Genomic DNA, 56,186 nt, shown 5'->3' with positions numbered 1-56,186 from the left:
GGGGGCGGAGTGTCCAGGACGGCGAAGATGCGCGCGGCGGAACGGCGGACCCGCTCCAGGTACTGCGCGGCCAGGGGCAGCCCCGCGACGACCTCGAACGCGGCCAGCGGGAGGAGGACGACGACCGCGAGCAGGACGCCGTCGAGCGCCCCCGAGCGGACGGCCGGAACCCCGACGGCGAGGCTGCCCCAGACGGCCAGACCACCGGCGAGGGCGGAGACGGCGGCGCCGAGCCCGGACGTCGCGGCGGAACGGGCCGTGGCGCGCGTGAACTCGCGATCGATCTCCGCGGCCTTGGCGAGCTGGTCGTCGGCGGCGCCGTAGGCGATGAGCTCCGGTGCGCCCTGCAGGGTGTCGACGACGTGCGAGGTGAGCTCGCCGCGCAGGTCGGTCGTGCGGCGCTCGGCGCGGCGGGAGACGGCGGACGACAGCCAGGGGGCGACGACCCCGGCGACCAGCAAGGCCAGGAGCAGGACGACACCCGCCGAGGGGAGCAGGAGCCAGGCGAGGCCGACGGAGGCGCCGCCGACGACCGCCGCGACCGTGCAGGGCAGCAGCACCCGGAGGAAGAGGTCCTGGACGGCGTCGACGTCCGCGACGAGCCGGTTCAGTAGGTCGCCGCCGCGGAAGGCGGGCAGCCCGGCGGGCGCGAGCCTCTCCAGCCGCTCGTAGACCCGCGCCCGCAGGTCGGCCAGGATCCGGAACGTCGCGTCGTGCCCGACGAGGCGCTCGACGTAGCGGAAGACGCCGCGCCCGAGCCCGAACGCGCGGACCGCCACGATCGCGACCATCAGCATGAGCACCGGCGGGTGCTGCGCCGCGCGCGAGATCAGCCAGGCGGACGTCGCCATCAGCCCGACCCCGCTGCCGAGCGCCAGCACCCCCGACAGCACCGCCAGGGCGAGCCGCCCCCGGGCGGGCCGGGCGAACCGGAGAAGCCGGAAGATCATGACCTCACCCCGCCTCGTCCGCGTGGTCGCCGCCGCGTGCCGAGGGCCCTCCGGCGCGCGACCCGCAGGTTTCACGTGAATCATCAGCCCGCCGGCACTGCCGCATCGCCGCACGGGATGTCGGTGTTGCCCGGCCGCCGGCGTTCGGCATGACCGGAAGGTCTGGGGCGGACACCGCTCGGCGGTCCGCCGCCTGGATGAGAAGGGTCATGTCGTCACCAGGGCGGGGGCGAGCGGGACGATGCGGTCGGCCATCGCGGCCAGGGCCGGGCGGTGGGCCACGAGGATCACCGTGCGGGACGCGGCCAGCCGGCGAACGGCGTCGAGGACGGCGGCCTCGCTCTCGGAGTCCAGGTTGGAGGTCGGCTCGTCCAGGAGGAGGAGCGGGGCGTCCCGGAGGAAGGCGCGGGCCAGGGCGATGCGCTGGCGCTGGCCCGCGGACAGGCCCGCGCCGCGGTCGCCCAGGGGCGTCTCGAAGCCCGATGGCAAGGCTTCGACGAACTCGAGGGCGCCCGCGGCCCGGGCGGCTTCGCGGACCTCGGCGTCGGAGGCGTCCGGGCGGCCGAGGCGGATGTTCGCGGCGACGGACCCCGCGAACAGGTGCGGGCGCTGGGGGACCCAGGCGATCCGCTCCCGCCAGGCGTCCGGCGAGAGGTCGGCGAGGTCGTCCCAGTCGACCAGGACGCGGCCCGAGTCGGGCCGGACGAACCCGAGCAGCACGGCGAGCACGGTCGACTTGCCCGCGCCGCTCGGACCGACCAGGGCGACCGTCTCGCCCGGGTGGACGGTCAGCGAGAAGTCGTCGAGGGCGGGGGCGTCGCGACCGGGGTAGGCGACCGTCACCCCGTCCAGGCGGAGCGTCGCGCGGTCCGGGGCGGGGACGTCCCGCCGCGTCCCGGCGGGCGGCAGCGGTGTTTCGAGGACCTCGAAGATCCGTGCGGCGGCGGTGAGGCCCTCGACGCTCGCGTGGTACTGCGCGCCGACCTGGCGGAGGGGGAGGTAGGCCTCCGGTGCCAGGATCAGCACGAGCAGCGCGGTCTCCAGCCCGAGGCCGCCCTCCACCAGCCGGAGCCCGATCGACACGGCGACCAGCGCGACCGACAGGGTGGACAGCAGTTCGAGGACGAGGGCGGACAGGAACGCGATCCGCAGGGTGGACATCGTCGCGCGCCGGTGCCGGCCGGTGATCTCGCGGATCCGGTCCGCCTGCGCGCGGGCCCGGCCGAAGATCTTCAGCGTGGGCAGCCCGGCGACGACGTCCAGGAAGTGGGCGGACAGCAGGGAGAGCGTCCGCCACTGCCGGTCCATCCTGCGCTGGGTGGTGAGCCCGACGAGGATCGCGAAGACGGGGATGAGCGGCAGCGTCGCCGCGATCGTCACGGCGGACAGCCAGTCGCCCAGCAGGATCCGCGCGCCGACCGCCACCGGGACGATCACCGCGAGGACGAGCTGCGGCAGGTAGCGGGAGAAGTAGTCGTCCAGCGCGTCGATCCCGCGGGTGGCGAGGGTGGCGAGCTCGCCGCTGCGCTCGCCGGACAGCCAGCGCGGTCCGAGGGCCACGGCGCGGGCGAGCAACCGGCCGCGCAGCTGCGACTTCACCGCGGCGGACGAGCGGTGCGCGGCGACCTCCTGGAGCCACGCGACGAGCGCCCGTCCGAGGACGACGGCGAGGAGCAGCAGGAGCGGGGTGCGCAGGTCGCCCGGCGAGGCGCCGTCCAGGAAGGCCCGGGTGAGCATGCCGGCGAGGAGCGTCGCCTGCGCGATGATCAGCCCGGCGGTGGCCGTGCCGAGCAGCACGGACGCCGCCAGGAAGGGGCGCGTCGTGCGGGCGTGGCGCAGCAGACGGGGGTCGAGGGGTTTCATGCGACCGGCTTCTTCACGGGGATGTGGGAGGTGCCGATCCGCTTGCGGAAGACCCAGTACGTCCAGCCCTGGTAGATCATCACGATCGGGGTGAACGCCAGCGCCACCCACGTCATGATCTTCAGCGTGTAGCCGGACGACGCGGCGTTCACGGTGGTCAGGCCGCCGGTGCCGAGCGTGGAGGGCAGGACGTCCGGGAACAGCGACAGGAACAGTGTCGCGACGGCGAGCACGATGGCGGTTCCGGTCCCGACGAACGCCCAGCCCTCGCGCCCGCGCCGGTTGGCCGCCGCGGCGGCGAGCAGGCCGGCGGCCGCGCCCGCGGCGGTGAGCCACGTGACGGGCTTGCCGTACTGGAGCTGGGTGATCAGCAGGAACCCGCCGCCGACGACGATGGCGGCGACCACGGCGAACCCCGCGACCCGGCGGGCCCTCGCCCGGACGCCCCCGGACGTCTTGAGCGCGAGGAACACCGCGCCGTGCAGCAGGAACAGGCTCACGGTGGTGAGCCCGCCGAGCAGCGCGTACGGGCTGAGGAGGTCGCCGAGGGAGCCGACGAACTCGTGGTCGGCGTCCAGCGGCACGCCCCGCACCATGTTGGCGAACGCGACGCCCCACACGAACGCGGGCACGAGGCTGCCCCAGAAGATGCACTTGTCCCAGCGGGACCGCCAGCGGGCGTCGTCGCGCTTGCCGCGGTACTCGAACGCCACGCCACGGATGATCAGCGCCAGCAGGATCGCGAGGAGCGGCAGGTAGAAGCCGCTGAACAGAGTGGCGTACCACTCGGGGAAGGCGGCGAAGGTGGCCGCGCCGGCGACGATGAACCACACCTCGTTGCCGTCCCAGACGGGGCCGATGGTGTTGATGACGACGCGGCGCTCGACGTCGTCGCGGCCGAGCACGGGCAGCAGCATCCCGACGCCGAAATCGAACCCCTCCAGGAAGAAGTAGCTCGTCCACAGGAAGGCGATGATGATGAACCAGGCGGTGGTGAGTTCCATGACCGGCCCTCAGTAGGCGAACGCGAGCGAGCGCTCGGAGTCGGAGTCGGATCCGGGTCCGTCGGAGGGCGGCGGCAGCACCTCGTCCTCCGACGGCGGCCCGGCCTTGGCGTACTTGAGCATCAGCCCGGTCTCGATGACCAGGAGGATCCCGTACAGCGCGGTCAGCGACACGACCGAGATGAGCATCGAGGTGGCCGTCACGCCGGGGGAGACGCTGGACGCCGTCTTGAGCACGCCGAACACCGACCAGGGCTGCCGCCCCATCTCGGTGAAGATCCATCCGGCGGAGTTGCCGATGAAGGGCAGGGTCAGCGACAGGACGCCGATCCGGTACACCCAGGGGTTGGAGGGGAGCCTGTCGCGCCGCAGCAGCCACAGCCCGGCCAGCGAGACCAGCGCCATGGCCATACCGGCGCCGACCATGACCCGGAAGTTCCAGTAGATGACCGGGATCATCGGCCGGTAGTCCCCGGCCCCGTAGCGGGCCTCCTCGGCGGCCTGGACGTCGTTGATGCCCTTGACCTCGCCGTCGAGGGTGCCGGTGGCGAGGAACGACAGCACCCTCGGCACCTTGATCCCGAAGACCTCCTCCTCGCCGTTGAGCGTCCCGACGGTGAAGATCGAGAAGGACGCGGGCTGCTCGGTCTCGTAGAGGGCCTCCGCCGCGGCCATCTTCATCGGCTGCTGCTCGGTCATGACCTTGCCCTGGAGGTCGCCGGTGATCGCGACGCCGATGGACGCGATCGCGGTGACCGCGAGGGCGAGCTTCAGCGACGGCCGGAACACCTCGACGTTCCTGCGGCGGGCCAGGTGCCAGGCGCTGACCCCGGCCATGAACATGCCGCCGGTGGCGAAGGCCGCCGTCATCGTGTGCGGGAACGCGACGAGCTGGGTCGAGTTGGTCAGGACGGCCCAGAAGTCGGTGAGGACGGCCCGCCCGGACTCGTGGTCGATGCGGTAGCCGACCGGGTGCTGCATCCAGGAGTTCGCGGCGAGGATGAAGTAGGCCGACAGCAGCGTCCCGACGTGCACGATCCAGATGCAGGCGAGGTGCGCCCGCTTCGGCAGCCGGTCCCAGCCGAAGATCCACAGGCCGAGGAAGGTCGACTCGACGAAGAAGGCGAGCAGGCCCTCGATGGCGAGCGGCGCCCCGAAGATGTCCCCGACGAACCGGGAGTAGTCACTCCAGTTCATGCCGAACTGGAACTCCTGCACGATGCCGGTGACGATGCCCATCGCGAAGTTGATCAGGAAGAGCTTGCCCCAGAACTTGGTGGCGCGCAGGTAGGCCGTCTTCCCCGTCCGCAGCCAGGCCGTCTGGAGGACCGCGACCAGCGCGGACAGCCCGATGGTGAGCGGCACGAAGAGGAAGTGGTAGACGGTGGTGATCCCGAACTGCCACCGGGCTATGTCGACGGTGTCCATGGGCGCAGGGCCTCTCTCCCGCTCAAGTACTACAAGCTGTAGTACTACATCCTGTCAGGAATACTACGAGCTGTAGTACTACGAGCGGTCGTTACTTGGGTCACTCACCGGGCACCGCGCTGGACACCGCGCCGACGCCGCTCCGAGAACGACCGGACGGGGCGGCGCGAGGGGTGCGCCGCCCCGTCCAGGGCGTGGGCGTTCGGTCTGCCGGGCCGCGGTGAACCGCGGCGGCGGGTCAGCTACTGGGGCGCGGGACCGAGCAGCCCGCGCGGTTGAAGTCGATGACGCTGCCGGGGGCGATGCAGGCGGCCAGGGTGTAGGTCTCCTGGGCGTAGCCGATGTGCGGGTGCACCGTGATGTTCCCGGACTGGTCGACCTCGCACGGGTTGTTCAGCGTGCAGCGGCCGCCGTCCTCGTTGATGGTGTTGTTCGCCCCGACTACCTTGCCGGTGGAGGCGTCGACGAGCGGGGAGCCCGACGTGCCCCCGATGACGTTGCACTCGGGGGTGTAGCGGATCGAGTCCTTGAACGTCCACTCCCCTTCCTTGAGGCGGTAGGCGAACCCGTCGATGCTGCAGGAGTAGATCTTCCGCCAGTAGCCGGAGACCACGCGCACGGAGGCGCCCGCGGTGGGGTGGGAGAGCGACAGCTGGAGCGCCGGCGTCCTGTAGGACTGCTGGATGCTGGCGTAGCTCCGGTTGAGCTTGTACAGGGTCACGTCGGTGTCGGTCATGGTGGAGTACAGGACCGTCGTGGCGCGCAGGGTGCCGAGCGTGCCCGACCCGCTGGAGTTGAGCAGGCTGAACGTGCGGCTGGACGACCGGTTCGTGATGACCTGTCCGGCGCTGGGCATGCCGCCCTCGTAGCAGTGGCCGTTGGTGAGCACGAGCGCCGGGTCGCTGTCGGCGGCGGTCGGGGTGCGGACCAGCGAGCCGGAGCAGTTGCTGAGGGCGACGATTCCGGTGAAGTCGACGGCGGCGGTCTTGGCGGGGGCCTGTCGCACGGGAGCGGCGGCGGGGGCGGAGACGGCGGAGACGGCGGCGGAGGCGGTGGAGGCGCCGGCGGTCAGGGCCGCGGCGCCGACGGCGGCCGCGGCGAGCACTCCGAGAATGCGTCTGTGCATGGCGGGGGGTCCTCTCCGGTGAGGGGTGCAGCGTGATGCTAACCACCGCCGCAAGACCCAGGAAGGGCGAAAGTGGACAAAAAGGAGGGTGCCGCCACATCTGGCACGCATCGCAAAGCCGGACCCTCGGCGCTCTCCCCGGGGGATCAGTAGTGGAACGCGGAGGTCACCCTCGCGCCCTTCGTCCCGAGGTTGACGACGGACGCGCCGCCGGACGGGACGGCCCGGCAGAACGCGCCCCCGTAACCGTCCGGGAAGACGAACAGGCCCCACACGGCGAACCAGTCCTCGACCGCGCCCGTCTCCGCGTTGAGCATCGGCTCGCTTGCGGGGACGACGCGGCGCTGGACGATGTAGTCCTCCTTCAGGCAGTCGCCGACGGTCTCGGCCCACTCGCGGTCGGTCTGATCCCAGCCGGCGCGGATGCCCCGTCCCGAGAGGCCCGCGACCGGCTTGAGGATCAGCTCCTCCCGCTCGGCCCTGACCTGGTCGGCGAGGTCTGGGGTGAGGGTCCGGGTCCAGGGCAGGATGCGATCGATCAGGGCGTTCTCGTCCGGCGACAGTTCCGCGCGCATGGCGGGGTCGGAGACGAGCGGCAGGCAGCTCTTGTAGGAGAACATGGACGCCGTCAGGGGAGTCCACAGGACGACCTTGCCCTCCTCGTAGGCGCGCAGGACGGCCTCGACGGGCTTGTCGTTGCGCGGGTCCCGCGCCACCTGGTGGGCGGAGAAGTACCGCAGGACGAGGTCGAGCGGACGGCCGTGCAGGTAAAGCCGTCCGTCCCTCTCCTTCACCTGGTCCACTTCGCCGATGAGCAGCTCGATGCCGTACCGCTTCATCGACTCCTGGAAGGAGCGATGGAGCGACTCGTACGCCGCCATACCGTCGACGGCCTCGAGCGTGGCGACGACGGGCGCCTCCTTCTGCGTGGCCTGGACGAACTGCCGCGCGATGGCCGCCGGGGTGTCGACGGTGGAAAGGCCGTGCTCCTCGGCGAACGCGGCGAACTCCCCGTGGCCGAGCAGGCAGCGGTTGACCTCGCTCATGTCGACGCCGCCCAGCTCGCTGCCGATGTTGAACTCCAGCAGCCGGAACCGCGAGCCGTCGTCGTAGAGGTCGGCCCGTCCCCACAGGACCGGATCCCCGTCGAACCGCGTCATGAGATCGGTGCGACGCGCGTCCGCTCCGACGGCGGCGCAGAACGCGCGGCGGTCGCCGTCGAACAACCGGTCCGGAAGCGACGTCATCAGCCGGAACAGACCGGCGAGGTCGTCCGCCGCCTGGCGCGTCCGCGCCTCGGACGACAGCAGCGGCCGCGTCGCCAGGTACCTGCCCCACGCCTTCCCGAACGCGGGCGGGAACCCGACCTCCGACACGACGTCGCGCAGGGGCCCCTCGGCGGCCGCCGCCATGTACTTCGCGGTGACCATCAGGCGGTCCCCTCCACGTCCACGACCAGGTCCTTCTCGATCTTGCGGATGGCCTCGCGGTCGGCGTAGATCTGCTCGGAGTCCTCGTGGGCGAGGATGATGTAGCCCATCGTCATGCTGGCGAACAGGTCCGTGCTGGCGTCGACGCGATCGCCGGTGCTCACCAGGTGCACCGGCGAGTGGTAGCTGGGCAGGTCGCGCGCCTGGTCGTAGATCTCGGCATTGCGCACGATCCCGGTGGAGTGCGACATGAGGAACACGGCCATGACGTTGCGGCGCAGGGTGTAGCCGGGGGGCATCTGCGGGCCGAGGCCGCGGCACACGTCCACGATCCTCGTGACCTGGCTCTCCCCGGTGGCGATCTCGGTCACCGCGGGGTTGCCCGCTCCGGCCAGCCGTGCGTTGACCTCCAGCAGGCGCGGCCCGTCCGGGGTCATCATGATCTCGGTGTGCGCCGCCCAGTTGCGCAGCCCCACCGCGTCCAGCGCGGCGAGCCCGTAGTCGATCAGCTCGCCGTAGGCGCCGGTGTCGTAGGGGAGCCACTCGACGTAGTCGTACACGGCGATGCCCTCGCCGAACGGCACCCGCCGGTACCGGATGATGTCGGTGATGGAGTGCCGGCCGTCGTGGCTGACGGTGTCGATGGCGTACTCGGTGCCGGTCATCATCTCCTGGACGAGGACCTCCTCGGCCAGCACGTCCAGCTTGTCGCGGGTGCCGAGCATCGCCGTGAACTGCTCGCGCCACCCCTGCCCTCCGGGGGCGCGGCTGACCCCGACGGTGCCGGCGCTCGTCGGCGGCTTGACGACGAGGTCCTTTCCGGCGAGGCCCTCGCGCTCGATCCAGGCGGCGACCTCGTCGGGATCGGCCGTGGAGATCTGCCGGGGGACGGGCAGCCCCGCCTTCGCGAGGGCCTGGTGCATGAGGTACTTGTGCCGCCGGGCGTCGACCAGCTTCGCGACGTTGGAGAACTCCGGGGCGAGGGCGTCCGAGCACTCCTGCGCGAGCCGCAGTGCCGCCTCGACCCCCGGGATGACCGCGATCGGCTTCAGCGCGCCGAGCCGGGCGATCGTCTCCGCCATGTCACCGTGGTGGTTGATGACCGCGTCGTAGTTGCCGGGGTCGTGGGAGGAGTGCAGCGGGGCGAGCGCGGGCCCCGTGTAGTCCATCAAGGCCACCGGGCTGAACCCCGCCTCCCGGAGCGCGGGAGCGACCATCGCCGCCGAGGTGAAGGGCCGCACGATCGCGACGACTGGCTTGTCCATGGTGGTCACCTTCTGTTTCGGTCGTTCGGTTCGTTGTGCGGCGCCCGTCCTCGCGGTGCGGCCGCCGCCGGTGACGTGCGCCTCAATCGCCGGCCTCGGCCGCCCCGGCCGGCTCCAGGGCGGGCTCGGGCTCCTGCGCCGGGCGGCGCCGCGCCAGCCCGGCGCCCGCGGCGACGGCCGCGGCGCCCACCAGCCCGAACGCCCCGGTCAGCACCCAGACGCCCGAGCCCCACGCATGCCAGGCCGCTACCCCGATCATGGGGCCGACGGCGTAGCCGACCTGCTGGGGGATCGTCGCCGCCGCGATGTAGCGGGCGCGCAGCGCGGGCGGTGCCACGAGGCCGGGGTAGGCCATCATTGACGGAGCCGCGATGATCTCCCCGAACGTCCACACGACCGTCGCGAGGAGGAGCAGGGCGACGGGCGTGGGGCCGGTGTAGATCAGGTGGCCGACGCCCAGCATCGCCATGCCGAGCGCCATCGGCACCCCGATGGGCAACCGCTGGAGCCACTTGGACAGCAGCACCTCGAAGGCGATGACGATGCCCCCGTTGACGGTCAGCAGCATCGCGAACATCCGCTCGTCATGGCCCGAGCCCGTCACGAACAGCGGCAGGGCGGCCGACGACTGGATGTAGGTCATGGCGGTGAGGAAGAGGCCGAGCACGACGAGCATGAACCGCCGGTCGGCCAGCACCTGCCCGTAGCCGGCGCGCTCCCCGCCGGAGCCGCCGCCCCCGGTCTCGGGCTCGGCGTCCGACCGCAGCGCCACGTAGGCGATCACGCCGAACGCCAGCGACGTCGCCGCGTCCACGTAGAACAGCGCGTGATAGGACGCGTAGGTCAGCAGCAGCGCGGCGCCCATCGGGCCGACCGTCGAGCCGACGTTGAACGTCAGCCGCAGCACCGAGAAGACCATCACATGCCGGTCCTTCGGCGTCAGCTCCACGACCCACGCCATCGCCGCCGGCCGGTACGCCGTCGCGGTCAGCCCCGCTCCCCCGGCGACGAGAGCGCCGACCCACATGTTCGGCACGTGCACGAGGGCCGCGGTGAGCACCGCCGTGCCCGCCATCGAGCCGACGATGACCCAGCGGTACCCGACACGGTCGGCGGCCGCGCCGCCCACGGCCGACCCGGAGATCCGTCCGATCATGAGCGCGGTCAGCACGACGCCGCTCTCCCACGCGCTGAACCCCTCGCCGGTCAGAAACAGCACGAGGAACGCGTTGAGGAACGCCGCCAGGTTGCTGACCAGGTTCCCGAGGACCAGGATCCGGACCGTCCCGCTCATCTCGCGCAGCGTCGCGAGGATCGTCGGGTGCTCCGCGGACGTCATGGTGCCTGCTCCAGCGGGGTGCCCTCGAAGGTGAAGTACCGCCCGGCGTCCGGGACGGCGGCGCGGGTCCGCTCCAGCGTCTCCCCGACCGCGATCACGTAGCCGCAGCGGGCCAGCCCGTTCGGAGGCAGCCGCACCTGCATGCCCGGCTGCACGGCGAGCTCGACCTCCGCGACCGGCGGGCGCATCAGCTCCCTGTGCGCGGTCGCCGAGGTGATCTCCATGTCGTGCGGCGGATAGCCGAACCGGATGGAGGCCGCCCTGCGCGGCTTCGGGAACGCCACGGCCGGCGCACGGCGCGCCTGCACGTCGGCGGCGGCCAGCGGCCCGTCGACACCGGACGTCAGCAGGCCGAGGTAGGGGATCATCCCCCCGCCGAGCCGGACGTTGATCTCGATGACGTGCTTCGCGCCGTCCGGGGTGAGCTTGAACTCGATGTGCGTGTACCCGTCGGCGAACCCGACCGCCGCGTGGACGCGGGTCAGCATGTCGTGGAAACCGGTGTCGGACAGCAGCGGGTCGTTCGCGTCGACGTCGTGGCCGATCTCCTCGAACGCCAGGGTGCCGCTGCCGCCGAGAACCTTGCGCGCCACGATGAGCGGCGTGCACTCCCCCTCGAACAGGACGCACTCGACGGAGATCTCCGGGCCGTCGAGGAACTCCTCGACGATCACGTAGTCGTCGAACTGGCGGATGCCGCCCATCCGCGTCCGGTCGGTGAGCGCGAACGCGGCGTCCAGGTCCTCGGGCCCCTCCACCTTGCTGAGGCCGAGGCTGCCGCCGAGGTTGCGCGGCTTGACGATGAGCGGGTAGCCGATCTCGCCGGCGAACGCCCGCGCCTCCTCCAGCGACGACACGGCGCGGGACGCGGGCTGCGGGAACCCGGCGTCCCGCAGCGCCTCCCGGGTCGCGGACTTGTCCCGGCACCGCGCGACCGCGCCCGGGTCGAGGACGGCGAACCCGAGCGCCGCGCTGAGGTGCGCGGACGTCTCGATGTAGACCTCGTCGTAGCAGAACACCCCGGCGACCTCGTGGACGCGGGCCACGTCGCGGGCCGCCGCCGTGAGCTTTTCCAGGTCGAGGCAGTCGACGACGGTGTGCCCGGCGATGTAGGGCTCCTCCCAGCTCGCCGGGGACGGGTTGAGCAGCCAGAGCCGGTACCGCTGCGACACCGACTCCAGGATGTACTCGCGGTAGACCCAGTAGCTGCTCGCGACCAGGAGAAGGAGCGGACGCTCGCCGCCCGCGGGCGGGTCATACGACATACGGACCTCGATCGCAGGTAGTCAGGAGAAGTAGTCCTCGGGCCCGCCGCGGCGGCGGACGTCGAGGGTGGCGCAGTGGAAGCCGCCGCCGAAGGTGTTGACCGTGCGGAACGGGACGGGGATGGGGGTGAACCCCTCCTTCTCCAGCACCCGCAGCAGCTCGGTCTCCCGCGCCTCGACGAAGATCCGTTCCTGGTCGAGCATCAGGGTGTTCATGGCGATCCACCGGCTGCAGAAGTACATCGTCTGGTCGGCGGGGATGGCGGGCTCGGGGCAGACCACCGTGTCCCAGCCGGCGAACATCTCCGGGAGTTCGGGCACCCGCTCGGGATTGACCAGCACCCGGCCGGGGCGCAGCGGGACGAACGTGGCGTTCATGTGCATCGGGTGGTCGTCGGCGAACGCGACCTCGTGCACCCGGAACTCGCCGCCGAGCAGCCGCCGCACCCACTCGATGCCGAACCGGTTGGTGACGTGGCTGCGCTGGACGAGGATGTCGCGTCCGAACCGCATGAAGTCGCCCGCGTCCACGATGGGCTCGAACTCGGTGATGACCGATGTGGCGTCCGGGAACGGGTCCTCCAGGGACATGGTCTCCGGCTTGGCCGCGGCGTAGCCGGGGTTGAAGGACTCGTCGGTGAGCTGCGGCTTCGGCGCGGCGACCCAGCGGGCGCCGCGCCGGAAGTAGTCCTTGAAGATCGTCCGGAACGGGTGGGTGGCGAAGTAGTACGACCGCCAGCCCATCGTCGCCTCGACGATCTGGTCGCCGGCGACCAGCGCGATGTCGCGGGGGAAGGTGTGCGACGAGCCGCCGGTGGACGTCCAGCCGGCGGTCCCGAACGGGCGCGACTGGTCGACCGGGTCGGGGCGCCGGACCGTCACGCCCTCGCCCTCGAGGATCGACACGAACCCCTCGAGCTCCTCGCGGGCCGCCTCGACCTGCTCCTGCGGGAAGCCGCCACCGCCGTTGCGCCGGTAGAAGTCCCACGCCTCGGGCGGGACGGTCGCCTCGATCGCCGGATGCCACGGCGGGACGGCGGCGCCGTCGATGACGCCGACGATCACCTCTTCCAGCGGGTCCCACTCGTTGTAGGAGCCGACCGGTGAGGACGGCCCGGCCTGCGGTGCGGTCTCAGTCATCGAGGGGCGTCCTTTCGACGGAACGAACGGTGACCCGGGCCTCGGGCGAGGCGGCCTTCACGCCGTGCAGGCGGCCGCGCGGCACCAGCAGCACGTCGCCCGTGCCGAGCCGGTGCGGGTGGTCGGTCGCCCACGCGTACACGTCCACCTCGCCGCTCGTGACCTCCACGAGCCGGTCGGAGTCGTACACGCCGGTACAGAAAGGGCTGTCCGGACGGAGCATGCTCGTCTCGGCGTCGTCCAGTGCGGAGGACGCCAGTGCGGCGCCCGCCTCGGTGTGCCGGTCGAGGTTGTCGGCCCAGGCGATCTGCGCCCGGAAGTCTGCGTCGCCCAGGCGCAGCAGGAGCTTGGTGTCCTCGATGCCGCGCACCAGTTCGGGGATGACCAACTCACCGTGGGCGCGGGCCAGGCCGAGCAGCAGGTTCTCGTAGGTCATCCGCCCGTGGTGGACGTCGATGTGCGCGTGCTCGTCGCAGTACTTGGCGTCCACGCGGTCGCCGTAGACGGCGCGGAGCATGGCGCCGGTGTCGGCGAACCCCTGCGCGAACAGCCACTCCAGGTACGTCACCGCGGCCATGTAGCGGAACATGCCGCGGTGGTCCTCGGTGAGCCAGTTGAAGTAGTTCACCCCGACCAGGGAGCTGGTCAGGTAGAAGTTCCAGTAGGCGTGCAGGTCGGTGCGCAGCCCGACGCTGGCCAGCATCTCCTTGAAGATCGTGCTGTGCTTGGCGCCGTAGACCCCGTACCCGAACTCGTCGTTGAAGATCTTGAAGAGCTCGGACTGCTCGACGCCGTAGGAGCCGCCGAGGTTGCGCGCCATCGCCGACGCCTCGGTCAGCGCGTCCAGGGCGAGCTGTATGAGGTGCAGCGCCGCGGCCTCCTCCGGCTGCCGGCACTCGGTGATCAGCCGCATGGTGCCGGTCACCTCGGCCGCGGCGTCCACCGCCGGGTTGCTCCCGGTCATGTCGGCGGGCGCGCCTGCCCCGCTGACCTCGGTGAGGAAGTACGCCTGTAGCTCGTCCAGCGTCCGCACCGGCGGGACGGTGACGGCGTCGTCCAGGAAGGAGTAGGCGTACCGCTCCAGGCCCGGACGGACGGCGTCGCGCAGGGCCCGGACCTCGTCGCCGTAGAAGAGGCCGAAGTCGTCCTTCGCGGAGGCCAGCCCGGCGGGTGGCAGCAGGATCATGTCGCTCTCGTAGGCGTTGCACAGCACGCGCCCCGCGATGAGCTGACCGGCGCCGAGGAACTCCGCCTCCGTCGCCGGGACGGAGAAGTCCCGGAGGCCGGCGCCCGGCGGGCCGATCGGCCGCCGGAACGGGTTGCCCTCGATGTAGACCTCGGGACCCGGCCGGAAGATCCGTTGCGAGCAGTAGGCGGCGAGGGCGCTCGCCGCCGCGGGCGTCGGCGCCGTACCCGTCGTCACCATGCGGGTGACCGGGGTGCCCGGCGTCACCGTGCCTGTCGCCTCCGTGGCGGCGGTCACGCGACCACCTCCTCGGGCCCCACCTCGAAGCGGACGCACTCGCCGTCGTGGGCCGCGACCAGCGAGAGCGGCAGGTCCGGCTGGACATGCACCGGAAGCGGCAGGCACTGGATCGCCTGCTTCCAGTGCGAGTCGCCGTCGGGCCCGTTGTCGACCACGATTCCCGGCAGGAGCTCCATCTCGAACCAGAAAGCGACCGCGTGCATCGTGCCCGCCGCCGTGGGCCGGACCGTCAGCGCCGTGCGCTGGGGCCGCGCGTCCGCGGTGTAGAAGTCGAACTCGAACACCGTCGTCGGCTCCGACAGCGTCCGGTGCTCGTGCTTGGCCAGCCGGGAGTCGAAGTACTCCAGCGTGGACAGCCCGTTGAAGGGCGCGAGGTCGAACCCGTACAGCTTGCCGACGTGGTTCTTGCGGTGCAGCGGCTCGCTCTCGATCAGCTGCGCGATGATCCGCCCCCGCGACGGCATGATCGTCGCGTTCGGGGCGAGGAGGTGCTCGCGGGCGTGCGCGATCGTGCCGAGGATGCCCTCGCCGAGCAGCCCGCAGTCGACGATCTCGGTGACCAGCAGGTCGGCGCGCCTCGGCAGGTCGCCGGGCACCGTCATGCGGGTGGACATCTTCGACACGACGCTGACCGCGTCGTCGTACCCGGCCACCCGGACCACCCGCGCGGCCGTCTCGGCGACGGACGGCTGACCCTCGCAGGCCACGACGTCCCGTGCCCCGGCTCGGGCCGCCATCATCGCGAGCAGGCCCGACCCGGCGCCGATGTCGAGGACCATCGCGTCCGGGGCGGCCTCCACCGCCTGCCGGATCGCCCGGTCGTACAGCTCGGCGCGCTCCTCGTCGTGCAGCATCTCCCAGTGCCAGCGGGGCACCGTGCGCCGGACGGCCCGGTTGCGGCCGATCACGGCCTCCTGGTTGCCCGCGTCCATGCCGAGGATGAGCTCGAAGGCCCTGGCGGCGTCCTCGTAGCGGCCCTGGTGGTGCAGTTCGCGCCCCCACTTCAGGAACTCGCCGAGCTCCAGTCCGTCGCGGATCTCGGCGACCGCGCCCTGCGTCTGCGGCTGTGCGCTGTTCATCGGCTCTCGGCCCCTTCGTCGTGGGTCGGGTCGGGCGGCAGGTTGGCGAGGATCTCCTTGTGGATGACCGAGACGGGGGCGTCGTCCTCCGGCAGGACGACCACGGCCTCGTCCCCGCTGCGCACCATCGGCAGGCAGGAGCGCTTCACGGCGGCGACACCGACCTTGGTGCCGTGCCACGGGCAGCTGAGCCTCCGCCCGTCCGGGGTGCGGCGGGCAAGGCTGAGCGGGCCGCCGCGGTGCGGGCAGTGGTCGCGGACGAGCAGCGAACGTTCGCCCTCGTGGAGGACGAAGTAGCGGTCGTGGCCGACCATCACGGTGTTGTGCCGGCGCAGATCCATCACGATGACGCGGGCCATCGGCTCCTCTTGTCTTTCGGGCGCGGCCGGTGACGGGCGGGGACGGCACTTGGGCATGGCGCAGTCAGGCGGGGCGGGAGAGACGGGAGTCTTGGTGGGAGAGCGGAGAGCGGAGAGGCGTCAGGCGGGGGTTGTGGCGGGTGTTGTGGCGGGGGTCACGGTGTGGAGGAGGCAGGCGGTTTCCGGCGTCACCGGCCGGATCCCGTAGAGGCGCCCGGCGGGGATCAGCAGGGCCTCGCCGCGCGCCAGCCGTTCGGGCGGTCCGGTGGGCGTCGTGACGAGGTCCGCCTCGCCGCGTTCCACCTCCAGGACGATGTCGCCGTCGTGGGTGCGCGTCCCGAACGAGCTCTCGGGGGTCAGCACGACGCGCCGCGGCGCTTCGGACCCGGTCCGCGCCGAACCGGCGAGTTCCCGGTGCCGGGGGAGGTCGTCCGACCAGCGGATCTGCGCCGCGGTGTCGTCCTCGAACCAGCCGCCGATCAGCCGCGCCTCCGCGACGCCGCGCAGCAGCTCGGGGACGACCCGCGGGCCGTGCCGCCCGGCGAGGGCCAGCAGCACCTGGTCGCGGGTGATGCGCCCGTGGTGCTCGTCGATGTGCGCGTGCTCGTCGCAGTAATGCAGATCGACGGTGTCGCCGAATATGCCGCGGAAGACCTTGACCATCTCGACGAAGGCGGGCGCGAAAACGGCTTCGGCATAGGTGACGGCGCCCGCGTAGCGGAAGAACTTCGCATGGTCGCGCGACAGGTAGTAATAGTAGTTGTTCGTCGCCAGCGGACCGGCCAGATAGAAGTTCCAGTACGCATGAACATGGGTCGCCATGGCGCGGCTGCGCAGCATTTTGGCGAAGATCGTGGTGTGCTTGGCGTCGTAGACCCCGTAGCCGAATTCATCGATGAAGATCTTGAATAGGGCGGACTGCTCGGGCCCGTAGGCGCCGGCGAGATTGCGCGACATCGCGGAGGCCTCGGTGAGGCCGTCCAGCGCGAGCTGCACCAGGTACAGGTCGGCGGCGGTGCGCCTGTCGCGGGCGCCGGCGATGGCGGTCAGTGCGGGCGACGGCCCGGCGGCGGCCTCGTCCACGACGTGCTGGAAGTAGGCCTCCAGTACCTCGGGCGTGGCGGCGCCGCTGACGTCCACCGCCTCGTCGAGGCAGCCGAACGCGAAACGTTCCAGCGCCGAGGCCGAGGTCTCCCGGAGTTCTTTCAGCTGCGGCCCGTAGAAAAGGTCGAAATCTTCGTACAGCCCGTCGAGCCCCTGTTCGGGGAGGAGCACCGTCTCGGCCTCGTAGTAGGTGCCGAGCAGCCGGTGTGCGGCGAGGGAGCGATGGGCCGACCACTCCCCGGGCCCCGGCGGCCGGTCGAAGTCGGACTCGGCCAGCGAACCGGGCACGAGCATGCGGCGATAGGGGTTGCGTCCGTGGACGACCTGGGCGTCACCACGGAACAGCGGATGACCGGCGAACGCCAGGATCCGCTTTCCGAAGGTGCCGCCGGCGCGGGTGGCGGCAGGGGCCGCCTCTGGTTGAACTGTCATTAACTTGTACCGTTCACCTGACTACTTCGAGGGTCGGGTGTAGCTGGAGGCGTGCGCGGCCGATTGTGTCGGCCAGGGTCACTAAGAACGGCTTCTATTTGTTGGCGGGGTGAACAAACGCTGCGGGGTGGATTTGGCCTCTCACGATCGGTAAGCGGCCGCTTCCTGTTGACGCGGGGCAGATTAACAAAGGCCTGGGCCGCCGATCAATGATCGAGCTGGAACTTTGTGTCAAACGGTCGGCATTCCTGGTTTGCCGCCGAACGTTTCGGTCGCGACCGAAATGATCTTGCGGGCATCGGGGCCGACCGGCGCGGGCGCTCGTCCGCGCGCCCTGGGGGCGTGCTGACCTCGCCGCCCCGCCGGCGGCCCGCCGGCACCCGCCGGCCCTTGCCGGACGCAACACGCCCTTGACATCGATGACCTCGATCGGTCAGAAAACTCCGGGGACACTCCCCGGTTCGGGACTGTAACCGGACGGTAACCTCAGGCCGGGCCCGGAAGCGGGCCGAAGGCCGACCCCGTCCAACCGCGTTCCTGGGCGGGGGGCGCATCCAGACTCCGGGCAGGGAGCACACAGACGCGGCGGGTTCCGCGGCCGGGCCGTCCGCGACGCGTCCGCCGGAGGGCAGGTCCTTCCGGCGGAAGGTCAGGCGCCTGCGGTGGTGCGGAAGGTGCGCCGGTAGGCGGACGGGGAGGTCCGCATCGTCCGGGCGAAGTGGTGCCGGAACGTCGCCGGGCTCTCGAAGCCGACCGCCGCGCCGACCTCCTCGACCGGCGCGCCGCCCTCCTCCAGCAGCGGGAGCGCGGCCAGCACGCGCTGGCCTACCACCCAGCGCAGCGGGCTCGTCCCGGTCCGCAGCTGGAAGCGCCGCAGGAACGTGCGGGGCGCGAGGCACGCCTCCCGCGCCATCCGGCCCACCGTGATCGGCTCGGCGAGATGGTCGAGAGCCCACGCCATGGCCCGCGCGATCGGGTCGTCCTCCCCCGGCGGGACCACCGCCGCCTCCACGAACTGCGCCTGCCCGCCGTCCCGGTGCGGCGGGACGACCAGGCGCCGTGCCACCGCGTTGGCGACCCGGGCGCCGTGGTCCTTGCGGACGAGGTGCAGGCACATGTCGAGCCCCGCCGCGCTGCCCGCCCCGGTGAGCACGTCGTCGCCGTCCACGTAGAGGACGTCGGGCGTCACCCGGACGTCCGGGTAGCGGCGGCGCAGCAGGTCGGCGTACCGCCAGTGCGTGGTGGCCTCCCGCCCGTCCAGGAGCCCGGCGGCGGCCAGGGCGAAGGCGCCGGAGCAGATCGACACCACACGGGCGCCCCGCGCGTGCGCCTCGCGGAGGGCCGCGACGACCTCGGGCGTCGGGTCCCCGTGGACGTCGGGCACGGCGACGACGAGCACCGTGTCCGCCGACGCGAAAGCGTCCAGGCCGTGCTCGGCCGACATCGTGAAACCGCCCACCGCCCGCATCGGGCCGCGCTCCTGCGAGCAGACCCGCAGGTCGTACCAGGGGACCCGCAACTCGGGCCGGGGCAGCCCGAACACCTCGACGACGGTGCCGAGCTCGAACGGCGCCATTCCGTCGAACACCAGCACCGACACCGTGTGCCGGCGGGACGGGGAGACGAGGTCCATGGCGAGATCTTAGCGATAGACGGCATTCGCGCCACTTCCGGACAGTTCACCGGCACCGGAGGATGAGGTGGCCACGAGAGAGTTCTCACGTTCCGAAGGAGCCCGCAGATGAACACGGTCACCGCTCCCGCCGCCACCGCCGAAGAGGCGCTGCGGCACTTCGCCGCCCGCCTGGCCTTCGAGACGGACGTCTCGGACGTAGCCACCCAACTCGCCGAGGGGACGCCCGGTCTCGTGGTCGTCGACACCCGGAGCGCCGAGAGCTGGGCGCAGGGCCATGTCCAGGGCGCCGTCCACCTGCCCACGGCCGAGATCGCCGAGCGCGGCGCCGCGGTCGTCCCCGCGGACGCGACCGTGGTCGTCTACTGCTGGGGGCCCGGCTGCAACGGTGCACAGAAGGCGGCGCTGGAGTTCGCGAAGCTCGGCCGCCCGGTCAAGGAGATGCTCGGCGGGTTCGAGTACTGGGCGCGGGAGGGCTACCCCGTGGAAACCGGTGGCGGCGCCGTCACGCGGCGTTCCCCCGACCCGCTCACCGCCCCCGTCGACGGCGTTTCGTGTGCATGCTGAGCATGGAGTGACGAATGTTCCTTCCGGGACGGGGCATAAGGTCGTCCCCCGACGACGTTAGACTCTAGGTATCAATCTTCGGCGCCGACGCTGGCGCCAGGCTCGTCCTTGCAGGCCACGCCCACAGAGGTGCCTCCCGAGACGTGCCCCCCTCTCGGAAGGTAATGCGTGACCACAGCTGCCGCTGCACAGAACCCGACCATGCCCGCCATCGCGGACGAGGAAAAGGTTCCCACCTTCGCCGAGCTCGGCCTTCCGGCCGTGCTGGTGAGCGCCCTGGTCCGCCAGGGCATCGAAGCCCCGTTCCCGATCCAGGCCGCCGCGATCCCCGACATCATGTCGGGCCGCGACGTCCTCGGGCGCGGTAAGACCGGTTCCGGCAAGACCCTGGCGTTCGGGCTGCCGCTCCTGGCCCGCCTCTCCGGCCGCAAGGCCGCCGCCAAGCGCCCCCTGGCGCTGATCCTCGTCCCGACCCGCGAGCTCGCCCAGCAGGTGCAGACCAACCTGGAGCCGCTCGGCCGCGGGCTCGGCCTGCGCTTCAAGACCGTCATCGGCCAGACCTCGATGTTCAAGCAGATCGACGCGCTGCGCCGCGGCGTCGAGGTGCTCGTGGCGACCCCGGGCCGCCTCAAGGACCTGATGCGGCAGGGCGCCTGCGACCTGTCCGACGTCGAGATCGCCGTCCTCGACGAGGCCGACCACATGGCCGACATGGGCTTCCTGCCCGACGTCACCGACATCCTCGACTCCGCCAAGCCCGGCGGGCAGCGGCTGCTGTTCTCCGCGACCCTCGACAAGGACGTCGACGTCCTGGTCAGGCGGTACCTGAACGAGCCGGTCACGCACGCGATCGGCCCGGTGGACGAGTCCGTCGCCACCATGGACCACCACCTCCTGCTCGTGGCGCCGAAGGAGAAGAGCGCCATCACGGCCGAGATCGCCAACCGCGAGGGCCGGACGATCCTGTTCGCCCGCACCAAGCACGGCGTCGACCGGCTCGCCAAGCAGCTCACCCAGGCGGGCGTCCGCGCCGCGGGCCTGCACGGCGGCAAGAGCCAGGGGCTGCGCACCCGCACCCTCGCCGAGTTCCGCGAGGGCACCATCAGCGTGCTGGTCGCCACCGACGTCGCCGCCCGCGGCATCCACGTCGACGACGTGTCCCTGGTGATGCACGTCGACCCGCCGGCCGACCACAAGGACTACATGCACCGCGCCGGGCGCACCGCCCGGGCCGGGGAGCGCGGCACCGTCGTCACGCTCGTCCTGCCGCACCAGGTGCGCTCCACCTCGGCGATGACGCGCCGCGCCGGCATCAACGCCCCGCGGACCCGGGTCACCACCGGCGACTCCGAGCTGGTCAAGCTGACCGGCGCCCGGCAGCCGTCCGGCATTCCGATCGAAGAGCCGATCATCCCCGAGCGTCCCGCGCGCCGCGAGGGCGGCCGGGGCCGTCCGGGCGGCCGCGGCCGCGGCCGCGGCCCGCGCACCTTCGACCGCGAGGGCGGCAACCGCCGTCAGGGCGGCGAGGGCGGGCGCGGCGAGCACCGGTCCTACTCCTCCGGCGAGCGCCGCGGCGGCGGTCCCCGGACCACCGGCGGCTCGCACGGCAACCGCCGGGGCGCCTCCTACGGGGGCGACCGCCGGACCGCCCGCACCAGCTGACCGACACCGGAAGAGCCCCGCACGCGAGTGCGGGGCTCTTCCGCGTTCTCCGGCCCGGACGGCGAGCCGGTCAGCCGGCTTCCTCGCTCAGGACGTCCCCGTCGCGGGCGGCGGACTCGGCGCGCAGCCTGTCCTGGAGGATCTGGAGGCCCTCCAGGCCGTCCACCGAGAGGGCCGCGAGCTCGTCCAGGGACATGAGGGGGTCGGTGCGCAGGGGCGGCTGCCAGCCGTTCTCCTTGTCGTGGCTGCGCAGGACCTTGGCGGGGACGCCGCCGATGACCGAGTGGTCGGGGAACTCGCCGCGGACCACGGCGCCCCCGGCCACGGCGACGTTGCGGCCGAGGCGGGTGCCGGGCAGGATGATCGCCCCGGTGCCGATCCAGCAGCCGTCCCCGATGACGACCGGGTTGTTCTCCGGCCACTGCCGCCCGATCGGGGTGTGCAGGTCGCCGTAGGTGTGGTTCTGGTCGGTGATGTAGACGTTCGGCCCGGTGAAGACGTCGTCGCCGATGTCGATGGACTGGTGGCCGACGATGTGGGTGCCGCGGCCGAGCGAGCAGCTCGCGCCGATCCGGACGATGACGTCCGGCCCGAGGTCGAGGCCCGGCACGAAACCGGCGGAAATGGTGACGTGCGTGCCGACCAGAGTGTGGTCGCCGATCGAGATCCAGGGCTCGCCGTAGATGGCGCCGGTCGGGAACCCGATGCAGGCGCCCTCGCCCAGATGGGCGAACCGGCGGCGGCCCGGAGTGTGCGGGGTGATCTCACCGTGCCGCTGGATCCACGCCCAGCCGCGGTGCACCGCCGTGTGGACGCCCTGGCGCGCCCGCTGCCTCGCGCGGGCCGCCAGTACCTGCCGGAGGGGGCGTTTCGGCGACATGGCGTTCACCGTACCGGTTGGTAGCCCCCGGTGGCCGCACGGGGACGGGGAAGGGCCCGGCCGTGTGCGGCCGGGCCCTTCCCTTCCCCTGTGCGCTCAGTGCGGCGAATGCACCTGGCCGTCGACGTCGGCACCGCTGACCGTCATGGAGTCGGCCGAGGTGGCGTTGTGCGCCTGCTCACCCGATCCCTTGGCCATGTCGCGGATCGTGCCGCGCCGCGTCGCCACGGCGCCGGCCACTCCGACGGCGGCGACCACCCCCATCATCGCCATGAGGGCGCCGCGCCCGGGCTTGGCGGACCGCTTCGGCGGCTCCACCCGTCCGGCGACGTCGCTCAGGAACGTGCTCACCCGCGGGGCGAGCCCGGTCTCCACATACCGGGCCGCCTGCCGGAGCCTCGGTGCGCTCCATCCGCGGACGACCAGCACACGTTCGTTCGCGATGGGGCCGATCCGCTCGGCCGCGACGGCGGCGTTCTGCCGCCACATGTCGGCGCCCTGGCGGGCCGCCTCCTGGACGCGGCCGAACCGGCCGGCGACCTCGTCCTGCGGCTTGCGGCGGATACTGATCATTAGGGACACGCTAACCTCCCTGTTTGCGAGGTCCTGACAGGCAGCCTTCCCAGCGAACGAAAGGTAAACACCGGAGGCGTGATGAAGTGTTCACGTACGGTGATGTGTTCGGGCGGCGCCGAGACCGCGCAGTGGACGGTACAGAACCCATCTCAAGAGGAGGCGGCCACCGTGGCCAACGAGATCTTCGCGACCCTCAACACGTCGCTGGGCAAGATCGTGATCCAGCTCTACCCGGAGCAGGCGCCCGAGACGGTGGCGAACTTCGTCGAGCTGGCGGAGGGCACCCGCACCTGGACCGACCCGCGCACGGGCCAGAAGTCGGACCAGCCGCTCTACAACGGGACGATCTTCCACCGGGTCATCGACCAGTTCATGCTCCAGGGCGGCGACCCGCTCGGCACCGGCACCGGCGGTCCCGGCTACCAGTTCAAGGACGAGTTCCACCCCGACCTGAAGTTCAACCGCCCGTACCTGCTGGCGATGGCGAACGCCGGGCCCGGCACCAACGGCTCCCAGTTCTTCATCACGCTGAGCGTCGCGCACACCCAGCACCTGACCGGCCAGCACACCATCTTCGGCAAGGTCATCGAGGGCACCGACGTCGTCGACCGGATCGGCAAGGTTCCGACCGGGCGTATGGACCGTCCGAAGGAGGACGTCGTCATCGAGTCGGTGACGATCGAGCGCCGTTAGTCGTTGGTCAAGGTGAGACCCCGTGACGGGTAAGAGCCGTAACGTTACGGCCCTACGGAGCCGCTGATGAGCACAGACCAGAGTCCCGCCCCCGAGACCTCGGTGCCGACCTGCTACCGGCACCCGGGTCGCGAGACGTACGTGCGCTGCACGCGCTGCGACCGTTTCATCTGTCCCGACTGCATGCGGGACGCAGCGGTCGGGCACCAGTGCGTGGAGTGCGTCGCCGAGGGCAACCGCGGGGTCCGCAAGGCGGTTCCCCGAACCGTCCTCGGTGCGCGGGGCCCGGCGTCAGCCGTGCCGGTCGTCACCTACACGCTGATCGGCCTGTGCGTCGCGGCGTATCTCGCCGAGCTGGCGTCCTGGCGCGTGGTCTGGGAGTTCATGATGCTCGGCCGGGGCGTGCTGCCGGGCGGCGAGGTCGGCGGGGTCGCCGAGGGCGAGTGGTACCGGCTGTTCACCACGATGTTCCTGCACCAGCGCGGCGGATCGTTCGGCATCACCCACATCCTGTTCAACATGTGGGCGCTGTGGGCCGTCGGTCCCGCGCTGGAGCAGGTGCTCGGGCGGTGGCGCTTCCTCACCCTGTACCTGCTGTCGGGGCTCGGCGGCTCGGTGCTGCTGTACCTGGTCGGTGCCCCGCAGGACTCGGCGGTCGGCGCGTCCGGCGCCATCTTCGGCCTGTTCGGGGCCTACTTCGTGATCGGCCGCAGGCTCGGCGGGCCGGTCGGCCCCATCGTGGTGCTGCTGGTGATCAACCTGGTGATCACGTTCTCGGTGCCGGGGATCTCGTGGCAGGGCCACGTCGGCGGCCTCGCGGTGGGGGCGGCGCTGGCCGCGGCCTACGCCTACGCGCCTGAGGCGCGGCGCCGGCTGGTCCACGTCGCGGCGCCGCTGGTCGTGCTGGCGCTCCTCGCGGGGCTCGTGATCCTCAGGACGGCCGAGCTGAGCCCGGCGGTGTAGCCGCGGGTGCGGACGCCGCCCGCGCGCCCGGCCACCCGGCCCGCACGCGGCGGCGTCCGCGCTCCGGCGCCTGTGGAAACCCCCTGTGGAAAACCTGGGGAAAGGCGCGGTGAGCGATCCTCAACCTGTGGATAACTCGCGATCAGCGCCAGCGGGTCGAAAGGATCACACCGAGGATGATCGCCGTGAAGCCGATCCCCAGGTTCCAGTTGTGCAGGTCGGTCATGAACGGCACATCCGTACCTGTGCTGGCCGTCACGTAGAAGACGGCGATCCAGATCAGGCCGACGAGCCACAGCCCGACCATGGTCGGCACGAGCCAGCGCGGGCTGACCTCGGGCGCCTTGGACTTCTGCGGGGGCGTGTAGACGGCCTTCTTGCGCACTTTGGACTTGGCCACGGTGGGATCGATCTCCTCGGGCGTCCGGCGGCCGGAGCGCCGGGCCGCGCTTGGGTGGTTTGTCGGTTAGCGTAGTCGCTGGTGAGCAGCGTACGGCGTCCAGCGTGGGGAAGCATCATCCCAGTTCTCACGCTCCTTGCGGGAACCCTGTTCGCGGCGAGCGCGAGCACGGCCCGCGGCACGAGCCTGCGCGAGCAGGGCCGGACCAGGATCACCGAGCTGATCACCGCGGAGCAGCGCCGGGCCCGGCAGGATCGCACCGAGTACCGGCGGTTGCGCCGCCAGGTCGACGGTATCTCCCGAGAGGCCGGACGTCACGATGCCCGGGTGAAAAACGCTCAGGCGGAGGCCGACCGGCTGGCCGCCGAGGCGGGGTTCACCCCCGCCGCCGGGCGGGCCGTCCGGGTCTCGCTGGACGACGCGCCGCTGCCGAAGTCGGGCGAACTGCCTCGCGGCGTCCGCCCGGACGACCTCGTCGTGCACCAGAGCGACGTCCAGTCCGTCGTCAACGCGCTCTGGGCGGGCGGGGCCCGCGCGATGCAGATCATGGACCAGCGGGTGATCTCGACCAGCGCGGTGCGGTGCGTCGGCAATACGCTGATCCTCCAGGGCGTCGTGTACTCCCCGCCGTTCCGGATCACCGCCGTCGGCGACCCGGTCCGGCTGCGCGCGGCGCTCGGCGCGTCCCGTGAGATCGCGGTCTACCGCAAGTACGTCCGCGCCTACGGGCTCGGCTACGCGGTGCGGACCGTGGAACGCGCCACGTTGCCGCCCTACACCGGCAACGTGACCATGAAGCACGCTACGGTTCCGGCGGAACCGCCCAAAGGCGGCTGAACCCCCCAGCAGAGGAGGACGCGGTGCGCACGGTGATCCGTGGCATGGGCGAGCTGTGCATCACCGCCGGGCTGGTCGTCATGCTGTTCGTGACGTACGAGCTGTGGGGCACCGGCCAGTACACCAAGGGGGCGCAGGACCGGCTCGACGACGAGATGCTGCGGAACTGGCGGGCCACCAAGGTCACCACCGAGAAGGTCAAGCTCGGCAAGGGGCTGGCCGTGATCCGCATCCCCCGGTTCGGCGATCACTACCGCTTCGTCGTGATCGAGGGCGTCGACCGCGCCGACCTGCGCAAGGGGCCCGGCCACTACCCGGGCAGCGCGCTGCCCGGCCAGGTGGGCAACTTCGTGATCTCCGGGCACCGCACGACCTACTCCGCTCCGTTCAACCGGCTCGGCGAACTGGACCGCGGCGACAGGATCCTCATCGACACCCGGGACGAGCAGTACGTCTACAAGGTCACCGACCGGCGGATCGTGAAGCCGTCGGCGGTGGAGGTGACCGCGCCCGTCCCGTTCCACCCCAAGCGGCGCCCGACCGAGCGGCTCATCACGCTCACCACCTGCCACCCCAAGTACTCCGCCGCGGAGCGGATGATCATCTTCGGCGAGCTGACCGAGGCGCTGCCGCGCGCGGCATCGGCGCGGCAGGCCGCCGGCACCTAGGAGGCCCCGTGTACGCCTGGATCTGGCGCCGGCTGCCCGGCGCCTGGCAGACCAAGACCGCGACCGCGCTCGGCATCCTCGCCGCGGTCGCCGCGATCCTCTGGTACCTGGTGTTCCCGTGGGTCGAGCCCAAGGTCCAGTTCGACCACGGAGTCGTCCAGGACCCGGCGCCGACCGGCTCCGCGACCCCGGGCTGACCCGCGATGCGCGTCCTCGTCGTCGACAACCACGACAGCTTCGTCTACAACATCGTCCAGTACCTGCTGGAGCTCGGCGCTGATTGCGTTGTCAAGGACCGCTCGGACGTCGCCGTCCAGGACGCCTCGCACGTCGACGGCGTCCTGCTCAGCCCCGGGCCGGGCCATCCCGCGGACGCCGGCGTGTGCCTCGACCTCGTCCGGGACGCCGAGCGCCGCGGCACCCCGCTGCTCGGCGTCTGCCTCGGCCTCCAAGTGATCGCCCACGTGCACGGCGCGACGGTCGCCCGCGCGCCCGAGATCGTCCACGGCTTCACGAGCGAGATCGGTCATGACGGCGCCGGCGTCTTCCGCGGCCTGCCGGACCCGTTCGCCGCGACCCGCTACCACTCGCTCGCCGTCGTGCCCGGGACCGTCCCGGCGGACGTCCTGGAGGTGACCGCCCGCACCCGCGACGGGGTCGTCATGGGCCTGCGCCACCGGAGCCGCCCAGTGGAGGGCGTCCAGTTCCACCCCGAGTCGATCCTCTCGACCGCCGGCCACCGGCTGCTCCGGAACTGGCTCGCCACCTGCGACGACCTGCGCCTTCACGGGGCCGGCACGGGGTAGCGCTCCCATCTCACACAAACTCAGAAAATTTCGGTTGAAATCCGTAACGTCCCATGAGGGTGGGACGAAGACCATGATGAAGGGCTTCCGCCATTGCCCCCGAGTGGCGGAGGCCCTTCTCTCATGCCCGGGCCCGTCCGGCCTTGCCGCCCCGCCCGCGGACGTCCGAGGGCCCCGCCTCCTCGCGGAGACGGGGCCCTCGTCCGTTACCGGTCAGCCCTGGCCGTCGCCGTTGCCCGGGAAGCCGGGGAAGCCCGGCGTGGGCGTGCCCTGCCCCGGGGGCGGCGTCTGCTGCTGCGGCTTGTCCGCGACGAAGATCGTCACGGTGTCGCCCGGCGCGACCGTCGCGCCCTCACCCGGCTGCTGGTCGTAGACGAAGCCGGGGGCGACCTGCTTGTCGGGCGGCGGCTGCCCCTTCTGCACGTTGCACTTCAGACCGAGGCCCTCCAGCTTGCCGCACGCGGCCCGCTGGCTGTTGTTGAACAGGCTCGGCACCTTCAGGCTCGACGGGCCGTTCGACACCGTCAGCGTGACGGTCGAGCCCTTCTTGGCCTTCGAGCCGCCGGTCGGGTCGGTCGAGATCACGTTGCCGCGCGGCACGCTGTCGCTCGACTCGAATCTCTTCTCGATCTCGAACCCGCGGCCCTCCAGTATCTTCTTCGCCGTGCCGTACGGCTTGCCGGCCACGTCGGGGATCTCGATCTCCGTGGGCGGCTTCGGCCCCTTGGAGACCAGCAGCGTCACCGTGGCGCCCTTGTCGGCCTTCGTGCCGGGCTGCGGGTCGGAGCCGATCACGTAGCCGCTCTCGACGTCGCTGCTGTAGTCGGTCTTCGGCTCGCCGACCGTGAAGCCGAGCTTGGTGAGCTCGGCCGTCGCGTCGCTCTCCTTGACGTTGACGATGCTCTGCGGGATCGCGACCTGGTCGTTGCCCTTGTCGCCACCACTGCTCAGCAGCCAGCCGATGAGCGCGGCGCCGCCGATGAACAGCACGGCGAGCCCCACCCACAGCGCGGCCTTCTTGCCGGCGCCGTCGCGTCCGGCGCCGTCGTCGTCGTAGTGGACGGGCGGCAGGCCGTACCCGTCGTCCTGCGGCCGCCGCACCTGCGTGCGCGCCGGGCCGCCGCCGTACGCGCCCATCATCTGCGTGCCCTGCGGCTGGCCGCTCATCAGCATCGTGGACGCCGCCGTCGATGCCACGGGCTGGCCCTGCAGGACGCGCTGGATCTCCTGCCGGAACTCCGTCGCGTTCTGGTAGCGGTGGTCGGCGTCCTTGGCCATCGCCTTCAGCACGATGGCGTCGGCCCACTGCGGGATCTGCGGGTCCACCTGCGAGGGCGGGACCGGCTCCTCCCGCACGTGCTGGTAGGCGATCGCGACCGGGGAGTCGCCGGTGAACGGCGGCTTGCCGGTGAGCAGCTCGTACAGCACGCAGCCGGTCGAGTAGATGTCGCTGCGGGCGTCCACCCGCTCGCCGCGCGCCTGCTCGGGCGACAGGTACTGCGCGGTACCGATCACCTGGGCGGTCTGGGTCATCGTGGACGCCGTGTCGGCCATGGCCCGGGCGATGCCGAAGTCCATCACCTTGACCTCGTGCTGCCGGGTGAGCATCACGTTGGCCGGCTTGATGTCGCGGTGCACGATGCCGCCGCGGTGGCTGTAGTCCAGCGCCCGCAGGATCCCGTCGGTGATCTCCAGGGCCTTGTCCGGCAGCAGCGCGCGGTTCTCCCTCAGCAGGTCGCGCAGCGTGCTCCCGTCCACGTACTCCATGACGATGTACGGGATCGAGGTGTCGCCGATCACGTCCTCGCCGGTGTCGTACACGGCGACGACCGAGGGGTGGTTCAGCGACGCGGCCGACTGGGCCTCGCGCCGGAACCGGGCCTGGAACGTGGGGTCGCGGGCCAGATCGGACCGCAGCGTCTTGATCGCGACGACGCGATCGAGGCGGCGGTCCCGGGCACGGTAGACCTCGGCCATGCCGCCGCGCCCGATGACCGTCTCGAGCTCGTAGCGGCCGCCGAGCAGCCGAGGTTGACTCATATGTGCACTTTCCCTCGTACGTCTACACCTTGTCTCCAGAACCTAGCTTCCCCTCCTGGGTGGGCGGGGGATCCGGGCTCGGAGTTGACGGAGTCGTGGTGCTCCCCGTCGGTGCGGGTGTGGGCTCGGGGGCGGTGGGAGTCGCCCGGGGCGGATTCCTGAATGGCTTACGGGAAAGGGACGCCTTGGGGGTCGCCTGCGTTGACGGACGGATCCTATGCGTCCGGTGCCGCGGCGGGACAGCCGGCCTCGGAGTGCTCCTCGCGGTGTGCCGCGGCGGGGCGGCGGGGGCCGTTGACGCCGGGTCTCCGACGCTGCCGTCCCCGACCGGCCGGGTGGCGGGGGCCGCGGGCGGGTCCCGCTGGTCCTCGCTCGGCCCGGCGAACGCCAGCCCCTTCCACAGGGAGCCGACGACGATGACGCACACCAGTACCACGGCGGCCGCGACGAACGCGTACGCCAGGGCCGGGCGCCGTTGCCCGGACCCTGTTCCGCTGGCGAGGTTATCCGCCCCGTCGCCAGCGTCAAATCCCGACAAAGTTGATGCTTCTACGACAAGGCGATCCCTGCCGGTGGCGGCGGGAGATCGGCGAGCGCCGCTGCGGCTCGCGTCCACCCGCCCGCCGCGGGCCGTGCCGCCCACCGAGGCTCCGCCCGCCGCCGTGCTGAGCGACGCGCGGATGCCGAGCGCCCGGGCGGCCACCGTGTCGGCGTCCGCGGGACGGTCGGCGGGCTCCTTCGCGAGCATCTCCATGACCAGCTCGCGGGCCCGGCCGGGCACCCGGGACGGCAGTTCCGCGGGCGCGTCGCGGACGTGCTTGAGCGCCACCTCCACCGGCGTCCGCCCGTCGAACGGCGGAGCGCCCGTCAGGCACTCGTAGGCCACCGCGCCCAGCGAGTAGAGGTCCGCCGAGGGCGACAGCCTCAGGCCCTGCGCCTGCTCCGGCGAGATGTAGTGCGCCGTCCCCATGACCATCCCGGTCTGGGTCTGCGACGCCGCCGCCAGCCGCCGGGCGATCCCGAAGTCGGTGATCTTCAGGGTGCCGTCCGGGGCCACCATCAGGTTCGCCGGCTTGACGTCGCGATGCACGATCCCGGCCGCGTGCGCGACCGACAGCGCCCGCCCCGCCTGCACGATCAGGTCGAGTACGGCCTCCAGCGGCAGTCCGCCGTCACGCGCGAGGATCTCGTCCAGCGGCTCGCCGGGCACCAGCTCCATCACCAGGAACGTCCGGCCGTCCTGCTCGCCGTAGTCGAACGCGCGCGCGATCCCCGGGTGCCGCAGCTCCGCGGCGAACCGCGCCTCCGACTCGAACCGGCCCCGCGCCCGCACGTCCGAGCCGAGCTCCAGGCGCAGCAGCTTCACCGCGACCAGCCGCCCCGACAGCGCGTCGGACGCGCGCCAGACCTCGCCCATCCCGCCGATCGCCAGCCGCTCCAGCAGCCGGTACCGGTCGTTCAGGACGAGGCCCGTACTCACTTCTGCAGGACCTTCGCCATGATCGCCCCCGCGACGGGGCCCGCGTTGGCGGCGCCGGAGCCGGGGGTCTCGACCATCACGGCGAACGCGTAGCGCGGGTTCTCGACCGGGCTGAACCCGACGAACCAGTTCGCGTTCGGGTTGCCGGGGCCCTGCTCGGCGGTACCGGTCTTGCCGGCGATCCGCTTGCCCTGCAGGTTCTTCGCGGTGCCCTCGGAGACCACCGCGCGCATCATGTCCTCCAGCTGCCCGGCCTGGTCGCCGCTCATCGCCTTCCCGAACTCCTTCGGCGAGGCGTTGTAGAGCTCACTCTGGTCCTTGGCGCGGACCTTCTGCACCACGTACGGGTTCATGATCTTGCCGCCGTTGGCGACCGCGCAGGCGACCATCGCCATCTGCAGCGGGGTGGCCCGCACGTTCTCCTGGCCGATGCCGGAGCGGGCCGTGCCGTCCTTGCCGGTCTGGATGGTCTTGCCCTCGGCGTCCTTGATGGAGACCGGGATGTCGCTCTCCGCGGCGTACATGTCGGGCTCCAGCTCCACGTGCTCGCCGAAGCCGAAGCTCTCGGCGCCGTCGTGCAGCTCCTGGATGCCCATGTCCAGCGCCATCTTCGCGAACGAGGTGTTGCAGGACTCGGCGAAGGCGCCGCGCAGCGGGGCGGACCCGGCGCAGCTGCCGCTGTCGTGCGAGTTCGGCAGCGGGCGGCCCGACTCCGGCAGGATCAGCTGCCCGGTGTTCACCGTCGAGGAGCTGTTCAGGCCGAGCTTCTGCATCCCGATCGCCGACACCACCGTCTTGAACGACGAGCCGGGCGGGAACGTCTGGCTGAGCGCGTTGTCGACCAGCGGCTTGATGACGCCCTCGCCCTTGTCGAGCTGCTCCAGGCGCTTGCCGCCCTTCTCGCCCGTCTGCGGCGCGACCTCGTTGGGGTCGAACGAGGGCCACGAGGCCGCCACCTTGACCGCGCCCGACTTCACGTCGATCACTACGGCGCCGCCGCGGCGGCCGTTCGAGACCCCCGCCTTCAGCTGCTCGTAGGCGGTGCGCTGCGCCTGCGGGTCGATCGTCAGCTCGACGTTCGCGCCCTCGGCCTTCTTGCCGATGAACGTGTCGAACCAGCGCTGCTGGGTGATCCGCTTGTCCTTGCCGCCGAGCAGCGAGTTGTAGGCCCGCTCGACCTGCGTGGCGTTGCCGTTGAAGTACCCGGTGATCGGCGCGAAGACCGGCCCGTCCTTGTAGGTCCGGCCGTACTTCGGGTTGTCCTTGCCGGTCTTCTCCGAGCTCACCAACACCTCGCCGCCCGCCGAGATCCGGCCGCGCGGCGAGTTGAACACGTCGGCGTACTGGCGGCTGTTGCGCGCGTCGGTCCGCAGGTCTTCGGCCTGGCTGCCCTGGACGTAGTTGACCTGCGCCATCAGTCCGAAGAACAGCAGCAGCGCGAAGATCGCCACCCGCCGAACCGGCTTGTCCATGTTCATAGGGGGGTAGTCACCTCGTGCTCACGATCTGGGTCATGCCCTCGTCCTGGATCGCCTGCGGAGCCGGCTTGCGCGCGTCGTGGCTCATCCGCACCAGAATCGCGATCAGGATCCAGTTGGCCATCAGCGACGAACCGCCCTGGGACAGGAAGGGCGTCGTCAGGCCGGTGAGCGGGATGAGCCGTGTGACGCCCCCGACGATCACGAAGACCTGGAGGGCGAGCACGAACGACACGCCGCCCGCGAACAGCTTCAGGAACGGGTCCCGCGCCGCCACGGCCGTCTTCATCCCGCGTTGCACGATCAACGCGTATATCAGCAGCAGCACCATCAGCCCGGTGAGCCCGAGCTCCTCGCCGAGCGAGTCGAAGATGAAGTCGCTGAACGACAGGGGCGTCCGCCACGGCTCGCCCTGGCCGAGCCCGGTGCCGAGGACGCCGCCCTGGCCGAGCGCGAACAGGCCCTTCATGAGCTGCGCGCTGTCGGAGTACTCTCCGCCCAGCTCGGCGCAGGCCGAGAAGCCCGGCGAGATGCTGCCCTGCGCCTTGTACTTCTTGAAGATGTCGGTGTCGGGGTTGACCGGGACGACCTTGCCGGTCTCCAGCAGGCAGCCGCCGTCGAAGTAGGGCTTCGGGTTCTGCCAGATGTCGATGCGCTGGTTCACGTGGCCCATGAACGGCAGCAGCGTCGCGATGAAGATGCCGATCGCCAGCAGCCCGACACCGATCACCACCCAGGACACCCGCTGGGTCGCGATGTACAGCATCGACACGAACAGGCCGAAGAACAGCAGCGCGGTGCCGAGGTCCTTCTGCATGAACAGCACGCCCAGGCAGAAGAACCAGATCACCATGATCGGGCCGAGGTCGCGGGCCCGCGGCAGGCTGATCGGGCCGAACTTCTTGCCGATCAGCGACATCGCCTGCCGCTTGTTCACCAGGTAGCCGGCGAAGAACACGACCAGCAGGAGCTTCGCGAACTCGCCCGGCTGCACCGAGAACGGACCCAGATGGATCCACACCCGGGCGCCGTTGATCTCCGCGCCGATGCCGGGGACGATCGGCAGCAGCAGCAGGATGACCGCGCTGAGCCCGATCAGGTACGTGTAGCGCTGCGCGGTCTTCGGCGTGAACGACAGCGGCGCGTCCGGCTTGTCGGTGTCACGCATGATCAGCACGGCGGCGACGAACAGGCCGATCCCGACGAACGTCCACATCAGTTGGCCGGGCGCGTCGGCGGCGTCGGGGAGCAGCTTCTTGCCCGCCGCGGCCGCGACCTTCTTGGTGTGGCTGGTGTCGAGGTCGAGCCGGTAGATCATCGCGAGCCCGATGCCGTTCAGCGCCACGGCGAGCGGCAGCAGCAGCGGGTCGGCGTAGGGGGTGAACTTCGCCTGGATGACGTAGGCGGCCAGGGCCAGCACGACCAGGCCGCCGCCGTAGATGAACAGGCCGCCCGGGATGTTCCCGTCACGGGCGAGGCCGACCTCCGCGAACGCCGACAGCGTGAGGACCATCGCGAAGACGAGAAGCGCCAGCGACGCCGCGTTGCGCCGCTGGTACGGGAGGTGGGCCCTGATCTGGTCCCCGATCGACTGCATCTACGAGCTCCCCCCGCTGGACGGGCAGTCCTTGATGGACGGGGTGCGCTGCTTGCACTCTTCCCGGCGGTCGCCGAGCTGGTCGAGCTTGGCCTGCGCCGCCTTCTGCCCGATGAACACGAAGGTGCCCTTCTGGATCGCGGTGGCGTCCGAACCGGGAAGCTCGTCGGTCCGGATGTCGCTGGACTTGACGGGGGTCTCCCGGCAGTTCTGCTGCCCCCGGCCCTTCACCATGGCGACCTTGCCGCCTTCCCCGATGAGCGAGTACTTGCAGACGGCGCTCTCCAGCTGCTTCAGCGCCGCCGGGCCCTTCACCGTGTAGGTGGCCTTGACCTGCTGCTGGAGGTCCTGCGGGAGGTCGGCCACCAGGATCGTCTGCTTCGGCTGGTCCTTCTTGGCCGCCTCGCGGGACAGGCTGAGGCCCGGGACCTTCTGCGTCGTCCCGCGGTAGAGGACGACCTCGCCGGCCTTGTTCGCGCCGATGTAGTAGCCGTTCCGGACGTTCTGCAGCAGCACGAACCCGCCCGCCACCACGCCCACGACGACCACGCCCGCCACGACGACGAGCCACGTCCAGCGGCGCGTGCCGCCCCGCCTCGCCCGCATCTGCTGTGCCTGCGGCCTCGCGCCCGGCGCCGGCGGGGGCGCCATCGGGTCGCCCATCGGCATCGGGGCCTGCGGCGGCGGCATCTCGTCGACCGCCACCGGCGGCTGCGGCCTGGTTTCGCGCAGCTGCGCGGCCCGGCCGGCCGGGGTGTCGGCGACGGTGGTGTTCGGGCCCGTCCCGCCGCCCGGCGGCTCCGGCGGCGCCGAGTTGGCCGCCGCGCCCACCGCGTGGCCGGGGCCGCCCGTCGGTGGCTGGCGCTCCAGGTCCACGACGTCGGCGACGACGCAGGTGATGTTGTCGGGGCCGCCGCCCCGGTTGGCCAGGTCGATCAGCTGCCGGACGGCCTGCTCGGGGTCGTCCACGTCGGTGAGCACCTGGAAGATCGTTTCCGCCGTGACGACGCCCGACAGGCCGTCGGAGCACAGCAGGTACCGGTCGCCGACCTTCGCCTCGCGCAGCGACAGGTCGGGGTCGACCTCGCCGCGGCCGTCCAGCGCCCGCAGCAGCAGCGACCGCTGCGGGTGCGACGCCGCCTCGTCCGGGCTGATCCGGCCCTCGTCGACCAGCGACTGCACCAGGGTGTGGTCGTGCGTGATCTGGAACAGGCTGCCGTCGCGCAGCAGGTAGGCGCGCGAGTCGCCGATGTGCACCAGCGCGACCTGGTTGCCCGCCCACAGCATCGCCGTCAGCGTCGTCCCCATGCCCTGGAGGGCCGGGTCGGACTCCACGATGCGGTGCAGGTTGTCGTTCGCCGTCTTGACCGTGTGCTCGAGCGCGGCCAGCAGCTCGGTGGCGGGAAGGTCCTTGTCGAGCGCCCGGAGCGCCTCGATGGCCGCGGCGCTCGCGATCTCGCCGCCGACGTGCCCGCCCATGCCGTCGGCCACCGCGAGCAGGTGCGACCCCGCGTACGCCGAGTCCTCGTTGCCCTCGCGCAGCATGCCCACGTCGGAGCGCGCGGCGTAGCGGATTCCCAGAGTCATTTGCGCAGCTCGATCACGGTCTTGCCGATACGGACCGGGACTCCCGGCGGGACCGGCATGGGCCGGCTCACCTTCGTGCGTCCGAGATACGTCCCGTTGGTCGAGCCGAGGTCTTCCACGATCCACTGACCGTCCTGCGCGAAAAGTCGGGCATGGCGGCTCGAAGCGTAGTCGTCGGTCACGACGAGCGTGGCGTCATTGGCACGGCCGATGGTGATGGGCACCCCCGTGAGGTCGATGACGGTGCCGGCCCGCTCGCCCTGGACGACCACCAGCTTCGTCGGGGCGCCGTGCTGGGCGCTGCGCTGCGGCCGCGGCGGCTTGGGCTGCCTCGCCGCCTTGGGAGGACGGGACGGGGACGAGCGCGTGGCCGCCTTGGACGCGGCCTTCGAACCGAACAGGTCGGCCCTGATCACGCCGACGGCCGCGATGACGAACAGCCACAGCACCGCGAGGAACGCCAGCTTGATCAGCGTGAGGGTGAAATCGGACATCGGAGTCGGGGTTACTCCCTATCGCGGCGAAACACAAGGGTCGTGCGGCCCATCGTGACCCGGGAGCCGTCGACCAGCGTGACCCGCCGGATCGGCTGCCCGTTCACGAACGAGCCGTTGGTCGACCCTAGATCCACGAGAGCGATTTCGGGACCTTCTACGCGGATCTCGGCATGGTGCCGTGATACGCCAGGGTCGACTAGGCGCAGGTCGCAGTCGGTACCGCGACCGAGCAGGGTCACAGGGGTGTTGATCTCATAGGTGCGCTGGGTCGTGTCGGATCCCTCCACCGCCGTGGTCACGAGCAGGCGCGGATGCCCCCCGAACACCCCGCCCCGGCCGCCCTGCGGCACGTCGCTCACCGGCCGGCGGATCTCCCCGCCCTCGACCGTCGAGCCCCGGATCACCCCCGACCTGATGCGGAACATGCCCGTGGCGAGATCGCCCGCGTTCTCGAACCGGACGCGCACCGGACCCACGAAGGAGTACCCCTGCTCCTTCGCGTACTCGCGCGCCAGATTCGCCAGCTCCTGGCTCAGGCTGTCGGCGTAGACCTGGAGCCGCTGCCCGTCCTGCTGAGAGATCTCGACGACGAAGTCGTTCGGAACGAGCGTGCGGCCCTGTGCCACGATCGCCGCCCGATCGTCCATCTCGCGCTGCACAGCACTGGCCACCTCGACCGGCTGCAGCTCGGACTTGAAGGCACGGGCGAAGGCTCCTTCGACCATGCCCTCGAGCCGTCGCTCGAAGCGCTGAATGACGCCCACGGGCACCTCCCTTCCCCACTGGTAGACGATCGTATCGGTGCGTAGGTTCGCTCGGCGTATCTGGATACCTAACCACTCCCGGCCCCGTGCTAGCCTTTTCAGGCACCCGGAGACGGGACGGCGCCCACGGGCGGGTGGCGGAACGGCAGACGCGCACGGTTCAGGTCCGTGTGTCCGAAAGGATGTGAGGGTTCAAATCCCTCCTCGCCCACTCAGGGTAGTGACGCAGGTCCTTCCCTAACAGTGACGGAAAGAGCCCCCCAGCGACAAGCTGGGGGGCTCTTCCGCTTCCCGGAGGCCTCACCTGGCCCCGCAGAGGCCACGACCACCCGATCCCAGGCGTATCTGGAGCCCACGGACCCGCGTAGAGCACCTTCAGGACATGCCTGTAGAGGTGCTGGTCATGTGGCCGGCGGTGCGCGTGATGTTGCTGGACGGTGCCGGTCAGGCAGCGTCGTTGGAAGGCCAGGAGGAAGGCTTGGGCGGCTATGCCGCGGATGCCCCGGTTCTGGGCCCGTTCGATCGCTTCGTGGTCGGACTTGGGCCGACGACGGTCGTTCCCCGTCGTCGGCGACCCGGCCAAGGCGCAGACCCTCCCGGGCGTGGCCCGATGAAGATCACGATCGGGTTGCGGGGGCAACCCGGTCGCCGGGCCGGGCGTCCTGACCAACGCTGATCATCGCGCCCACCCAAGGAACACTCGTGCTTCGTATCGCCACCACCGGGACGACGGCCGTGCTCATCCTCGGCACGTTAACGGCCGCTCCCGCCCTCGCCGACGGGACGGCGTCCATCGCGCTCGCCGCTCAGACCGCTTCCGTCGACCCCGACAACCCCACGGCCACGATCACCGGGAAGGTCGTCACCGCGGACGGAACCCCCGCCGCGAGCATCCCGGTCGACCTGTCCACGAACACTGGATGGGGCTCGGTCGACGACGCCACCACCACCGACGACGGCACCTTCACCGCGACGCTGAGGCCCAACGGGGCGAGCGACTCGGTGAGCGTCTGGGCCGATGTGCCGTCGCTCGGACTCCACTCCGGCATCGTGACCGTCCAGGTCGTCCACGGGAAGACGCAGACGACCCTGATCGCGAGCCAAGCCGGCCTGGACGAGGGCCAGACCCTCACCCTCAGCGGTCAGGTCACCTACCAGGGCAGGCCGCTGTCCGGACGGACGGTCGTCATCGACCCCGCCGTCGACCCGTCCCGCTGCACCACGCCCATGTACACCTTCCAGGTCGGCACGGACACCGAAGGCCGGTTCAGCAGCACCATCAAGCCGCCCTGCACCGCGACCTACGTCGCGCGGTCACTCGCGGCCGGTCTTTACGAAGGCTCCACCGCGACCCTCCCCGCGGTCAGCGTCCGGCCGGCCACCAAGACCTCGCTGTCGGCGACCATGGACGCCTACGGGCGTTTCCGAGCGCAGGGCGCCCTGTACGCGGCCTCCGCCGGCGGAGCCGTGAACGGCAAGCAGGTGCTCCTCGAGTACTCCCCCAACGGCCGCACCGGCTGGCAGACCGCTCGCTGGATGAAGACCAGCCAGGGACGGTTCAGCGCCTCGTTCAACGTGAACAACTCCGGCTACTGGCGGGCCCGCTTCCCCGGGGACACCACCGCGGCCCCCTCCATCAGCTCCGTGCGCAAGACGTGGCGATGGTCGACCAAGATGTCCAAGCTGAACGCGTCCTCGACCAAGGTCCGCAAGAACCGCTACATCACCGTCTCCGGGACCCTGAGCCGCTACTACAGCAGCAAGAGCCGCTTCGGCGCGTTCCCCGGCCAGAAGGTGCGCATCATCTTCCGGTTCCGCGGCAAGAAGACCTGGTACCACGTCAAGTGGGTGAAGACCAACAGCAAGGGCCGCTACACGGCCAAGGTCCGCGCCTACGGCGACGGCTATTTCGCCGCCACTTTCGCAGGCACCAGCGACACCTGGGCCGCCGGCACGCCCAATGACCGCTACGTCAACACGTATGCCGTCCCGTCCCCCGGCGCCCGGTCCGGCCCGCCGCCCGTCACGACCGTTCTCCCCTGGCGGGGCGACCGGTAGCCATCGCGTCAAGCCACAACCGCCGCTGACCGGCGGGGAACGTCCCACCCGGGCCTTCCTCGCCGGTCTGCGGTCGGCCTGGCCCCGCGCGCGTGCCCATTGCTGAGCGACGGCACCGTTCGTCCACGTCGGTCAGGACGGGCTTGTGGCCGGCGGTGCTGGTGATGTTCCTGGACGCTGCCGCCGAGCGCCGGGGACCCCGACGGCTCGGCGGGACGGCGGGCGGTGCGTCCGCGTTCGGGATCAGGTCAGCGGGGTGCTGGAGAGGACGCGGCGCAGCACGCTCCACGACAGGTCGGAGTGGGTCTGGAACTTGTCCCGGCGGTGGTCGTCCTCCCGGATGTAGTCGAAGACGTCTCGGTTGTAGCTTTCGCCGTCTTCGTGAAGTACGGCGGTTTCATCGGGGTTGAGGTACACGTGGAAGCTGGCGCCGAACTCGTCGGTGGAGTTCATGAACCCCGGGCCGGTGCTGCCGTCGCCGCCGTCCATGGGGCAGAACACCCGGTGCACGGCGTAGGTCTCCTTGGTCAGCCAGGCGCACTGCCCCGGTGTGAGGGTGACCAAGCCGAGCTTGGTGGCGTCCCATTTCAGGCTGTCGTAGAGCATCACGTCGAGCTGGCCGGCGAGGCAGAAGACGATCCCGGAGGTGTGCCCGTGGGAGTGGATCGGCGAGTAGTGCTGGGCCGGCCAGATCTCCAGCACCACCGGTGAGCCGATGTCGCCCTCGGTGTCGTCGAGGCTGTCCAGGTGCCCGTGCTCGGTCGCCAGGTCGTCGAAGTCTCCCCGGCCCGTGCAGGCGACGCGGATATAGGGCGGGTGCGAGCTGTCCTGGTCGTACTTCCTCCGCAGGATCCGGCGCAGGAGCCCCATGTGCTCGTCGGACTCGGCGGGGGCCAGGTGCTTGCGCATCGCCTCCACCTCCCACGCCGAGAGCCGCAGGTCGGCGGCCTTCCGCGCGAGATCCATCACCGCGGGCGGGATCATCAGCTGCCGGGCGTACTCGTCGAACGACGTCGCCTGCCCGATCACCGGCGACGGGACGGCCCTCGCGCCCTGGAGGCGCAGCCGGCGCTCCTCCTCCTTGGTGATGTGGAACGGGTGGCCGGCCTCGCCCGAGTCGGCGGTGTCGGCGGAGGGCGTGAGGTTGGTCATGCTCATGGGGGGCTCCTAACGCGGTGCGCCTTGGTCCGGCGGGGGACTCGAATGCGGCACGAGCCTCCCACCGTCACAAAAGACCGAACAATCACCACCACCACCATCTGAGTATCACTATGGGTAATCGAGTGGAAGCGTTCCGGAAAGGCCGGGTGCCCCGTACCTGCGTGTCGACCTGGTACGCGCTGCTGGGTGAGATGCGCATGGCCGAGGGCTCGCTGGACAAGGCCGCAGCGGCACTCGACAGCGCCGAGGAGTACCTGGAGCGCTACGGCCAACGGTCGGCGGAGGCGCTGGTCATCCCCGTGCGCGCGGCTCGAGCACGCCGCCGGCGACGACCGTGCCGCCCTGCGCGTCGCTGGCCGGGCCCGCTCCGTGGCGGTGCGGCAGGGGCCCATCTCTTCGTGCGGCGCGCCGACCGGTTCCTCGCCGACCTGGGCGCCCAGGCGCGCCGGCGCGCGGCGGTCCAGGATCTCTTCACCCCTCGTGCGCCGGGCGGCCGGGTGCCGGCGGGCCGGAACGTCCACCGGCGCCCGGCCGCGGTGCGTCTAGCGCCGGCCGAGGACGGCCCGCTCCTCCTGTTCGAGGATCTCCACGAGCGGTATGTCGTCGTAGTTGGTGAGGACGACCCCGACCCAGCCTGTGTCGGGGTAGACGTTCCAGTTGCCGCCGCTGCCCGCGGTGCCGCCGCCGCGGCCGAGCACCCACTGGCCGTTCGCGATGTGCATCGGGCCGAAGTAGTTCGCGAACCCCGCCTCGGCCGGGGCCGCCCGGAGGCCTTCGCCCTCCTGCTGCGGGGGGAGGGGGATCTTGACTCCGGTGAGCACCTCGGCGTAGTGCCGGTCCAGCAGCGTGCCGTCGAGCAGCCCGTTCGCGAAACGGACCAGGTCGGGTGCGGTGGCGAAGCCGTCGTCGGAGGCGTAGCCGATGAAGGAGCGGGCCGGGTTCTTGCCCTCTATCGGCGGTTGGATGCTGCCCTTGTCCAGGTTGCGGACGGCGTCCACCCGGCCGCCGTCGGCCTGCCGCATGTACGAGTGGGCGATGTGCTCGTCGGTGAGCCACTGCGTCCTGGTGAAGAATCCCGAGCCGGTCATGCCGCAGCGGTCGAAGATGTTCTCCTGCACGTAGTCCCAGTACGTCTTGCCGGAGATGGCCTCGATGATCAGCGCCATCATGGAGAGGCCGACGCCTCCGCCCTCCCTGTGGCCCTGGTCGGCCGAGCCGGGAGGGGCGACCAGCGTCGCCTGCCGGACCCACTGCCGGTTGAACTCGTGCACTTCCTCCTTGCTGTTGAAGACGCGCTGCCGGTCCAGTTTCGGGGCGTCCATCCCGCCGGTGCTGAGGAGCATGTGGTGGATGGTCACCTGCTCGGCGATCTCCTTGGCGATGCCCGTCAGGTGGGCGCCCACCTTGTCCGCCAGATTCAGCTTGCCCTGCTGTGCCATCTGCAGGACGGCCACGGCCAGGACCGGCTGGATCGCCGAGGAGATGTTGACCGCGATGCCCTCGTGGTTGCGGATCCCTTTCTCCTTGTCGGCCATGCCGTAGCTGCGCGACAGCACCGTCCGGCCCTTGTGCGACAGGATCACCGTGCCGGAGAAGTTGTCCTCGGCGGCCAGTTTCGCCACGAACCGGTCGTAGGCTCCGCCCGGCCGGGTGTCCGGCGGGATCTCGCTCTCGCCCGGGGCCTCGTCGGCGTGGCCCGGTCGGGCGCCCGCCAGCGGCGCGGCGGCCGCCACCATGCCGGCGGCCGCCAGGCCGCCCCAGCCGAGCAGCCGCCGCCGGTCCATCCCGGGTACGGAGTCGGAGTCCATGATCACGCCTTTCCACTGGTCGGCGAACCGGCCCCTGATGCGCTGCGGTTCATGCCTTCAGTGAAGTGGCGAGGCCGTTGCGGCGGCGTATGCGGTTTCCGATACGCCTGCGATACACCGGTTCCGGGCATCGAGGAATCGACGCGGCCGGCGGTGAGGGCTTGCCGGCGGGCATCGCGCCGGCCGGTCTAGCCGCGGTCTCCGCTGGCCGGGACGGCCTGGGGAAGGCTGATCGTGACCAGGAGACCGCCGGCCGGGCGCGGTGCGAGGTCGAGGGTCCCGGCGTGCGCCCGGACGATGCTCTGCACGATCGCGAGCCCGAGGCCGACCCCGGCGTGCTCGTCGGCGCGTACGCGCTGCGTCCCGCGCTGGAAGGGTTCGGTGAGGGTCGGCACCAGCTCCGGTGGGACCCGCGGGCCGGTGTTCTCGACCCGCAGCACGCTCGCGCCGTGCCGCGATCCGGTGTGGACCGTCACGGTGCCGCCGGAGGGCAGGTTGTGGACGATGGCGTTCTGGACGAGGTTCATCGCCATCCGCAGCACGAGCGCCGCGGAGCCGACGGTCGGAGCCGTCTCGCCTGTGACGTCGAGCGCGACCTGGCGCTGCTCGGCCAGGGGGAGGAGCGTCTCCGCGGCCTCCTCGGCGACCAGGGACAGGTCCACCGGCTCGTGGGCGAAGGTCCTGCGGTCGCTGCGGCTGAGCAGCAGGAGGGCCTCGGTCAGGTCGATCGCCCGGGTGTTGACGTTGTGGAGGCGTTCGATGAGTTCGCCCTGGTCCCGTGCGGGGTCGCTGCGGGCGACGTCGAGGAGCGCCTGGGAGATCGCCAGCGGGGTCCGCAGTTCGTGGGAGGCGTTCGCGGCGAACCGCTCCCGCTCGGTGACGTGGGACTGGAGCTGCCCGAGCATGGTGTCGAACACGTCGGCGAGTTCGCGGAACTCGTCGTTGGGGCCTTGCATGCGGATCCGGTGGGACAGCGATCCGCTCGCGGCCGTCCGTGCCGCGTCCGCGATCTGCGTGAGGGGCGCGAGCATCCGTCCGGCGAGGATCCATCCGCCCAGCAGGCCGAACAGCAGGACGAAGACCATCGCCGCGGCCGCGGCGGGGGCGAAGGTGCGCAGGATCTCCGTGCGGTTGGCCGACACGATGATGATCACACCGGCATGGTCCTTCCGGATGGATCCGGGGTCCCGGTCGGGCACGTAGCGCAGCAGGAAGACCCACACCACGGCCAGCAGGAGGGCCCCGGCGAGGAGGAGGAAGCCGGCGTAGCTGATGGTGAGCTTCAGCCGGGCGCTGAGCCCCGGGCGTCTGTTCATGGGTGCCGCCAGGTGGACGGGGTCAATGCCGGTGCGCGCGCGGGCGGTCATCCGCGACCGGCGCGCGCTATCCCCGCAGCTTAAGCATCGGGGCGTATCGCAGGCATATGGAACCGGACGTGCGCCGACTCGAGCCGGCGGCCGGTCCGCCGCCGGCGAGTGGGTGCGGCCTCACGCCTGTCGCAGGCCGCGCGTCGGCGTCCCCGGCATGCCGGTCACGGGAGGCGGCAGTGCCTGCCCGTCCGCAGGTTCGCCGCGGCGTTGCCGATGACGGTGTCCAGCCTGTCCCGAGTGCTCACCAGGTCGGTGATCTGCCGGTCGATGCGGTCGCGTTCGGCCGAGAGCCGGTCGAGCAGCTCGGGTGTGGCCTCGCCGTCCACGACGCACGGCAGCAGGTCCCGGATCGACCTGCTCGGTATCCCGGCGGCGTACAGCCGCTGGATCACTTGGACGCGGTCGACCGCGCCGCCCGGGTAGTGCCGCTGGCCGCTGGGGCTGCGTTCCGAGGCCAGCAGCCCCTGTTCCTCGTAGTACCGCAGTGCGCGGACGCTGACGCCCGCCCTGGTCGCGAGTTCGCCGATGCGCATCGCCCCTCCGGTCATGACCTGGGCCACATTCCTTGCCTCTGACGTCAACGTCAGATTTTAGCGTAGCCCGAGTGGGCCTCACGCCCGCCACCAGGCAGGACGCCGCACGGCCTGACACCGGCCGATGTCGTCCCGCATCCACTGCCGGAAGGAAGAACGTTCCATGACCGCATCGGAAAGGGCGGCGGCGGCCGTGGCCCTCCCCCCGCCGGCCCCCGTCGTCTCGGTGAAGCCGGTGGTGCTCGAAGCACCGGGCCGCGGTGAGGACCTCCAGGTGAGGGTCTCCGCTCCGGTGACCGGGAGCGGACTGCCCATCGTCGTCCTCTCGCACGGCTTCGGCTCGTCGCTGGACGGCTACGGCCCCCTGGCCGACTTCTGGGCCGGGCACGGCTTCGTGGTCGTCCAGCCCACCCACCTCGACTCGAGGACGGTGGGTCTTCCTCCGCACGACCCGCGCACCCCGCGGCTCTGGCGGTTCCGCGTGGAGGACATGAAGCGCGTCCTCGACGGGCTCGACCTGCTGGAGGCCGCGGTCCCCGGTCTCGGCGGCCGCCTCGACCGGAGCCGCATCGCCGCGGCCGGGCACTCCTTCGGCGGCCAGACGGCGGGCAACCTGCTGGGCCTGCGCGTCCTCGATCCGGTGAGCGGGCGGGCGGAGGACCTGTCCGATCCGCGGATCGGCGCGGGGGTGCTGCTCGCCACGGCGGGCAAGGGCGGCGCGGACCTGACGCCGTTCGCGGCCGAGCACTTCCCGTTCATGAACCCCGACTTCGCGGAGATGACCGCACCGGCCCTCGTGGTCGCCGGGGACGAGGACGACTCCCCGCTGTCGGTACGGGGACCGGAATGGCTCACCGACCCGTACTTCCTGAGCCCGGGGCCCAAGAGCCTGCTCACCCTGTTCGGGGCCGAGCACTCGCTCGGCGGGATCGCCGGCTACGAGGTCCAGGAGACGACGGACGAGAACCCCGAGCGGGTCGCCCTGATCCAGCGGGTCACCTGGGCCTACCTCCGCCACGCGCTCGGCATCGACGACGCCGGTTGGACGGCGGCGCGGCAGGCTTTGGCGGACGGCGCCGACCCCATGGGCCGCCTCGAATCCAAGTGAAGCGCTGACGAACCGGCCCCGCAACCCTCCTAAGGTCACCGCAGGGCGAGGCCGAAGCGGTCGCCGAGGCCGGTCAGGCGTTCGATGGGTTCGTTGGCGAACACGAGCCGCAGGTAGTGCGACCCGCTGGGGCCCCAGCCGTCCATGGGGGTGGCCGCGATCCTCGCCCGGTCGAAGAGGCGCCGGGAGAGCTCGGCGGCGGTCAGCTCCAGAGGCCCGGTGTCGACGAGGAGCGACCAGCCGCCGTGCGGCGGGACGACCGGGTAACCGGCCAGCTCGTGCAGGACCGCCTCGCAGCGCCGTTGCCATTCGGCGGTGGCGGCCGCGACATCGGCGTCGGCGTCGGGCGCGTCCAGTGCGGCGGCCACGGCGTCCTGGGCCAGACCGACCTGGCAGACGACGTTGGTCAGGCCGACGAGGCGGATGTCGGCGACGATGGGCGCCGGGCCGACGACCCAGCCGACCCGCCAGCCGATGAGCCGCAGCTCCTTGGAGGCCGAACCGACGGTGATCGTGCGCGCCGCCAGGCCCTCGCGGGCCGCGGGGTGGCTGGGAGGACGGCCGTCGAAGCGGATGCGCTCCATGGCCGCGTCGTAGACCAGCCAGGCGTCGTGGCGCTCGCAGGCGCCGGCCAGGGCGGACCAGTGGCGATCGTCCAGGACGAGGCCGGTCGGCATCGCCGGCCCCATCATCAGGACCGCGGCCGTGCCGGGTCCGACGGCACTCGCGAGCCTTTCGGGATCGACGGTCCACCCGTCTCCGGCAGGCTGGGCGGGGACGAAGCGGGGGATGCCGCCCGCGAGCCGTACCCGGTTGACCAGCCCGGCGTAGATGGGGTCGCACAGCACGACCTCCTGCCCGGGCTCCACGATCGCCAGAAGCGTGTTGAGGATGCCGTTCAGCCCGCCCGCGACGCCGACGCATTCGGTGTCGGGGTCGTAGGGCCGTCCTGCGATGCGTCCGACGTGTGCCGCGGCGGCCGCGCGGAGGGAGCGGTGCCCCTGGAACGGCAGGTAGCTGTTGGCCGCGTCGTCGTCGACGGCCGCGCGGGTGGCGGCGAGGGCGACGGCGGGCGGCCGCAGGTCGGTGTCGAGGTTCTCCAGCCTGAGGAACTCCGGGTCGTTCACGGCGTCGGCCGCGTCTCCCACGGCGTCCACGCCGATGCCCGGGATGCCGCGCAGCCGTGTCACCGTCATCGCGCCTCCACCGGGGTTCCATTGTACTGATACATGCGTACCACTATGCTGATACGTATGGATTCTGCGCAAGTGGTGGGACGGAACGTGCACCGGTTGCGCACGGCGGCGGGGATCTCGCTGGCCGACCTCGCGTCCGCCAGCGGCATCAGCAAGACCACGCTGCACGGCATCGAGCAGGGCCAGGGCAACCCGACCCTGAGCACCCTGTGGGCCCTGGCCACCGCGCTGAAGGCGTCCCTGGGCGAACTGCTGGAGGCGCCGCCCTCGACGGTGGAGGTGGTCCGCGCCGGCGACAGGCGGCCGCGGGTCGAGGGCGACGCGGTCAGCGCGCGCCTCCTCCACCGCATCAGGCTGCGCGGCACCGTGGAGGTCTACGACATCGCCATCGCCGAGAGCACCCAGCACTCCGAGGCCCACCTGCCCGGCGTGGAGGAGTGCCTCGTCCTCACCCGGGGCCGCGCCACCGCCGGTCCGGCCGCGTCCCCCGCAGACCTGGCCGAAGGCGATTCCATCCGGTTCGACGCCGCCCACCCGCACCTGTACCGAGGTCACACCGCGCACAACCGCGCCGTCCTCCTGATGGTGCACCCCGAAACCTGACCCACGCCGGAGACGGAGAACGGAGAACCAACATGACCTCTGCGGGATTCGACGATCTTCTGATCCCCGACACCCCGGTCTGCCGCGGCGCTCTCGAAGTGGCCACCACGTATGAGACGCCCTCCCTGCTCAACCACTCCGTCCGCTCCTACCTATGGGCAGCGGCCTACGGGCAGATCAACGGCATCGGGTTCGACGCCGAGCTGCTCTACGTGGCGGCCGTCCTGCACGACATCGGCCTGGTGGCGGAGTTCGACAGCCACACGGTGCCGTTCGAGGAGGCGGGCGGCCATGTGGCCTGGGTCTTCGGCGCCGGAGCGGGCTGGCCGGTGGAGCGGCGGGTACGGGCCTCGGAGATCGTCGTCCGGCACATGTGGCCCGAGGTGCCGGTCGAGCAGGATCCCGAGGGCCACCTGCTGGAGCTGGCCACCGGCATCGACATCTCCGGCCGCGGTCTCCAAGGGATCCCGCCGGGCCTGCGAGCCGAGGTGCTGGAACGCTACCCGCGCCTGGACCTGGCCGAGGAGTTCACGGCGCGCTTCCGCGATCAGGCCGCGCGCAAGCCGGGCAGCACGGCCGCGGTCGCCGTGGCCGGCGGGGTCGCCGAGCGCATCCGCCGCAACCCGCTCGGCGCCTGACGGGCCGGGCGCCCTTGAGGTCCGCAGGCGGTCCGGACGTGACGGGAGGCGCCGGGGCGGGGGCGCCGCCGCGTGGCCGGGGCGTCGTGACCGGGCGGCGCCGGGCCCTGGCAGTGCCCGCTCCACGGAAACCCTGGCCCGTCAGGCGTCGGCGGTGGAGGGCTTGATGCGGTACGACAGCAGCACGACGCCGGAGTCGAACGTCCGTGTTTCGAGGACGTCGAACATGGCGCGGCTCTCCTGCCTGAAGAGCAGGCCCTCCTCGTCGGCCTTCCCGACGAAGAACGGGTGGACCCAGAGCCGGAGCTCGTCGAGCAGTCCGTGCCGCATCAGGGTGTGGGAGAGGCGGCCGAACCCGTACAGGACGATGTCCCCGCCGGGCTGCTCCTTGAGGCGGGAGATCTCGCCGACCACGTCTCCGCCGATGACGACGGAGTTGTCCCAGTCGGCCTTGTCCAGCGTGGACGAGACGACGTACTTCGTCACCGCGTTCATCTTGTCGGTGTAGGGGTCGCCGGACCGCCCCTTCCACACCGAGGCGAAACTGTCGTAGGTGTGCCGGCCGAGCAGGACGCCGTCGCAGCCGAGCAGCAGTTCCGTCTGCGCGCCGGAGTCGCCGCCCCCGAGGGACGGCCAGTCCTGCGGGTCCTGGATGACACCGTCGATCGAGACGAACGTCGAGTTGATGATGCGTCGCACGGGCTTCTCCGATCCGGGTGGTCTGCGTGATCGCCGTATGTCCCGCAAGTCTCCGGGCCGCGCCTTTCCAGGACATCCGTGCCGCCACGGAGACGGCACGGAAACCGCCACCGGAGTCTCTCCGGAGCCACGACACTGGCGTGATGACCCCCCAGCGTCCGGTCCAGGTGTCCAAGCGCGAGGCGGAGGTCCTCGCGGCGCTCGCCGAGCGGCTGTCGAACGTCCGGATCGCCGGCAGGCTCCACATCTCGGTCCGGACGGTCGAGAGCCACATCTCCTCGCTCCTGCGCAAGTACGGCGCGGCCGACCGGTGGGAGCTGGCGGAGGAGGCGCGGCGCGCCACGCCCCCGCCGGGCCACGTCGCCGGCCTGCCGGCGGCGCGGACCGCGTTCCTCGGGCGCGCCGAGGAGGTCGCGGCGGTGCTCGGCCTGCTGGAGAGGGAGCGGCTGGTGACCCTCCTCGGCCCCGGCGGGATCGGCAAGACGCGGCTGGCGGCGGCGGCCGCCGAGGCGGCCGCGCCGGCGTTCCCGCTCGGCGGCGCGTTCGTCGACCTGGTACCGGTCGCCGAGGCCTTCGTCGCGCAGGCGGTGGCGTCCGCGCTCGGCTTGGCCCAGCGGCCCGGCCAGTCCCTGGAGGACGTCATCGTCCGCCGCCTCGCGAGGGGCCGGACGCTGCTGGTGCTGGACAACTGCGAGCATCTCCTCGACGCCGCCGCCGACCTCGTCGAGCGGCTGCTGTCCGCCTGCCCCACCCTGACCGTCCTCGCCACCGGCCGCGAGCGCATCGGGCTGCAGGGCGAGCGGACCGTTCCCGTCCCGCCGCTTCCGGCGGGCTCCGACGCGGAACGGCTGTTCCTGGCCCGCGCGACGGCCGCCGATCCGGGGTTCACCGCCGCCCGCGAGGACGTCGCCGAGATCTGCCGCCGGCTGGACGGCGTGCCGCTGGCGATCGAACTCGCGGCGGCGCGCGGCGCGTCCCTCGGGGCGAGCGGGCTGCTGTCCGCGCTGGACGACGTGCTGCGGCTGCTGACCGGAGGCCGCGGACCGGTGGAGCGGCACCGGTCCCTGCGCGGGGTCATCCGCTGGAGCCACGACCTGCTGACCGAGGACGAGAAGGAGATGTTCGAGTGCCTCGCGGTGTTCGTCGGCGGGTTCGATCTGGCTGCCGCGGGCGCAGTCGTCCCCGGCCTCGGCGCGGGGCCGGTCGCCGACCTGCTCGGCCGGCTGGTCGACAAGAGCCTCGTCGTCCGGACCGCGGAGGGCCGGTGGCGCATGCTGGAGACGGTCCGCGCGTTCGCCGCGGAGCGGCTCGCCGCCGGTGCCGCGCAGGCGGCCGTCCGCGAGCGGTACCTTGGGTGGGCCGCCGACACCGCCGCCGAACTGGAGGACATGCCGGCCGGCGAATGGCGCGACCGCTTCGACTCCGTCGCCGACGACCTGCGCGCGGCCCTCGCGGGAGCGCCGCCCGGCCCGGCGGACGCGCCGCACCGCCTCGCCCGGTCGCTCGGGCATCTGACCTTCTCCCGCCGGTTCCTCGACGAGGCGCCCGGCCACTACCGGGAGGCGGCCCGCCGGGCGTCCGCCCCGGACGAGGCGGCGCGCGATCTGCGGGACGCCGCCGACGCCGCGCACGCCCTGATCGAGACCGGCCGGTCCTTCGACCTCCTGCTGGAGTCGGCGGAGCGGTCCCGCGAGGCGGGCGACGGCGACGGGGAGGCGGTCGCCCTCGCCTTTGCCGTGGTGACCGCCGAACGGCACCCTTCCGGCTTCGACGCCGAGATCCCCCACGAGCGCCTGCGGGCACTGCTCGCCCGGGCCGCCGCCGTCGGGGACTCCCGCGACCGGGTCGTGGCCGCCCACGTCGCCGCCGCAAGGGCGTGGAACCACTTCGCAGAGAAGGTGACCCCGGATCCGTCCCTGGCCGGGGACGCGCTCGTCGCGGCCAGGGCCACCGGCGACCCGGTGCTGCTGTCGGCCGCGCTGGACGCGTGCGGCATCGCCGCCCTGACCGCGGGCCGGTTCCGGGAGGCGCACCGGATCGCCACCGAACGCGTCGGCCTGCTCGCGGCGATGCCGCGCGACGTCCCGTATCCCGCCCCGGAGATCACCGACACCTACCACATGGCCACGTCCTGCGCCGTCGCGGCGGGCGACCTGCGCGCGGCGCTGGCGGCGGCGCGGCTCGCCGCGTCCGACGACCTGGTCGGCGACCGGTCACCGGTCGCGATGAGCACCCTTCTCCAGTCCCTGGTCCTCATGGGCGACCTCGACGAGGCGCTGTCGCACGCGGACACGCTGTGGGAGGCCTGCGAAGGCGCCGGAAGCCCGCTCGCCTGGACGGCGCCCTCGGCCGCGGCCCTCGCCCTGGCCCACGGACTTCTCGGCGACGAGGACGGCCTCCGCCTGTGGCGCGCCCGCGCGGAACGCATCGCAGGGGACGCCCGGTCCCGCTACCTGGACTCCTACGCGGCGTTCGTCGACGCCCGGACCGCGCTGCGAGCCGGGCGGACCGATGACGCTGCGGCCCTGGTGGAGCGGGCGTTCGCCGCGTTCCCGCCGCAGGACTGGTACCGGGGATACGCCCGCGCGACCGGGGCCGAACTCGCCGTCGCAGCGGGCCTGCCCGACGCTCCGGAGCGCCTGGCCGCCGCCTCGGACGCCGCCGCGGAGAACGCGTGGGCCGCCGCCTGCCTCGCCCGCGCCTCCGGCCGCCTCCACCGGGACATCGGGGTACTCACCGGCTCGGCCGAGGCATGGGAACGCATCGGGGCCCGCCACGAACAGGCCTGCACCCTCGTCCTGATCGAGGATCTACGCGCCCGTCGCTGACACAGAAGCGGCGAGTGCAGGCGCGGTGACACCATTTTCGGCTCCGTTCGCCTCTACGACACGCCCCGGGTGCGTCCTCATGATCCCGCTGGGCGACTTGCGAGAATGCGCGAGTGCCTGGATCCCGCTACGAAGGACCGCTGCCGTCATTGCTCGTCCTGCTCACGATAATGACCGGTCTGGTGGACTCGGTGAGCTTTCTGGAGCTGGGCAACGTCTTCGTGGCGAATATGACCGGAAACATCATCTTTCTCGGGCTGGGCCTCGGCGGCAGTGGGACGGAGGTCCTGCTGACCTCGCTCTCGACCGGGTCCTACTGCGTCGGTGCCCTCGTGGGAGGGCGCTTCGCGTTCAAGGGGATCGAGCACAAGGGCCGGCTGCTGGGCGCGGCCACCGCGACGCAGGCGTGCGCCCTGGTCGCCGCCGCCGTGATCGTGGCGACCGTGGGGCACGGTGCCGGGCCCGGCCGCCTGGCGGTGATCGCCGTCCTCGCCGTCTCGATGGGCTGGCAGTACGCGATCGTCCAGCGGCTGGAGGTGCCCGACTTCAGGACGGTCGTGATCACCACGACCCTCACCTCCCTGCTCGCCGGGTGCGACGAGAGCCGGAGCCGGCTCGCGCGCAAGAGCCTGTCGATCGCGGCCCTGCTGCTGGGCGCGGCCATCGGCGCCCTCCTCATCCGGACCGTCTCGGTGTCGGCGCCCCTGTGGTGCGCGGTCGCCGTGCTGGTCGCGGTCGCCGCCGCCGGTTTCGCCGCCGCGCGGCGCGCCGGCGTACAGAGCCGGACCTGACCGGAGCGCGCCCAGCGTGAGAGGGATGTGGGAGCCCGTCGATGCTGGGTAGCGCCACTGCATGGACAGAATCACGCGCGGGCTGGTCGCCGGAGCCGCCGGGACCACCGCCCTCAACATGGTGACCTACCTCGACATGGCGCTGCGGGGCCGTCCGGCCAGCAGCACGCCCGAGCAGAGCGTGGAGAGGCTGGCCGACGTCGCCGGGGTCGACCTGGGCGAAGGGGAGAAGGCCGAGAACCGGAAGGCCGGGCTCGGGCCGATGCTCGGCTTCGGCACGGGCCTCGGCGCCGGCCTGCTCTACGGCCTGCTGTCGGGGCGCCGGCGCCTGCCGCGCCCGGTCGGGACCGCCGTCCTGACCGGGCTGGCGATGGCCGGGTCGAGCGCGCCGATGACCGCCCTCGGCCTGACCGACCCCCGCCAGTGGTCGGCGACGGACTGGGCGTCGGACGTCGTCCCCCACCTGGCGTACGGCGCGGTCGCCGCCCATGTGTACGCGGCGCTGAACTAGGGCGCCGCGAACGCCCGCCGGGCGGCCGACGCGGAGTCACGAGACGCCTGGCTCCAGGCCGCCGCGTTCAGGTGCAACCGGTGGGGGCGGGGCGGGGTTCAGAGGGCGAGGCGCGTCCGGGGTGGACGCGCCCGCCTTGTGAGAGGGGAACCCATGGACCTGCGGCTCGCCGGACGCGTCGCGATCGTCACCGGGGCGTCGAAGGGGATCGGCGCGGCCGTCGCCCGGACCCTGCTGGAGGAGGGCGCCCGCGTCGTGGCCGTGTCCCGCAAGCCCGGCGGGGAGCTCGACGCGCTCGCCGGGCCGGACCTGCTGCACGTGCCCGCCGACCTGATGGACGCCGGCGCTCCGGCGCACGTCGTGGAGCGGACGGTGGAGGAGTTCGGCCGGCTCGACGTCCTGGTCAACAACGCGGGCGGGCCGCCGCCCGGCGCGCGGCTGCCCCGTTTCGGGTTCCTGACCCCGTCGGACGACGACTGGCGCGCGGTCTTCGAGTTCAACCTGTTCGCGGTGGTCCGCGCGGTGCGGGCGGCGATCCCGCACCTGCTGGAGAGCGACGCGGCGTCGATCGTGAACGTCTCGTCGGGGAACGGCCGGCGGCCCGGGCCGATGAACTACGACTACAACGCGGCGAAGGCGGCGCTGAACAACCTGACGAAGGGGCTGTCGGAGGAGTACGGGCCGCAGGGCGTGCGGGTCAACTCGGTGTCGCCGGGCCCGGTCCGGACGCCGTGGTGGACCGACGAGGGCGGCGCCGCCGACATCATCGCCGGGGCCACCGGCTCCGACCGCGACGCCGTGCTGGAGCGCGGCGCCGCCGAGATGATGAGCCTCACGACCGGACGGCTCGCGACGCCGCAGGAGGTCGCGGACGTGGTCGCGCTGCTCGCCTCGCCGCGGTCGGCGAGCACGACCGGGGCCGATTTCGCGGTCGACTCCGGCTTCCTCAAGGAGGTCTGACCGGCGGCGCCGCCGGCCCCCGGCGCCCGGCCGGGGGCCGGTCGCGTCATCCGGTGGGGCGGCGGGGCAGCAGCAGCGCCGGGACCAGCGCCAGGGCCAGCATGGCGACCGCGAACAGGTAGGTGTGCTGGAACGCGTCCGCCAGCGGCCCGGCGACCGCCCGGTGCCCGTCCGGTCCCAGCCCGTGGACGGCCTGGAGCGCGCCGCCCTCCCCGTCCGGCACGAGGCCGCTCATCAGCGCGGACAGCACGACCGAGGCTGTCGCCGTGCCGATCGCGCCCGACATCGTGTTGATCAGGTTGACCGTGGCGCTCGCCGCGGGCGCCCGGTCGCGCGGCAGGCCGCGGGCCGCCGCCGTCATCGCGGGCATCATCGTCGCGCCGCCGCCCGCGCCCATGAGCAGCATCGTCGCGCACAGCCCCCAGTAGGACGCGTCCGCGTCGAGCTGGACGGTGAACAGCGCGAAGCCGGTGAGGGCGATCGCGACCGACACGGGCACGAGCCGCCCGGGCGGCACCCGGTCGGCGATCCGGCCCGCGACCTGCATCGCCGTCCCGGAGCCGAGCGCGAACGGGATGCCGAGCACGCCGGCCATCGTCGCGCTCTCGCCCCGGACGACCTGCAGGTAGAGGGGGAGCAGCAGCATCGACCCGAAGTAGCCGAACGAGAACAGGGTCAGCGTGCCCGCCGCGGCGGCGAACGTCCGGTCCCGGAACACCCGCAGGTCGATCAGCGGGTGCCGGGCCGTGAGCGCCCGGACCGCGAAGGCCGCGATCAGCGCCCCGCCCGAGGCCATCGGCACCACGACCTCCGGCGAGCCGAACGCACCGCGGTCGCCGCCCGTCGTCACGCCGTACAGCACGGCGGCGATGCCGGGCGAGAGCATCAGCAGGCCCGGCACGTCCAGCGGCCCGCCCTCCGCCGGGGCGTCGCGCGGGAAGAGCCGCAGGACGAGCGCCACGACGGCCGCCGCGACGGGCAGGTTCACGAAGAACATCCACCGCCACGACACCTCGTCGATCAGCCAGCCGCCGAGGACGGGCCCGGCCAGCGGCCCGACGAGGATCGACAGGCCGAGGGTGCTCATCAGCCGGCCGAGCCGCTCGGGGCCCGCGGCGCGCAGCAGGATCGTCATGCCGACCGGCATCACCAGCCCGCCGCTGAACCCCTGCACGACCCGGAACGCGATCAGCGACTCGACGTTCCACGCCAGCCCGGCCAGCAGGGAGCCGGCGCCGAACGAGGCGATCGCCCCCAGGTACAGCCGGCGGGCGCCGAAACGCCCGACCGCCCACGCGCTGGACGGGATCATCGCGCCGAGCGCCAGCGAGTACCCGGTCGCCACCCACTGGATCGTGCCGAGCGGCGCGCGGAACTCCTGGGACAGCCGGTCGATCGCGACGTTCACCACCGTGGTGTCCAGCGTGATCATGATCGTGCCGAGGACGAGGACGAGCGCGATCGCCATCGGGCCCGGCGGCGTCCGGCCCCGCGCCGGGGCCTCGGCGGTCGCGGTCACCTCAGCCCCCGTACGGGCGGACGGCCCGGGCGTCGCGCAGCGCGTGCCCCCACCAGGCGAGCTGGTCGAGCATCCCCTTGGCCGCCGCCTCGGCGCCCGCCGGGTCGTTCGGCCGGCCGTCGTCGCCGAACCAGTTCCACGGGCCGTGGAAGCTGACGGTGTCGCGGACGGTCACGGCGTGCAGCTCGGCGAAGACGCCCCGCAGGTGCTCCACCGCGCGCAGCCCGCCCGCGAGCCCGCCGTAGGACACGAACGCGACCGGCTTGGCCCGCCACTCGTGGAAGTGGGTGTCGATCAGGTTCTTCAGCGTGCCGGGGAAGCTGTGGTTGTACTCGCAGGTCACCACGACGTAGGCGTCGGCCTCGTGCAGCGTCGCGGTGACCCGCGCGAACCCGTCGGACGTCCCGGTCCCGAGCGCGGACGGCGGCGGCTCGTCCGCCACGTCCACGACGTCGACGGCGAGGTCGTCGCGCTGCCGGGCCTGCTCGGCGAACCAGGTCCCGACGGTCGGCCCGAACCGTCCCTCGCGCGTGCTCCCGATGATGATCGCGACGCGCAGCGGTGCCTCGGTCATGTGGTCTCTCCCTAGTGGACGCGGCTCGATGACGCGATCGAAGCTACGGAGACCACGGCGGGCGGCTCATCTGTCAGATGACCGGGATGCCCTACCTGTCGGCGGCGCCGGTCTCGCCGATCTGGGCGGCGAGCGCGCCGCGCAGCGCCGTCAGGTGGGCGATCTCGGCGTCGAGGAGGGCGAGGCGGCGCCGGGCGACCCCGGCGCTCTGCGTGCAGCCGGGGCCGCCGTAGGGCGGGAGGGCGTCGCCGTCCAGGAGGTCGAGCCGGTCGGCGCAGCCGCGGACGTCCTCCACGGTCAGCCCGAGGGACAGGAGCCGGCGGATGGTCAGCACGCGGGCCACCTCGCGGGGCCCGTACCGGCGCTGCCCGCCGGAGGTGCGGGACGGCGGGGGCAGCAGGCCGCGCTGCTCGTAGAACCGCAGTGCCCGCGGCGTCGTTCCCGCCGCCGCGGCGGCGTCGCCGATCCGCATGTGGACTCCTCCCGGGACGTCACAGTTCGACGATGACGGCCCCGAGGTGCCGCCCGCCGATCAGTTCGTGCAACGCCCGGGGGGCCTGTTCGATGCCCGCGACGCGCACGTGCGGGAAGGCGATGTCGCCGGAGCGCAGCCAGGCGCCGAAGCGCTCGGCCCATTCGGAGGGCTCTCCGGTCCCGGCCAGGCCGCCGAAGCCGCGCATCTCGACGTGCTTGGCGATCAGCTGGAACGTGTCGACCTCGGCCGGCGAGGTGGTGCCGGTGAGGTCCGGTGCGAGCTGCCCGGCCAGCGCGCCGACGAGGACGACCCGAGCCCCGGGCCTGGCGGCGGCCAGGGCGGCCTGGAGCTGCTCGCCGCCGACGTTGTCGATGACGACGTCGATGCCGTCGGGCGCGGCCTCCGCCAGCCGCCCCGCGAAGGACCCCTCGCCCCGGATGACGGCCGCGTCGTACCCCAGCTCGGACACCAGGCGGGCGGCCTTCTCGGGTGAGCCCGTGCTGCCGATCACCCGCCCGGCACCGAGCAGGCGGGCCATCTGGCCGGCCAGCGAGCCGACACCGCCCGCCCCGCCGGAGACGAAGACGGTGTCCCCGGGACGGACGCGCGCGTCCCGGGTCAGGGCCGTGTACGCGACGTCCGCCTGGCCGAGGTGCGCGGCCGGATCGGGCAGTGCGCCGTCCAGCGGAGTGCACTGGCCGGCGGGCATGACCGCGTACTCCCGCCAGCCCAGCCAGTGCCGCACCAGGTCGCCGGGACGTAGCCCGGAGTCGCCGGGCGCCGACACGACCTCGCCGATCGCCGCCCCGAACAGGGCGTCGCCCTGGCGCAGCGGAGGGAAGGGGGTGCCCTTCACGCCGCCGCCGATCAGGGTTCGCAGCGACGGGAAGACCAGGAAGAAGCGGTTGCGGACCAGCAACTCCCCGTCCGCGGGTACGGGCACGGGCTCCTCCACG

Annotated in this window: 51 protein-coding genes and 1 tRNA gene (2 of these 52 cut by a window edge); 17 read left to right on the top strand and 35 right to left on the bottom strand. The window is 72.0% G+C overall.

The annotated features are described in order from the left end of the window. From cydC to FKD65_RS23900, 15 genes are all read right to left on the bottom strand, one after another. A protein-coding gene (gene cydC, locus FKD65_RS44375; RefSeq protein WP_168221162.1) for a thiol reductant ABC exporter subunit CydC crosses the window boundary here: on the bottom strand, positions 1 to 950 show its 5' portion. 793 nt of this gene lie to the left of the window's left edge; the window shows 950 of its 1,743 coding nt (coding positions 1-950); the start codon lies at positions 948 to 950; its stop codon lies beyond the left edge, outside the window. Between the two features lie 207 nt (positions 951 to 1,157). Beyond that, entirely contained in the window at positions 1,158 to 2,813 is a 1,656-nt protein-coding gene (gene cydD, locus FKD65_RS44370; protein WP_168221161.1) for a thiol reductant ABC exporter subunit CydD, read from the bottom strand. Then, on the bottom strand, positions 2,810 to 3,817 hold the full coding sequence (gene cydB / locus FKD65_RS23960; protein ID WP_141579613.1) for a cytochrome d ubiquinol oxidase subunit II: 1,008 nt from the start codon (positions 3,815 to 3,817) through the stop codon (positions 2,810 to 2,812). The genes cydD and cydB overlap by 4 nt, the downstream gene beginning before the upstream one ends. Before the next feature lie 9 nt (positions 3,818 to 3,826). Continuing rightward, a complete protein-coding gene (locus FKD65_RS23955; RefSeq protein WP_141579612.1) occupies positions 3,827 to 5,245 on the bottom strand; it encodes a cytochrome ubiquinol oxidase subunit I in 1,419 nt (472 codons plus the stop codon). 238 nt (positions 5,246 to 5,483) lie between these two features. Continuing rightward, a complete protein-coding gene (locus tag FKD65_RS23950) occupies positions 5,484 to 6,371 on the bottom strand; it encodes a serine protease (protein WP_141579611.1) in 888 nt (295 codons plus the stop codon). Positions 6,372 to 6,517: 146 nt separating this feature from the next. Further along, a complete protein-coding gene (locus tag FKD65_RS23945) occupies positions 6,518 to 7,801 on the bottom strand; it encodes a hypothetical protein (protein WP_141579610.1) in 1,284 nt (427 codons plus the stop codon). Further along, a complete protein-coding gene (locus FKD65_RS23940; RefSeq protein WP_141579609.1) occupies positions 7,801 to 9,066 on the bottom strand; it encodes an ATP-grasp domain-containing protein in 1,266 nt (421 codons plus the stop codon). The genes FKD65_RS23945 and FKD65_RS23940 overlap by 1 nt, the downstream gene beginning before the upstream one ends. Before the next feature lie 82 nt (positions 9,067 to 9,148). Then, on the bottom strand, positions 9,149 to 10,405 hold the full coding sequence (locus FKD65_RS23935; RefSeq protein WP_141579608.1) for an MFS transporter: 1,257 nt from the start codon (positions 10,403 to 10,405) through the stop codon (positions 9,149 to 9,151). Next, on the bottom strand, positions 10,402 to 11,670 hold the full coding sequence (locus FKD65_RS23930) for an ATP-grasp domain-containing protein (RefSeq protein ID WP_141579607.1): 1,269 nt from the start codon (positions 11,668 to 11,670) through the stop codon (positions 10,402 to 10,404). The genes FKD65_RS23935 and FKD65_RS23930 overlap by 4 nt, the downstream gene beginning before the upstream one ends. A 21-nt stretch (positions 11,671 to 11,691) precedes the next feature. Next, positions 11,692 to 12,810 carry an amidinotransferase gene (locus FKD65_RS23925; RefSeq protein WP_141579606.1) on the bottom strand — a complete coding sequence of 373 codons (1,119 nt, stop codon included), beginning with the start codon at positions 12,808 to 12,810 and terminating at the stop codon, positions 11,692 to 11,694. Then, positions 12,803 to 14,293: an iron-containing redox enzyme family protein gene (locus FKD65_RS23920; protein ID WP_141579605.1), complete on the bottom strand. Its 1,491-nt coding sequence runs from the start codon at positions 14,291 to 14,293 to the stop codon at positions 12,803 to 12,805. Before FKD65_RS23920 ends, FKD65_RS23925 begins: the two co-directional genes overlap by 8 nt. Next, positions 14,290 to 15,375 (bottom strand): 50S ribosomal protein L11 methyltransferase, encoded by a 1,086-nt coding sequence (locus FKD65_RS23915; RefSeq protein ID WP_141579604.1) that lies wholly within the window; start codon positions 15,373 to 15,375, stop codon positions 14,290 to 14,292. Before FKD65_RS23915 ends, FKD65_RS23920 begins: the two co-directional genes overlap by 4 nt. Continuing rightward, positions 15,372 to 15,734: a Rieske 2Fe-2S domain-containing protein gene (locus FKD65_RS23910; RefSeq protein ID WP_141579603.1), complete on the bottom strand. Its 363-nt coding sequence runs from the start codon at positions 15,732 to 15,734 to the stop codon at positions 15,372 to 15,374. Before FKD65_RS23910 ends, FKD65_RS23915 begins: the two co-directional genes overlap by 4 nt. A 120-nt stretch (positions 15,735 to 15,854) precedes the next feature. Beyond that, positions 15,855 to 17,270 (bottom strand): iron-containing redox enzyme family protein, encoded by a 1,416-nt coding sequence (locus tag FKD65_RS23905; RefSeq protein WP_141579602.1) that lies wholly within the window; start codon positions 17,268 to 17,270, stop codon positions 15,855 to 15,857. Between the two features lie 649 nt (positions 17,271 to 17,919). Beyond that, the gene (locus FKD65_RS23900; protein ID WP_141579601.1) at positions 17,920 to 18,903 is read right to left on the bottom strand and encodes a helix-turn-helix domain-containing protein; all 984 of its coding nucleotides are present in this window, start codon (positions 18,901 to 18,903) and stop codon (positions 17,920 to 17,922) included. Between the two features lie 108 nt (positions 18,904 to 19,011). Here FKD65_RS23900 and FKD65_RS23895 point away from each other — a divergent pair, with 108 nt between their 5' ends. Together FKD65_RS23895 and FKD65_RS23890 are read left to right on the top strand one after the other, a co-directional pair. After that, entirely contained in the window at positions 19,012 to 19,470 is a 459-nt protein-coding gene (locus FKD65_RS23895; RefSeq protein WP_141579600.1) for a rhodanese-like domain-containing protein, read from the top strand. A gap of 201 nt (positions 19,471 to 19,671) precedes the next feature. Then, entirely contained in the window at positions 19,672 to 21,132 is a 1,461-nt protein-coding gene (locus FKD65_RS23890) for a DEAD/DEAH box helicase (protein ID WP_141579599.1), read from the top strand. A 70-nt stretch (positions 21,133 to 21,202) separates the two neighbouring features. On the opposite strand, the gene FKD65_RS23885 is transcribed toward FKD65_RS23890, so the two are convergent. Then, complete coding sequence (locus tag FKD65_RS23885; RefSeq protein ID WP_141579598.1) at positions 21,203 to 22,012, bottom strand: acyltransferase; 810 nt, start codon at positions 22,010 to 22,012, stop codon at positions 21,203 to 21,205. A gap of 96 nt (positions 22,013 to 22,108) precedes the next feature. Beyond that, positions 22,109 to 22,585, bottom strand: a complete 477-nt coding sequence (locus FKD65_RS23880) for a hypothetical protein (RefSeq protein ID WP_141579597.1) — start codon at positions 22,583 to 22,585, stop codon at positions 22,109 to 22,111. A gap of 171 nt (positions 22,586 to 22,756) precedes the next feature. Between FKD65_RS23880 and FKD65_RS23875 the strand changes: the two genes are divergently transcribed. Then, positions 22,757 to 23,281, top strand: a complete 525-nt coding sequence (locus tag FKD65_RS23875) for a peptidylprolyl isomerase (protein WP_141579596.1) — start codon at positions 22,757 to 22,759, stop codon at positions 23,279 to 23,281. Positions 23,282 to 23,347: 66 nt separating this feature from the next. Continuing rightward, positions 23,348 to 24,244 (top strand): rhomboid family intramembrane serine protease, encoded by an 897-nt coding sequence (locus FKD65_RS23870; protein ID WP_141579595.1) that lies wholly within the window; start codon positions 23,348 to 23,350, stop codon positions 24,242 to 24,244. Positions 24,245 to 24,386: 142 nt separating this feature from the next. Here the strand turns inward: FKD65_RS23870 and FKD65_RS23865 are convergent, their stop codons facing one another. Further along, positions 24,387 to 24,644 carry a cell division protein CrgA gene (locus FKD65_RS23865; protein WP_141579594.1) on the bottom strand — a complete coding sequence of 86 codons (258 nt, stop codon included), beginning with the start codon at positions 24,642 to 24,644 and terminating at the stop codon, positions 24,387 to 24,389. 81 nt (positions 24,645 to 24,725) lie between these two features. On the opposite strand from FKD65_RS23865, the gene FKD65_RS23860 reads away from it, so the two are divergent. From FKD65_RS23860 to FKD65_RS23845, 4 genes are read left to right on the top strand one after another with little or no spacing between them, the layout of a single operon-like run. Then, complete coding sequence (locus tag FKD65_RS23860; protein ID WP_141579593.1) at positions 24,726 to 25,481, top strand: DUF881 domain-containing protein; 756 nt, start codon at positions 24,726 to 24,728, stop codon at positions 25,479 to 25,481. Positions 25,482 to 25,504: 23 nt separating this feature from the next. Then, the gene (locus tag FKD65_RS23855) at positions 25,505 to 26,149 is read left to right on the top strand and encodes a class E sortase (RefSeq protein WP_240809573.1); all 645 of its coding nucleotides are present in this window, start codon (positions 25,505 to 25,507) and stop codon (positions 26,147 to 26,149) included. Between the two features lie 8 nt (positions 26,150 to 26,157). Then, positions 26,158 to 26,346, top strand: a complete 189-nt coding sequence (locus FKD65_RS23850) for a hypothetical protein (protein ID WP_141579592.1) — start codon at positions 26,158 to 26,160, stop codon at positions 26,344 to 26,346. A 6-nt stretch (positions 26,347 to 26,352) separates the two neighbouring features. Beyond that, on the top strand, positions 26,353 to 26,955 hold the full coding sequence (locus FKD65_RS23845; protein WP_141579591.1) for an aminodeoxychorismate/anthranilate synthase component II: 603 nt from the start codon (positions 26,353 to 26,355) through the stop codon (positions 26,953 to 26,955). A 213-nt stretch (positions 26,956 to 27,168) separates the two neighbouring features. Here FKD65_RS23845 and pknB read toward each other — a convergent pair whose 3' ends face one another. From pknB to FKD65_RS23810, 7 genes are read right to left on the bottom strand one after another with little or no spacing between them, the layout of a single operon-like run. After that, positions 27,169 to 28,995, bottom strand: coding sequence for a Stk1 family PASTA domain-containing Ser/Thr kinase (pknB, locus tag FKD65_RS23840; protein WP_141579590.1), 1,827 nt, complete (start codon positions 28,993 to 28,995; stop codon positions 27,169 to 27,171). Between the two features lie 22 nt (positions 28,996 to 29,017). Next, the gene (locus tag FKD65_RS23835) at positions 29,018 to 30,475 is read right to left on the bottom strand and encodes a serine/threonine-protein kinase (protein ID WP_141579589.1); all 1,458 of its coding nucleotides are present in this window, start codon (positions 30,473 to 30,475) and stop codon (positions 29,018 to 29,020) included. Further along, entirely contained in the window at positions 30,472 to 31,947 is a 1,476-nt protein-coding gene (locus tag FKD65_RS23830; protein WP_240809572.1) for a penicillin-binding protein 2, read from the bottom strand. Before FKD65_RS23830 ends, FKD65_RS23835 begins: the two co-directional genes overlap by 4 nt. Before the next feature lie 16 nt (positions 31,948 to 31,963). Next, positions 31,964 to 33,550, bottom strand: a complete 1,587-nt coding sequence (locus FKD65_RS23825; RefSeq protein WP_141579587.1) for an FtsW/RodA/SpoVE family cell cycle protein — start codon at positions 33,548 to 33,550, stop codon at positions 31,964 to 31,966. Continuing rightward, complete coding sequence (locus FKD65_RS23820) at positions 33,551 to 35,137, bottom strand: Stp1/IreP family PP2C-type Ser/Thr phosphatase (protein WP_141579586.1); 1,587 nt, start codon at positions 35,135 to 35,137, stop codon at positions 33,551 to 33,553. It abuts the gene before it with no gap. Further along, positions 35,134 to 35,631 carry an FHA domain-containing protein gene (locus tag FKD65_RS23815; RefSeq protein ID WP_141579585.1) on the bottom strand — a complete coding sequence of 166 codons (498 nt, stop codon included), beginning with the start codon at positions 35,629 to 35,631 and terminating at the stop codon, positions 35,134 to 35,136. The genes FKD65_RS23820 and FKD65_RS23815 overlap by 4 nt, the downstream gene beginning before the upstream one ends. Positions 35,632 to 35,642: 11 nt before the next feature. After that, positions 35,643 to 36,398: a DUF3662 and FHA domain-containing protein gene (locus FKD65_RS23810; RefSeq protein WP_067627928.1), complete on the bottom strand. Its 756-nt coding sequence runs from the start codon at positions 36,396 to 36,398 to the stop codon at positions 35,643 to 35,645. Between the two features lie 128 nt (positions 36,399 to 36,526). Between FKD65_RS23810 and FKD65_RS23805 the strand changes: the two genes are divergently transcribed. Continuing rightward, a tRNA-Leu gene (locus FKD65_RS23805) sits at positions 36,527 to 36,609 on the top strand. A gap of 491 nt (positions 36,610 to 37,100) precedes the next feature. Then, the gene (locus tag FKD65_RS23800; RefSeq protein WP_141579584.1) at positions 37,101 to 38,456 is read left to right on the top strand and encodes a DUF4198 domain-containing protein; all 1,356 of its coding nucleotides are present in this window, start codon (positions 37,101 to 37,103) and stop codon (positions 38,454 to 38,456) included. A 243-nt stretch (positions 38,457 to 38,699) separates the two neighbouring features. Here FKD65_RS23800 and FKD65_RS23795 read toward each other — a convergent pair whose 3' ends face one another. The 4 genes from FKD65_RS23795 to FKD65_RS23775 all read right to left on the bottom strand — a co-directional run bounded on the left by FKD65_RS23795 (position 38,700) and on the right by FKD65_RS23775 (position 43,343). Then, a complete protein-coding gene (locus FKD65_RS23795; protein ID WP_141579583.1) occupies positions 38,700 to 39,614 on the bottom strand; it encodes a hypothetical protein in 915 nt (304 codons plus the stop codon). Positions 39,615 to 40,159: 545 nt separating this feature from the next. Further along, complete coding sequence (locus FKD65_RS23790) at positions 40,160 to 41,425, bottom strand: serine hydrolase (protein WP_141579582.1); 1,266 nt, start codon at positions 41,423 to 41,425, stop codon at positions 40,160 to 40,162. Between the two features lie 188 nt (positions 41,426 to 41,613). Beyond that, positions 41,614 to 42,741 (bottom strand): HAMP domain-containing sensor histidine kinase, encoded by a 1,128-nt coding sequence (locus FKD65_RS23780; protein ID WP_141579581.1) that lies wholly within the window; start codon positions 42,739 to 42,741, stop codon positions 41,614 to 41,616. 215 nt (positions 42,742 to 42,956) lie between these two features. Next, positions 42,957 to 43,343 carry a MerR family transcriptional regulator gene (locus FKD65_RS23775; RefSeq protein ID WP_368367130.1) on the bottom strand — a complete coding sequence of 129 codons (387 nt, stop codon included), beginning with the start codon at positions 43,341 to 43,343 and terminating at the stop codon, positions 42,957 to 42,959. A 148-nt stretch (positions 43,344 to 43,491) separates the two neighbouring features. Here FKD65_RS23775 and FKD65_RS23770 point away from each other — a divergent pair, with 148 nt between their 5' ends. Next, entirely contained in the window at positions 43,492 to 44,436 is a 945-nt protein-coding gene (locus FKD65_RS23770; protein ID WP_141579580.1) for a chlorophyllase, read from the top strand. Between the two features lie 35 nt (positions 44,437 to 44,471). Here FKD65_RS23770 and FKD65_RS23765 read toward each other — a convergent pair whose 3' ends face one another. Next, positions 44,472 to 45,632 (bottom strand): pyridoxal phosphate-dependent aminotransferase, encoded by a 1,161-nt coding sequence (locus FKD65_RS23765; protein ID WP_141579579.1) that lies wholly within the window; start codon positions 45,630 to 45,632, stop codon positions 44,472 to 44,474. Between the two features lie 57 nt (positions 45,633 to 45,689). Here FKD65_RS23765 and FKD65_RS23760 point away from each other — a divergent pair, with 57 nt between their 5' ends. Together FKD65_RS23760 and FKD65_RS23755 are read left to right on the top strand one after the other, a co-directional pair. After that, on the top strand, positions 45,690 to 46,235 hold the full coding sequence (locus tag FKD65_RS23760; RefSeq protein ID WP_141579578.1) for a helix-turn-helix domain-containing protein: 546 nt from the start codon (positions 45,690 to 45,692) through the stop codon (positions 46,233 to 46,235). 32 nt (positions 46,236 to 46,267) lie between these two features. Beyond that, positions 46,268 to 46,873: an HD domain-containing protein gene (locus FKD65_RS23755; RefSeq protein WP_141579577.1), complete on the top strand. Its 606-nt coding sequence runs from the start codon at positions 46,268 to 46,270 to the stop codon at positions 46,871 to 46,873. Between the two features lie 141 nt (positions 46,874 to 47,014). Here the strand turns inward: FKD65_RS23755 and FKD65_RS23750 are convergent, their stop codons facing one another. After that, positions 47,015 to 47,572 (bottom strand): dihydrofolate reductase family protein, encoded by a 558-nt coding sequence (locus FKD65_RS23750; protein ID WP_141579576.1) that lies wholly within the window; start codon positions 47,570 to 47,572, stop codon positions 47,015 to 47,017. Positions 47,573 to 47,715: 143 nt separating this feature from the next. On the opposite strand from FKD65_RS23750, the gene FKD65_RS46305 reads away from it, so the two are divergent. The 4 genes from FKD65_RS46305 (at position 47,716) to FKD65_RS23730 (ending at position 52,662) form a co-directional block, all read left to right on the top strand. After that, the gene (locus FKD65_RS46305) at positions 47,716 to 50,400 is read left to right on the top strand and encodes a LuxR C-terminal-related transcriptional regulator (RefSeq protein WP_141579575.1); all 2,685 of its coding nucleotides are present in this window, start codon (positions 47,716 to 47,718) and stop codon (positions 50,398 to 50,400) included. A gap of 113 nt (positions 50,401 to 50,513) precedes the next feature. Beyond that, entirely contained in the window at positions 50,514 to 51,191 is a 678-nt protein-coding gene (locus FKD65_RS23740) for a YoaK family protein (RefSeq protein WP_302931545.1), read from the top strand. A 61-nt stretch (positions 51,192 to 51,252) separates the two neighbouring features. Continuing rightward, entirely contained in the window at positions 51,253 to 51,702 is a 450-nt protein-coding gene (locus FKD65_RS23735; protein WP_141579573.1) for a hypothetical protein, read from the top strand. A gap of 153 nt (positions 51,703 to 51,855) precedes the next feature. Continuing rightward, positions 51,856 to 52,662: an SDR family NAD(P)-dependent oxidoreductase gene (locus tag FKD65_RS23730; protein WP_141579572.1), complete on the top strand. Its 807-nt coding sequence runs from the start codon at positions 51,856 to 51,858 to the stop codon at positions 52,660 to 52,662. A 46-nt stretch (positions 52,663 to 52,708) separates the two neighbouring features. Here the strand turns inward: FKD65_RS23730 and FKD65_RS23725 are convergent, their stop codons facing one another. The 4 genes from FKD65_RS23725 to FKD65_RS23710 form a co-directional block, all read right to left on the bottom strand. Then, entirely contained in the window at positions 52,709 to 54,181 is a 1,473-nt protein-coding gene (locus tag FKD65_RS23725; protein WP_240809571.1) for a DHA2 family efflux MFS transporter permease subunit, read from the bottom strand. A 1-nt stretch (position 54,182) separates the two neighbouring features. After that, the gene (locus FKD65_RS23720) at positions 54,183 to 54,755 is read right to left on the bottom strand and encodes an NADPH-dependent FMN reductase (protein ID WP_141579571.1); all 573 of its coding nucleotides are present in this window, start codon (positions 54,753 to 54,755) and stop codon (positions 54,183 to 54,185) included. Between the two features lie 91 nt (positions 54,756 to 54,846). Then, positions 54,847 to 55,227: a MerR family transcriptional regulator gene (locus FKD65_RS23715; protein WP_141579570.1), complete on the bottom strand. Its 381-nt coding sequence runs from the start codon at positions 55,225 to 55,227 to the stop codon at positions 54,847 to 54,849. 19 nt (positions 55,228 to 55,246) lie between these two features. Beyond that, positions 55,247 to 56,186, bottom strand: the 3' portion of a protein-coding gene (locus FKD65_RS23710) for an NADP-dependent oxidoreductase (protein ID WP_141579569.1). Its footprint extends 83 nt past the window's final position; only the last 940 of its 1,023 coding nucleotides appear in the window; its start codon lies off the right edge, out of view; its stop codon occupies positions 55,247 to 55,249.

The sequence above is a fragment of the Actinomadura sp. WMMA1423 genome, assembly GCF_006547145.1.
Classification (GTDB): Bacteria; Actinomycetota; Actinomycetes; order Streptosporangiales; family Streptosporangiaceae; genus Spirillospora.
Note: the sequence above shows the minus strand (reverse complement) of the source record. Positions and strands in the feature narration are given on the sequence as shown.

Coding starts and splice junctions, on each gene's coding strand:
- FKD65_RS23735 (WP_141579573.1), top strand. CDS start 51,253: ATGGACAGAATCACGCGCGGGCTGGTCGCCGGAGCCGCCGGGACCACC.
- FKD65_RS23935 (WP_141579608.1), bottom strand. CDS start 10,405: ATGACGTCCGCGGAGCACCCGACGATCCTCGCGACGCTGCGCGAGATG.
- FKD65_RS23770 (WP_141579580.1), top strand. CDS start 43,492: ATGACCGCATCGGAAAGGGCGGCGGCGGCCGTGGCCCTCCCCCCGCCG.
- FKD65_RS23895 (WP_141579600.1), top strand. CDS start 19,012: ATGAACACGGTCACCGCTCCCGCCGCCACCGCCGAAGAGGCGCTGCGG.
- cydD (WP_168221161.1), bottom strand. CDS start 2,813: ATGAAACCCCTCGACCCCCGTCTGCTGCGCCACGCCCGCACGACGCGC.
- FKD65_RS23870 (WP_141579595.1), top strand. CDS start 23,348: ATGAGCACAGACCAGAGTCCCGCCCCCGAGACCTCGGTGCCGACCTGC.
- FKD65_RS23825 (WP_141579587.1), bottom strand. CDS start 33,550: ATGCAGTCGATCGGGGACCAGATCAGGGCCCACCTCCCGTACCAGCGG.
- FKD65_RS23910 (WP_141579603.1), bottom strand. CDS start 15,734: ATGGCCCGCGTCATCGTGATGGATCTGCGCCGGCACAACACCGTGATG.
- FKD65_RS23795 (WP_141579583.1), bottom strand. CDS start 39,614: ATGAGCATGACCAACCTCACGCCCTCCGCCGACACCGCCGACTCGGGC.
- pknB (WP_141579590.1), bottom strand. CDS start 28,995: ATGAGTCAACCTCGGCTGCTCGGCGGCCGCTACGAGCTCGAGACGGTC.
- FKD65_RS23925 (WP_141579606.1), bottom strand. CDS start 12,810: ATGACTGAGACCGCACCGCAGGCCGGGCCGTCCTCACCGGTCGGCTCC.
- FKD65_RS23915 (WP_141579604.1), bottom strand. CDS start 15,375: ATGAACAGCGCACAGCCGCAGACGCAGGGCGCGGTCGCCGAGATCCGC.
- FKD65_RS23820 (WP_141579586.1), bottom strand. CDS start 35,137: ATGACTCTGGGAATCCGCTACGCCGCGCGCTCCGACGTGGGCATGCTG.
- FKD65_RS23815 (WP_141579585.1), bottom strand. CDS start 35,631: ATGTCCGATTTCACCCTCACGCTGATCAAGCTGGCGTTCCTCGCGGTG.
- FKD65_RS23950 (WP_141579611.1), bottom strand. CDS start 6,371: ATGCACAGACGCATTCTCGGAGTGCTCGCCGCGGCCGCCGTCGGCGCC.
- FKD65_RS23780 (WP_141579581.1), bottom strand. CDS start 42,741: ATGAACAGACGCCCGGGGCTCAGCGCCCGGCTGAAGCTCACCATCAGC.
- FKD65_RS23730 (WP_141579572.1), top strand. CDS start 51,856: ATGGACCTGCGGCTCGCCGGACGCGTCGCGATCGTCACCGGGGCGTCG.
- FKD65_RS23765 (WP_141579579.1), bottom strand. CDS start 45,632: ATGACGGTGACACGGCTGCGCGGCATCCCGGGCATCGGCGTGGACGCC.
- FKD65_RS23845 (WP_141579591.1), top strand. CDS start 26,353: ATGCGCGTCCTCGTCGTCGACAACCACGACAGCTTCGTCTACAACATC.
- FKD65_RS23755 (WP_141579577.1), top strand. CDS start 46,268: ATGACCTCTGCGGGATTCGACGATCTTCTGATCCCCGACACCCCGGTC.
- FKD65_RS23930 (WP_141579607.1), bottom strand. CDS start 11,670: ATGTCGTATGACCCGCCCGCGGGCGGCGAGCGTCCGCTCCTTCTCCTG.
- FKD65_RS23760 (WP_141579578.1), top strand. CDS start 45,690: ATGGATTCTGCGCAAGTGGTGGGACGGAACGTGCACCGGTTGCGCACG.
- FKD65_RS23880 (WP_141579597.1), bottom strand. CDS start 22,585: ATGATCAGTATCCGCCGCAAGCCGCAGGACGAGGTCGCCGGCCGGTTC.
- cydB (WP_141579613.1), bottom strand. CDS start 3,817: ATGGAACTCACCACCGCCTGGTTCATCATCATCGCCTTCCTGTGGACG.
- FKD65_RS23715 (WP_141579570.1), bottom strand. CDS start 55,227: ATGCGGATCGGCGACGCCGCCGCGGCGGCGGGAACGACGCCGCGGGCA.
- FKD65_RS23885 (WP_141579598.1), bottom strand. CDS start 22,012: ATGTCGCCGAAACGCCCCCTCCGGCAGGTACTGGCGGCCCGCGCGAGG.
- FKD65_RS23830 (WP_240809572.1), bottom strand. CDS start 31,947: ATGGACAAGCCGGTTCGGCGGGTGGCGATCTTCGCGCTGCTGCTGTTC.
- FKD65_RS23790 (WP_141579582.1), bottom strand. CDS start 41,425: ATGGACTCCGACTCCGTACCCGGGATGGACCGGCGGCGGCTGCTCGGC.
- FKD65_RS23955 (WP_141579612.1), bottom strand. CDS start 5,245: ATGGACACCGTCGACATAGCCCGGTGGCAGTTCGGGATCACCACCGTC.
- FKD65_RS23775 (WP_368367130.1), bottom strand. CDS start 43,343: ATGACCGGAGGGGCGATGCGCATCGGCGAACTCGCGACCAGGGCGGGC.
- FKD65_RS23890 (WP_141579599.1), top strand. CDS start 19,672: ATGCCCGCCATCGCGGACGAGGAAAAGGTTCCCACCTTCGCCGAGCTC.
- FKD65_RS46305 (WP_141579575.1), top strand. CDS start 47,716: ATGACCCCCCAGCGTCCGGTCCAGGTGTCCAAGCGCGAGGCGGAGGTC.
- FKD65_RS23905 (WP_141579602.1), bottom strand. CDS start 17,270: ATGACAGTTCAACCAGAGGCGGCCCCTGCCGCCACCCGCGCCGGCGGC.
- FKD65_RS23720 (WP_141579571.1), bottom strand. CDS start 54,755: ATGACCGAGGCACCGCTGCGCGTCGCGATCATCATCGGGAGCACGCGC.
- FKD65_RS23900 (WP_141579601.1), bottom strand. CDS start 18,903: ATGGACCTCGTCTCCCCGTCCCGCCGGCACACGGTGTCGGTGCTGGTG.
- FKD65_RS23945 (WP_141579610.1), bottom strand. CDS start 7,801: ATGGTCACCGCGAAGTACATGGCGGCGGCCGCCGAGGGGCCCCTGCGC.
- FKD65_RS23940 (WP_141579609.1), bottom strand. CDS start 9,066: ATGGACAAGCCAGTCGTCGCGATCGTGCGGCCCTTCACCTCGGCGGCG.